47 protein-coding genes (2 of these 47 cut by a window edge) are annotated in these 57,671 nt (G+C 59.1%); 29 read left to right on the plus strand and 18 right to left on the minus strand.

The genetic code is table 11. The annotated features are described in order from the left end of the window. Positions 1 to 129, plus strand: the final stretch of a protein-coding gene (locus PDR5_RS15030; RefSeq protein ID WP_064596711.1) for an alpha/beta fold hydrolase. 657 nt of this gene lie to the left of the window's left edge; only the last 129 of its 786 coding nucleotides appear in the window; its start codon lies off the left edge, out of view; the stop codon is at positions 127 to 129. Here the strand turns inward: PDR5_RS15030 and PDR5_RS15035 are convergent. The 15 genes from PDR5_RS15035 to PDR5_RS15105 all read right to left on the minus strand — a co-directional run bounded on the left by PDR5_RS15035 (position 122) and on the right by PDR5_RS15105 (position 19,659). After that, positions 122 to 1,474: an MFS transporter gene (locus PDR5_RS15035; protein WP_082934418.1), complete on the minus strand. Its 1,353-nt coding sequence runs from the start codon at positions 1,472 to 1,474 to the stop codon at positions 122 to 124. The genes PDR5_RS15030 and PDR5_RS15035 overlap by 8 nt on opposite strands. 101 nt (positions 1,475 to 1,575) lie before the next feature. After that, entirely contained in the window at positions 1,576 to 2,379 is an 804-nt protein-coding gene (locus tag PDR5_RS15040; protein WP_064596713.1) for an enoyl-CoA hydratase/isomerase family protein, read from the minus strand. Positions 2,380 to 2,398: 19 nt separating this feature from the next. Then, positions 2,399 to 3,937: an AMP-binding protein gene (locus tag PDR5_RS15045; RefSeq protein WP_064596715.1), complete on the minus strand. Its 1,539-nt coding sequence runs from the start codon at positions 3,935 to 3,937 to the stop codon at positions 2,399 to 2,401. A 5-nt stretch (positions 3,938 to 3,942) separates the two neighbouring features. Beyond that, positions 3,943 to 4,443: a (2Fe-2S)-binding protein gene (locus PDR5_RS15050; protein ID WP_064596717.1), complete on the minus strand. Its 501-nt coding sequence runs from the start codon at positions 4,441 to 4,443 to the stop codon at positions 3,943 to 3,945. Positions 4,444 to 4,445: 2 nt separating this feature from the next. Next, positions 4,446 to 5,252, minus strand: coding sequence for an FAD binding domain-containing protein (locus tag PDR5_RS15055; RefSeq protein WP_064596719.1), 807 nt, complete (start codon positions 5,250 to 5,252; stop codon positions 4,446 to 4,448). Then, positions 5,249 to 8,248, minus strand: coding sequence for a xanthine dehydrogenase family protein molybdopterin-binding subunit (locus PDR5_RS15060; protein WP_064596721.1), 3,000 nt, complete (start codon positions 8,246 to 8,248; stop codon positions 5,249 to 5,251). The genes PDR5_RS15055 and PDR5_RS15060 overlap by 4 nt, the downstream gene beginning before the upstream one ends. Positions 8,249 to 8,410: 162 nt before the next feature. Next, complete coding sequence (locus tag PDR5_RS15065; protein ID WP_064596723.1) at positions 8,411 to 10,621, minus strand: putative bifunctional diguanylate cyclase/phosphodiesterase; 2,211 nt, start codon at positions 10,619 to 10,621, stop codon at positions 8,411 to 8,413. Positions 10,622 to 11,121: 500 nt separating this feature from the next. Continuing rightward, a complete protein-coding gene (locus PDR5_RS15070) occupies positions 11,122 to 12,510 on the minus strand; it encodes an LLM class flavin-dependent oxidoreductase (protein WP_064596725.1) in 1,389 nt (462 codons plus the stop codon). Positions 12,511 to 12,545: 35 nt separating this feature from the next. Beyond that, positions 12,546 to 13,391 carry an amino acid ABC transporter permease gene (locus PDR5_RS15075; protein ID WP_064596727.1) on the minus strand — a complete coding sequence of 282 codons (846 nt, stop codon included), beginning with the start codon at positions 13,389 to 13,391 and terminating at the stop codon, positions 12,546 to 12,548. Next, complete coding sequence (locus PDR5_RS15080; RefSeq protein ID WP_064596729.1) at positions 13,388 to 14,209, minus strand: ABC transporter substrate-binding protein; 822 nt, start codon at positions 14,207 to 14,209, stop codon at positions 13,388 to 13,390. The genes PDR5_RS15075 and PDR5_RS15080 overlap by 4 nt, the downstream gene beginning before the upstream one ends. A 148-nt stretch (positions 14,210 to 14,357) precedes the next feature. Next, positions 14,358 to 14,756, minus strand: a complete 399-nt coding sequence (locus tag PDR5_RS15085) for a DUF5329 domain-containing protein (protein WP_064596731.1) — start codon at positions 14,754 to 14,756, stop codon at positions 14,358 to 14,360. Positions 14,757 to 14,849: 93 nt separating this feature from the next. After that, positions 14,850 to 16,424: a phospholipase D family protein gene (locus PDR5_RS15090; RefSeq protein ID WP_064596733.1), complete on the minus strand. Its 1,575-nt coding sequence runs from the start codon at positions 16,422 to 16,424 to the stop codon at positions 14,850 to 14,852. 307 nt (positions 16,425 to 16,731) lie between these two features. Continuing rightward, entirely contained in the window at positions 16,732 to 17,757 is a 1,026-nt protein-coding gene (locus PDR5_RS15095; protein WP_064596735.1) for a sensor histidine kinase, read from the minus strand. Positions 17,758 to 17,767: 10 nt separating this feature from the next. Next, complete coding sequence (locus PDR5_RS15100; RefSeq protein WP_064596737.1) at positions 17,768 to 19,228, minus strand: ATPase domain-containing protein; 1,461 nt, start codon at positions 19,226 to 19,228, stop codon at positions 17,768 to 17,770. Next, positions 19,225 to 19,659: a hypothetical protein gene (locus tag PDR5_RS15105; protein WP_064600837.1), complete on the minus strand. Its 435-nt coding sequence runs from the start codon at positions 19,657 to 19,659 to the stop codon at positions 19,225 to 19,227. Before PDR5_RS15105 ends, PDR5_RS15100 begins: the two co-directional genes overlap by 4 nt. A 266-nt stretch (positions 19,660 to 19,925) precedes the next feature. Here PDR5_RS15105 and PDR5_RS15110 point away from each other — a divergent pair, with 266 nt between their 5' ends. The 7 genes from PDR5_RS15110 to tspO all read left to right on the plus strand — a co-directional run bounded on the left by PDR5_RS15110 (position 19,926) and on the right by tspO (position 29,417). Beyond that, a complete protein-coding gene (locus PDR5_RS15110) occupies positions 19,926 to 21,371 on the plus strand; it encodes an ATPase domain-containing protein (protein ID WP_166742306.1) in 1,446 nt (481 codons plus the stop codon). 24 nt (positions 21,372 to 21,395) lie between these two features. Then, entirely contained in the window at positions 21,396 to 21,758 is a 363-nt protein-coding gene (locus PDR5_RS15115) for a response regulator (RefSeq protein WP_039768563.1), read from the plus strand. A 508-nt stretch (positions 21,759 to 22,266) separates the two neighbouring features. Next, entirely contained in the window at positions 22,267 to 23,250 is a 984-nt protein-coding gene (locus PDR5_RS15120; RefSeq protein WP_064596739.1) for an LLM class oxidoreductase, read from the plus strand. A 459-nt stretch (positions 23,251 to 23,709) separates the two neighbouring features. Next, positions 23,710 to 24,252 carry a DUF3833 domain-containing protein gene (locus tag PDR5_RS15125; protein WP_064596741.1) on the plus strand — a complete coding sequence of 181 codons (543 nt, stop codon included), beginning with the start codon at positions 23,710 to 23,712 and terminating at the stop codon, positions 24,250 to 24,252. 8 nt (positions 24,253 to 24,260) lie between these two features. Then, complete coding sequence (locus PDR5_RS15130) at positions 24,261 to 25,799, plus strand: cryptochrome/photolyase family protein (RefSeq protein WP_064600839.1); 1,539 nt, start codon at positions 24,261 to 24,263, stop codon at positions 25,797 to 25,799. Between the two features lie 158 nt (positions 25,800 to 25,957). Continuing rightward, entirely contained in the window at positions 25,958 to 28,903 is a 2,946-nt protein-coding gene (locus tag PDR5_RS15135) for a PAS domain-containing hybrid sensor histidine kinase/response regulator (protein WP_064596743.1), read from the plus strand. Positions 28,904 to 28,961: 58 nt separating this feature from the next. Then, entirely contained in the window at positions 28,962 to 29,417 is a 456-nt protein-coding gene (tspO, locus tag PDR5_RS15140) for a tryptophan-rich sensory protein TspO (RefSeq protein WP_064600841.1), read from the plus strand. Between the two features lie 27 nt (positions 29,418 to 29,444). On the opposite strand, the gene PDR5_RS15145 is transcribed toward tspO, so the two are convergent. Continuing rightward, entirely contained in the window at positions 29,445 to 30,422 is a 978-nt protein-coding gene (locus PDR5_RS15145) for an NAD-dependent epimerase (protein WP_064596745.1), read from the minus strand. Positions 30,423 to 31,025: 603 nt separating this feature from the next. Between PDR5_RS15145 and rfaH the strand changes: the two genes are divergently transcribed. The 15 genes from rfaH to PDR5_RS15220 all read left to right on the plus strand — a co-directional run bounded on the left by rfaH (position 31,026) and on the right by PDR5_RS15220 (position 48,930). Beyond that, positions 31,026 to 31,562: a transcription/translation regulatory transformer protein RfaH gene (gene rfaH, locus PDR5_RS15150; RefSeq protein WP_064596747.1), complete on the plus strand. Its 537-nt coding sequence runs from the start codon at positions 31,026 to 31,028 to the stop codon at positions 31,560 to 31,562. Positions 31,563 to 31,599: 37 nt separating this feature from the next. Next, positions 31,600 to 32,760: an outer membrane beta-barrel protein gene (locus tag PDR5_RS15155; RefSeq protein ID WP_064596748.1), complete on the plus strand. Its 1,161-nt coding sequence runs from the start codon at positions 31,600 to 31,602 to the stop codon at positions 32,758 to 32,760. Between the two features lie 12 nt (positions 32,761 to 32,772). After that, positions 32,773 to 33,306, plus strand: coding sequence for a polysaccharide biosynthesis/export family protein (locus PDR5_RS15160; RefSeq protein ID WP_064596752.1), 534 nt, complete (start codon positions 32,773 to 32,775; stop codon positions 33,304 to 33,306). 2 nt (positions 33,307 to 33,308) lie between these two features. Further along, on the plus strand, positions 33,309 to 35,621 hold the full coding sequence (locus PDR5_RS15165) for a GumC family protein (RefSeq protein WP_064596755.1): 2,313 nt from the start codon (positions 33,309 to 33,311) through the stop codon (positions 35,619 to 35,621). Between the two features lie 148 nt (positions 35,622 to 35,769). Further along, positions 35,770 to 37,161: an undecaprenyl-phosphate glucose phosphotransferase gene (locus PDR5_RS15170; protein ID WP_064596757.1), complete on the plus strand. Its 1,392-nt coding sequence runs from the start codon at positions 35,770 to 35,772 to the stop codon at positions 37,159 to 37,161. Between the two features lie 67 nt (positions 37,162 to 37,228). After that, positions 37,229 to 38,569, plus strand: coding sequence for a UDP-glucose dehydrogenase family protein (locus tag PDR5_RS15175; protein ID WP_064596759.1), 1,341 nt, complete (start codon positions 37,229 to 37,231; stop codon positions 38,567 to 38,569). Positions 38,570 to 38,582: 13 nt separating this feature from the next. Next, positions 38,583 to 39,287: a WecB/TagA/CpsF family glycosyltransferase gene (locus PDR5_RS15180; protein ID WP_064596761.1), complete on the plus strand. Its 705-nt coding sequence runs from the start codon at positions 38,583 to 38,585 to the stop codon at positions 39,285 to 39,287. A gap of 2 nt (positions 39,288 to 39,289) precedes the next feature. Beyond that, positions 39,290 to 40,369 (plus strand): glycosyltransferase, encoded by a 1,080-nt coding sequence (locus tag PDR5_RS15185; RefSeq protein ID WP_064596763.1) that lies wholly within the window; start codon positions 39,290 to 39,292, stop codon positions 40,367 to 40,369. Next, positions 40,366 to 41,478: a glycosyltransferase gene (locus PDR5_RS15190; protein ID WP_064596765.1), complete on the plus strand. Its 1,113-nt coding sequence runs from the start codon at positions 40,366 to 40,368 to the stop codon at positions 41,476 to 41,478. The genes PDR5_RS15185 and PDR5_RS15190 overlap by 4 nt, the downstream gene beginning before the upstream one ends. Then, positions 41,475 to 42,788, plus strand: a complete 1,314-nt coding sequence (locus PDR5_RS15195; RefSeq protein WP_064596767.1) for an O-antigen ligase family protein — start codon at positions 41,475 to 41,477, stop codon at positions 42,786 to 42,788. The genes PDR5_RS15190 and PDR5_RS15195 overlap by 4 nt, the downstream gene beginning before the upstream one ends. A 16-nt stretch (positions 42,789 to 42,804) precedes the next feature. Continuing rightward, positions 42,805 to 43,758, plus strand: a complete 954-nt coding sequence (locus PDR5_RS15200) for a glycosyltransferase family 2 protein (RefSeq protein ID WP_064596770.1) — start codon at positions 42,805 to 42,807, stop codon at positions 43,756 to 43,758. 13 nt (positions 43,759 to 43,771) lie between these two features. Next, complete coding sequence (locus PDR5_RS15205) at positions 43,772 to 45,190, plus strand: oligosaccharide flippase family protein (RefSeq protein ID WP_064596772.1); 1,419 nt, start codon at positions 43,772 to 43,774, stop codon at positions 45,188 to 45,190. Positions 45,191 to 45,219: 29 nt separating this feature from the next. Next, complete coding sequence (gene galE, locus PDR5_RS15210; RefSeq protein WP_039768589.1) at positions 45,220 to 46,275, plus strand: UDP-glucose 4-epimerase GalE; 1,056 nt, start codon at positions 45,220 to 45,222, stop codon at positions 46,273 to 46,275. After that, on the plus strand, positions 46,275 to 47,753 hold the full coding sequence (locus tag PDR5_RS15215; protein ID WP_064596773.1) for a family 16 glycosylhydrolase: 1,479 nt from the start codon (positions 46,275 to 46,277) through the stop codon (positions 47,751 to 47,753). Before galE ends, PDR5_RS15215 begins: the two co-directional genes overlap by 1 nt. Before the next feature lie 127 nt (positions 47,754 to 47,880). After that, entirely contained in the window at positions 47,881 to 48,930 is a 1,050-nt protein-coding gene (locus tag PDR5_RS15220; RefSeq protein WP_064596775.1) for an acyltransferase family protein, read from the plus strand. 109 nt (positions 48,931 to 49,039) lie between these two features. Here the strand turns inward: PDR5_RS15220 and PDR5_RS15225 are convergent, their stop codons facing one another. Continuing rightward, on the minus strand, positions 49,040 to 49,948 hold the full coding sequence (locus PDR5_RS15225; RefSeq protein ID WP_064596777.1) for a helix-turn-helix domain-containing protein: 909 nt from the start codon (positions 49,946 to 49,948) through the stop codon (positions 49,040 to 49,042). Positions 49,949 to 50,109: 161 nt separating this feature from the next. Between PDR5_RS15225 and PDR5_RS15230 the strand changes: the two genes are divergently transcribed. The 5 genes from PDR5_RS15230 to PDR5_RS15250 all read left to right on the plus strand — a co-directional run bounded on the left by PDR5_RS15230 (position 50,110) and on the right by PDR5_RS15250 (position 56,282). Continuing rightward, positions 50,110 to 51,468, plus strand: a complete 1,359-nt coding sequence (locus PDR5_RS15230; RefSeq protein ID WP_064600843.1) for a glutamine synthetase family protein — start codon at positions 50,110 to 50,112, stop codon at positions 51,466 to 51,468. 90 nt (positions 51,469 to 51,558) lie between these two features. Then, positions 51,559 to 52,647 carry a polyamine ABC transporter substrate-binding protein gene (locus PDR5_RS15235; protein WP_064596779.1) on the plus strand — a complete coding sequence of 363 codons (1,089 nt, stop codon included), beginning with the start codon at positions 51,559 to 51,561 and terminating at the stop codon, positions 52,645 to 52,647. Continuing rightward, complete coding sequence (locus PDR5_RS15240) at positions 52,644 to 53,945, plus strand: NAD(P)/FAD-dependent oxidoreductase (RefSeq protein WP_064596781.1); 1,302 nt, start codon at positions 52,644 to 52,646, stop codon at positions 53,943 to 53,945. The genes PDR5_RS15235 and PDR5_RS15240 overlap by 4 nt, the downstream gene beginning before the upstream one ends. 113 nt (positions 53,946 to 54,058) lie before the next feature. Continuing rightward, on the plus strand, positions 54,059 to 55,714 hold the full coding sequence (locus PDR5_RS15245; protein WP_064596783.1) for a PqiB family protein: 1,656 nt from the start codon (positions 54,059 to 54,061) through the stop codon (positions 55,712 to 55,714). Between the two features lie 16 nt (positions 55,715 to 55,730). Then, positions 55,731 to 56,282 carry a PqiC family protein gene (locus tag PDR5_RS15250; protein ID WP_064596785.1) on the plus strand — a complete coding sequence of 184 codons (552 nt, stop codon included), beginning with the start codon at positions 55,731 to 55,733 and terminating at the stop codon, positions 56,280 to 56,282. 14 nt (positions 56,283 to 56,296) lie between these two features. Here the strand turns inward: PDR5_RS15250 and PDR5_RS15255 are convergent, their stop codons facing one another. Continuing rightward, complete coding sequence (locus PDR5_RS15255) at positions 56,297 to 57,142, minus strand: site-specific integrase (protein WP_237233862.1); 846 nt, start codon at positions 57,140 to 57,142, stop codon at positions 56,297 to 56,299. A gap of 448 nt (positions 57,143 to 57,590) precedes the next feature. Here PDR5_RS15255 and arnB point away from each other — a divergent pair, with 448 nt between their 5' ends. Further along, positions 57,591 to 57,671 carry the 5' end (the start) of a UDP-4-amino-4-deoxy-L-arabinose aminotransferase gene (arnB, locus tag PDR5_RS15260; RefSeq protein WP_064596790.1) on the plus strand. Its footprint extends 1,068 nt past the window's final position, so 81 of the gene's 1,149 nt are visible here — the first part of the coding sequence; it begins with the start codon at positions 57,591 to 57,593; its stop codon lies beyond the right edge, outside the window.

Raw genomic sequence — 57,671 nt, forward strand, 5'->3', positions numbered from 1 at the left:
CGACAGGTCCCTGGACCGTGTCGCTGTGTGTTGCTGGATGACTGTCGGCACTTTCCCCAAACCGAAGCTCCCGAGCGGACCTTGCAACTGATCTGCGAATTCCTGGAGCACCTTCCCGCCTTTATTTGAAATTGCCTTGGGTTTCTGGAATCACCACGCTGCCGATCAGGTAGATCACCGACAGACCGGCAGCGAAAATCGCCAGTACCATGGGGATCTCCGCCGGGCTACTGCTGACCAGGGAAACAAAGGTCGGCATGGTTCCGCCGAGGGCGAAACCGATGTTCCAGGACAACCCGGTGCCGCTGGCTCGCAGCTCGGTGGCAAAGCGTTCGTTAAGGAAGATCAGAATCGGCGCGATGATCGCCCCGCCCATGAAACCTATCCCCACGCAATACAGCGCAGTGCGGGTCAGCGAACCCGGGTCGGCGACCCCAAGGAACATCATGGGCAGGCCCACCAGGTTGATCACACCCAGCAGCATGAAGGTCTTCTTGCGACCGATCAGGTCACTCAGGTAACCGAAGGCCAGTGCTCCGACAATGGTTGCCACCGACCCATACATGAGCAGCTGCGAAGTCTGCGTATGAGGCACTTTGGCGACCACATTGAGCAATGTCGGCAGATACCCGCAGGCCAGGTAATACGTGGCACCGCCGCCGAATGTAATCAGCAGATTGACCAGCATCACGGCGCGGTACTCGCGACCGAACAGACGCTTGAGTGGCGACACGACCACTACCGCCGGCCCCTTGGTTTTGCGGGCTTGTTGCAGTTGCCGCCAGACCGGACTTTCATCCAGGTAACGGAACATCACCAGTCCGAAAAATGTGCTGAGCAGGCCGCAGAAGAACATGAAGCGCCAGCCCCAGACGTCAAATTCCTCCCCGGGAAAGATCTCCGACAACACCAGATAAGTGAATGACGCCAACAGCGCGCCCATGCCGGCACCGGCGCCACCGATCAACCCGGACATCAAGCCGCGATAGCGCGGCGAGATGGATTCGGTGCCGATGGTGTGAGTGGAGGCAACGATGCCGCCCACGAAAATGCCCTGAATTACACGTAATAACAGGAACAGTATCGGGGCCAATATGCCGACTTGGTGAATGGTCGGCAACGCACCAAACAGTGCCGTGGAAATACCGACGCCGACCATCGATACCATCAGCGCACGCTTGCGACCGTGTTTGTCGGCATACGCGCCGAAGATCGCCGAGCCCAGCGGACGTACCAGCAAGGCCACGGCGAACGAGGCATACACGGCGGCCAGCGACAGTGTCGGGGTGTCCGAGGGGAAGAACAGGCGGCCGATGATCGGCGCCACGTAGAGCAGAATGAACAGGTCAAACAAATCCAGCGCCCAACCAAACGTCGAGGCAAATGCCGCCAGCAAAGCCTTGCCCGGTGGAATCTGCGGTGTATCGGTAGTGGCGCTGGTGGGTGATGCAGTTATTGTTGTTGTCGTGGTCATGGTTGCCTCACACAAGCGGTGAATCAAAAGGGGCGGCAGGCCCTGCTCCGTAAGGTGTACGCCGTTACCAACATACTCCCGGGCCTGCTCGCCGGTACGATTTACTCGCCGATAAACACGGCCGCACGCTTGCTGTGGAACGCCTCGACGCCTTCCTTGAAGTCCTTGGAGCTACGCAGACGGCTGTAGCAGTGACCTTCCATCTCGATCGCGACGGTCAGCGGCGCATCTTCGTTGTCGTTGATCAATTTTTTCGCCGTGCGCTGAGCCAGCGGCGAGAAGCGCCGCAGTTCATCGACCAGTGCATCGACGGTGCTTTCCAGTTCGGTGTCCGGCACGACCTCGGTCGCGATACCCCAGGCGTAGGCCTGGTCGCCGGTGATGCGCTTGGCGCGCATCACCATGTGCTTGGTGCGAGTGATGCCGATGATTTTCTGCAGGCGCGCGGAGCCACCCGAGCCCGGGATCTGACCCAGGTTCTGCTCAGGCAAGGCGTAGCGAGTGGTTTGCGAAGCAATGCGGAAATCGCAGGCCAGGGACAGCTCGAAACCGACGCCGAAGGTGTAGCCACGGTTGGCAACGATCACCGGTTTTTCGCAACGTGCCGGTGCCGCAACGTTCCAGGCCAGCTTCGAAACGTGCTCTGGCGAGGCTTCGAGGAAGCCCTTGATGTCGCCACCGCTGGAGAAGTGTTCACCCACCGAGCGCAGCACGATGACGCGCACGCCTTTGTGTGCATCGAGGGCTTCGAAGACCTGGCGCAGTTCATCACGCTGCCCCATGGAAATGACGTTCAACGGCGCGCGGTTGAGGATGATGTCGGCGCGCTCGCGGGACACATCGACTTCAACCTGGAAGCCATCGAACTGAGTGTCGAGAAATTGCTGGATCGCTTGTTGTTGCATGAGAGTGTCCTCTGGATGATTAGCTGATGGCCTTCAAAGCCTGTTCCTGAAATTCGGCCAGCAGCACGCGCCGCAGCACCTTGCCCACTGGAGATTTGGGAATCTGATCGATGAACTGGTACCGCCGTGGCCGCTTGAACTTGGCCAGGCCCGAAGCGATGCAATGGGCATCGAGGTCGCCTTCCGAGACCTCGGCGCGCAGCTTGATAAACGCAGCAATGATCTTGCCCCACTGCTCGTCGGGCAGACCGACCACCACCACTTCTTCCACGGCCGGGTGCAGGGAAAGCATGTTTTCGATTTCTGCCGGGCTGACGTTTTCGCCGCCGGTGATGATCAAGTCATCGACACGGCCCGTGACGAACAGATCGCCCTCCAGGTCGAAGTAGCCGATGTCACCGGTGAAATACCATCCGTCACGCAACGCCTTGGCGGTCGCTTCGGGGCGGTTCAGGTAGCCTTCGAACGCCTCGTCACTCGCCAGGTCGGCGATGATCTGGCCCTCCTCCAACGGGTTGACCTGCACGTCCGCCGTTTCAGCATCGATCGGTACCACGCGCACGCGCTGGTTCATTGCACTGCGCCCTGACGAACCGGGTTTGCGGCTGGCTTGCTGGTCGATGGTGAAGGTGTAGATCTCCGAGCTGCCGTAATGATTGACGAACAATTGCGGCTGGAACGCCTGCTCGACGCGACGCATCAAACCGTCGCTCATCGGCGCACCGGCAAAGCCGATTTTCTCCACACTGGCGACTCGCTCGCGGGCAAAGGCCGGGTGTTCGATGAGCATGTGGTAGAGCGTCGGCACCAGGTACAGGTTGCTGACCTTTTCCCGCTCGATGGCCTGCAGCGTGGCTTCCACATCGAACTTCGGCACGCAGACAAAATGTCCGTCGATCAGCGCCATGGACAGCAACGAACGCACGCCCATGGTGTGGTAAAGCGGCATGACACCCAGCGTGCACTCGCCCTGGCGATAAAGGTTTTGCGCTACGTGGGCAACCGCGGCGGCGCGTTCGCAACGGTGCCGACGGGGCACGCCCTTAGGCTTGCTGGTGGTTCCGGAGGTGTACAACAGCAGTGAAAAGTCGTCGGCGTCGGCCTCCAGAATGATGCCGGAGGGGCTCTGCGAACACAGTTCCTCGAAACTCAGGTCGGTGTTGGCGGCACAGAGTCCGGTGGCGATCCGTGGCAGCCTCGTGGCGGCGCTGCAACCCGCCACGGCGGTCACTGTAGCGTCGTCGTAAGCCACTGCACGGATTTGCGCATCTTCGATGCAGTAACCCAGCTCAGCGGCAGTCGAACGCCAGTTCAACGGGGTCATGACGATGCCCGCAAATTGACAGGCCCAATGCAGGGTCGCCATCTGCCAGCGGTTCTGCATCACAACCAGCAGTCGATCACCGCGTTGCAGTCCAAGGCGTTGCAAGCCCCGAGCGGCACTCTGGATATCGACGAACCAGTCTTCATAAGTTTTCTTCAACGCACCGTCACTGACCGCCACAGCGTGCGGCCGGCGTTCAACGGCTGCGAGGAAACTGCGTCCGAGATCGAACATTATTGTTATACCCCTTCGTTCGTTTGGCGCTGGGCAGCGACTTCGAGCACGGCCTGGACGATGCCGGTGTAGCCCGTGCAGCGACATAGATGCCCGGAAAGCATGTCGCGTACCTGGGTCTCGTCCGGGTTGGGTACCCGTTCCAGGAAATCCACGCAGGACATGAGAATGCCCGCTGTGCAAAAGCCGCACTGCAAGGCGTGATGACGGCGAAAGGCTTGTTGCAGATCGCTCAGTGTGTCGTCGTCAGCCAGCGACTCGACAGTCTCGATACGCCGCTCGTGCCCCTGCACCGCGAGCATCAGGCAGGAACGCATGGCGACTCCGTCCACCAGCACCGTGCAGGCACCGCAGACACCGTGTTCGCATCCGACATGGACACCGGTGGCACCGAGGTCGTGGCGCAGGAAGTCGCAGAGTTGGGTCCGCGGTTCGGCCAGGGCTTCACGGGAACGGCCATTGAGTTCCAGGCGAATCGGAAAGGTTTGGTCGGCAGTTACACGCATGTTCAGACTCCTTCGATCAGCTGATGACCCAGTTCGCGAATCAGTTGGCGGCGATAGGCAGCGCTGGCCTGAACGTCGTCTTGTGCATCGAGCGACCAGGCGGTTTGATTGAGCGCGTCCGGCAGCCCTGCACCACGAGGCAGACTGCGACTTTGCGGACGGTCAGCGACCCCGCCGATGCCGAGTTCAACCTGGTCCGCGCCGATGGCCGCAGCCAGGGAGACAATTGCAAAGTCGCCGTGGCGCATGGCGATTTCGCGGAAGCGATAGGTGATGCCTTCACGCTTGAGCGGAAAACGCACCTCGACGACCAGTTCGTCTGCACGCTTGTCGGTGGTGAGAATGCCTTGAAAGAAATCCGCAGCCTTGACGACGCGCTTGCCTTTTTTCGACTCGAGAACGATCTCGCCGCCCAGCGTCACCAGGCACAGCGGCAATTCGGCGCTCGGGTCGGCATGAGCCACCGAACCGCAGACCGTGCCGCGATTACGCGTCTGGAAGTGACCGATCCATGGCATTGCCAGTGCCAGCAAGGGCACCTCGTCCATCAGGGTCGAACGCGCCAGCAACTGCGCCTGTCGTACCCCGGCTCCTACCGCCAGGCAATCCTTGCGCAGTTCGATATAGGCCAGTTCAGCCACATGATTGATATCGATCAGTAACTTGGGTTGAGCCAGGCGCATGTTCAGCACCGCCATCAGCGATTGGCCACCGGCGATGATGCGAGCTTCCTGGCCGTACTCGGCGAGCAACTCAACCACCTGACGACGGGTGTCAGCCCGAACGTAATCGAAAGCTGCTGGTTTCATTGCGCACCTCCCTTGCCAAACAGCGCGCCAAGCGAGGCTCGCAAACGCGCCCACCAGCCGGTGGAGATGGCTTGGCCGCTGACCCGTTGCGACAGGCGAGTAAAGATTTGTCCGATGATCACTTTCGAGGCCCCTTGCAACATACGGCCGCCGACCGCGGCGACTTTGCCGCTGACCGCCACCTGGTATTGGTATTCCAGACGTGTGTGGCCATTTTCCAGTTCGACGAAACGAACCTTGGCCTGGCCTTGAGCAGAGCCCATCGAACTGCTGCCGGAACCGGACAGACGCAACGAATGCGGAGGGTCCAGATCACTCAGGGCAACCTTGGCCTCGAAGCGCGCACGGATCATGCCGACGCCGACGGTGACGTCTGCGCGGTAACGGTTTTCACCTTCAAGCACGAGGTCGTGACAACCGGGAATGATCGCCGCCAGCGTCTGCGGGTCGAGCAAGGTGTCGAAGACCTGTTGCGGCGAAGCCGGAATCACCACCGAGTCGTTGGCCCGCAATGCCGGCCCACCGGCCGCTGCTGCGTCGAGGTTGTCATCGGCCTCCATACCGGCAGGCCGTGGCGGCTCATCGATGCCGATGAGCGTGCGTACTTTCGATGGCGTCAGTGGCAGGCGGATGTCCGAGCGACCCAGGGCGTCGGCCACCGCGTTGGCGATGCACACCGGCGTGCTCATGTTGTTGCCCTCGCCCACACCCTTGGCGCCCAATGGAGTGAATGGCGATGGCGTTTCCATGTGCAGGATCATCGGTTCGATCACTTCCGGTGCGGTCGGCACCAGATAATCGGCGAAGGTCCCGGAGAGGAAGCTGCCGTCCTCGCCATAGGCGAATTCTTCCATCAGCGCCGCACCGAGGCCTTGGGTGAAGCCACCACGAATCTGGCCATCGACCAGTGCCGGGTTGAGCAGGCGGCCGGCGTCATGGCAGGTGACGTAGCGATCGATGTGGATCTCGCCGGTCATGCGGTCGATTTCCAGACCACAGATGTCGAAGACAAAGCCGTAGCACAGCGAGCTATTGACCTGATCCTGGTCGTCCGGTGCGACCAATTGCGGCGGGCTCCAGAAGGCGGTTTCGCGCAGGCCGCCACTTTCACCTTCCGGCAGCAGGCCCGGCGACCAGTGGGTCGCACCGGCAATCCGATGGAATGGCGCCACCGCCCCGCCATTGACGACAAAAATTTTGCCGCCCGCGAAACGAATATCTTCTGGACTGGCCTGCAATTGCTCGGCGGCAATCGCGGCAAGGCGATCACGGATTTTCAGTGCCGCCTTGTAGACGGCACCGGCCACAGCACCGGCGAAGCGGCTGGAATAGTTGCCCGAGGCAATCGACCAGGCGTCCTTCTGGGTATCCAGTTCGACATTGACCACGATTGATTCCAATGCAACCCCAAGCACTTCGGCGACCACCTGAGCCACAGTGGTTTGATGACCCTGCCCTTGCGGTGCCGAAGAGACGTGCACACTGACGTCACCCAACGGGCCAACGTTGATGGTGGCGGTGGCGACAGCGCCGTTTTTCGGACCGGCCTTGCGCCGCTCTTCGGGTGTCATCGCGGTGGTGATGTATCCCATGTTGGAAATCGATGGTTCGATGACGGCGGCATAACCAATGCCATAGATTCGGCCTTCGGCACGCGCCTGATCACGACGTTTGAGCAACTCGTCGAGACCACCCTCAGCCGCCGCCAAGGCAATGCCTGCCTGGTAATTGCCGGAGTCGAGCAAGGCTCCGGCGGCTGCGCGATAAGGGAAGGCATCGGCCGGCACCAGGTTGCGGCGGATCACATCTAACGGATCAAGCTTCAACTGCACGGCGATGTGTTGCAGCAACCGTTCAAGGGCGAAATACACCTGTGGGCCACCGAAACCACGGTTCAGGCCGGAAGGGGTTTTGTTGGTCAGCACCACTCGGTTGCGCACTTGCAAATTACGGATCGCGTAGGCGCCTGTCAGGTTGCCGTGCATGCGGTAGAAAGTCGCCGGTTCAGGCGCTCTCAGGTAGGCACCACAATCGTCGATCTGGTCATAATGTAAAGCAGTGATGCGGCCATCGGCTTCTACCGCCGCTTCAATTTCGGTCACCCGATTGGTCGCCGAAGAAGCCCCCTGAAGATGTTCCAGACGGTCCTCGACCCACTTCACCGGTGCTCCGACCTTGCGTGACGCCAGCCCCATCATCACCACGTAAGGGAAAACCCCTTGCTTGATGCCAAAGCTGCCGCCGGAATCTTTCGGTGTGCGCAAACGCAAGCGGTTGCCGGGCACATTCAGCGCCCGGGCCATAACCGTGTGCAACGCATAGGGGCCCTGGAAGTTGGCCAGCACGTCATAAATGCCGGTGGCGCGCTCGTACTGAGCCAGCACCACATAGCATTCAATGGGTGTGCAGGAACTGCGCGGAAACTTCACTTTGAGCGAAACCTTGTGCGGCGCCTGCTCGAAGGCCTGCTCCGGCTCGCCATACCGAAAGCGCCGCTCGTTAACCACGTTGCTGCCGACCGCTTCGTGCAGGATCGGCGCCTGTTCGGCGGTGGCCAGTTCGGGATCGATGATCGGGGGCAGCGGTTCGTATTCAACACGCACACCTTCGATGGCGTCCTCGGCCAGGTAGCGGCTCTCCGCGATCACCACGGCCACTGGCTCTCCGACGTAACGCACCTTGTCCACAGCGACGCACCAGTGCTCCATCGGCTGACGCACACCCACCGGAAACGGCAGCGCCCAGCGTTTTACGTCTTCGCCGACCATCACGCCGTGCACGCCTTTCATCTGCAGCGCACTGGAAAAGTCCACCGAGATGATCCGCGCATGAGCGTGGGGTGAACGGATGATCGCCGCATGTAGCGTACCCGGAGGGATCGCCGCGTCGTCGGCATAGCAACCGAGGCCGCGCAACAATGCGGCGTCCTCGACACGGGGCTGGCGGGCTCCGATGTGGCCGGTCTGGCTTTCGGTAGCAGATTGGAAACTAGTCATTTTTTCGCGGCTCTTGTTGTTGTGCAGCGCGATAGCGTTAGAGCCGAGTGTGTGAGAAAGGCGCCGGGAGCGCCTTGCCTGGGGAGAGGGAGTTCCGCGCTGGAGTCTGAAAATTTGCCTTATCGTCTGATTTTCAGGTCTGGGACTGGACCGAATTGGCGGTCAGGGATGCGACACGGGATGACTCAGGAACGCTTCGATTTCTGCATAGGGCATTGGTTTGGCGAAGTAATAACCTTGAAAGACATCGCAGCGACTGCCCTTCAGGAAATCCACCTGAGACGCCGTTTCCACGCCTTCAGCGACCACCGTAAGGCTGAGGTGATGGGCCATGGAAATAATGCCTTGGGTAATCGCTGCATCGTGATGGTCGGTGGCGATTTCCTGGATGAACGAGCGGTCGATCTTGATCTTGTCGATGGGCAAACGTTTGAGGTAGCTGAGGCTGGAAAAACCGGTGCCGAAATCATCGAGCGCAATGCGTACACCCAACACCTTAAGCCGGCACAACGTGTCGATCGCCTGTTCAGCGTTATGCAACAGCAGCGATTCGGTGATCTCCAGCTCCAGTTGCTCACCACTCAGGCCATGTTTCTCCAGGGTAGCCTGGACACACTGGACGAAATGGCCACGCTGAAAATGCATCGGCGAAATATTCACGGCCATCGAGATACCGGTGATGCCCTGCTCGCCTAGCTCGCGCAGGTGCGCACAGGCCGTATCGAGTACCCAAAGGCTCAGCGGGATGATCTGACCACTGTCCTCTGCCACCGGCACAAACACCGCGGGTGAAATAAATCCTTTTTCCGGATGCTCCCAGCGCAGCAACGCTTCGATCCCGACCACCCGCCCCGTGCGCGCGTCTACCTGCGGTTGATAATGCAGTTGCAACGACTGAGTCTCGATAGCCTTTTGCAGGTCATTGCGCAGGCTCGCGTGTTCGCAAACGCGCTGATTGAGATCGCTGGTGTACCACTGAAAGTTGTTGCGCCCTTGCTGCTTGGCTTTGTACATGGCCATGTCAGCCTGCTGGATCAGTTGCATTGGCTGCTCGAGGTGACCATCGCTCAAGGTGATGCCGACACTTGCACTCACGTGCAGGTCAATGCCCTGGATGCAGTAGGGTCTGGCAATGCTGGCCATCAATCGCTCGGCTATTGGAACAACGTCCTCATCGTGAAGCAGGTCCGGCAGCAGCACGATAAATTCGTCACCGCCCATGCGTACGACGGTATCACCGGGACGAACCTGCTGAGTCATTCGCTGCGCCACTTCAATCAGTACCTGATCGCCGAAGAAGTGTCCGATCGAGTCGTTGATGGATTTGAACCCATCCAGATCAATACACATCACCGCCAGACGACGCTTGTGCCGACGACTGAGGTGACAATCCAGAACAAGCCGCTCTTCAAGTGAAACACGGTTAAGCAAGCCAGTCAGACGATCATGGCAGGCGTTGAAGCTCAATTGGCGCTCGAAATGTTTCTGCTCGCTGATGTCCCGGGCAATGCCAAATACCCCGACGATCTCTCCGTTGACCATGATCGGCAGATTGGAGATGTCCATGGTCAACAGTTTTTCACGCTCGTCGAGAACCCGCGCCTCGAAGCGTTGAGGCTCTCCGGCGCGGGCAGCGGAAAAATGCTGACTGACCCGTTCCAGGTCCTCTTCGAGTACCAGATGGGAAAAGTGCTGACCGATGAAATCGGTTGCCGTATGCGGTTTCAGCTTCAGGCCTGCCGGATTCACACTCTGGATGTTGCCGGCCAGATCGAGGGCGAACACCGGGTTGGGGTTGTAGGTGAACAACGAACGAAATTGTTGTTCGCTTTTCTCCAGACGTTGACCATCACGCTCATGGCGGATCGCAATGACCGCCAGTTGGGCTGCGCACGACAGTCGTTGAACTTGTGCCTCATCCGGGGCATGGGCACGGTTCTGGTACAGGGCGAATGTACCCAACACACTTCCTTGATGGGAGAGCAAAGGCACCGACCAGCAGGAGCGCAGGTTATGCCCCAGCGCCAGGCTGCGAAAACGCTCCCAATTCGGGTCACAGGCGATGTCTTCGGTAATTACAAGCTCGCGCCGGAACGCTGCGGCGCCGCAGGTGCCTTCCTGAGGGCCAATGGCCATTCCATGAATCGCGTCACTGTATTCGACCGGAAGGCTGGGCGCTGCGCCGTTCAGCAAGCGTTTGCCCTCGGCGTCGGTGAGCAATATCGAGCAGAAGGTCTCGGGGGCCTGTGCGTCGTGCATCTGGCAGATGGCGCAGAGTATGTCGTCCAGATGATGATCGGTCGCGATCATACCGAGGATGTCACGTTGCGATTCGGGGAGTGTCTTGTGGTGAAAGCCTGGACGAGTATTCATGGCGGTTCCTGAAGACTCTCGAGGTCGTCCGGTCTTCAGAGAGCCAGAAATAGTGGCGGCCGATCACTGTCCACTAGTGCGTCGGACGCGCACTCTATAGAGCACCAGCCAATGAATAAAAGGCTCAGATCCAATTTTAAAAACCGTATCAGGCTGCCAACGTTTGCAGGAATGGTCGGGGTGTTCGGCATTTGAAAGGCTCGATCGCACAGACACAACGTCAGCCCCTGAGATACAGCAGATTATCCCTTGCCGACTTCAAGAACGGCATATTTCGACTGAGCCCTTTTGCTAGCTTATTCAAACCACAGGGCACCCCATATACCGGTGCCCCGGCGTTGCTCTGACCTCCCTCCGTCCCTGCGGTTAACAGCCCCCATCAGTCCTCTAAGGAGCTAGTTGGATGACAACACAATCTTCGAATACCTACCCCGTGGATTCGCATACGTCTGAACAGTTTTATATCAATGGTGGCTGGTGTTCGCCGGCAACGCCTGCCATCAGCCGTAAAGCGCCTTGTCGAAGCGGAACGAAGCCCCATAGGCCGAGGCTGGCAGGTGGCTGGAGTGATCTGCCCGTAACCGCGAACGGAAAGTGCCGCTTTGCGGTTGAGTCCGGTACAGCCCTCGCTTTTGCAATTCGGGAATAACCAGTTCGACAAAGTCCTCAAGGCTGCCTGGGCTGATCAACGGGTTGAGCATGTAGCCGCTGGTGCCGGAAATTCGCGCGTGCTCTTCGATGCGCTCGGCGACTTGCTGCGGTGTACCGACGAGAATCAGGTCGCTGCCACGGGTAACGCTGGCGAAGCGCTTTTTCACATCACCCGCCGTCAGCGGCTTGCCACTGCCATCGGGGCGCATCACGTAAGAGGTCAGGCCTTCGGTGTGCGTCGAGAGTGCATCGCTGTCGGCGTAGCGGCTGATGTCGATGCCGGTGTCGCCGGCGTAACTGACCAGTTGTGCCTGCAAGTGATAGTTGCTTTGCAACTCGTCGTATTTGCGCTGGGCTTCGATTTCGGTTTTGGCCGTGACGATGCGCAATACCGTCAACGATTTCACGTCTTCACGTTGACGCCCTCGCGCCTGAGCCTTGGCCCAGATGTCTTCCAGGCCCTGACGGATGTCCTGCGGGTTGGATTTCGCGATGAAGATCAGTTCCGCATGCTTGGCGGCGAATTCTCGACCGCGTCCCGACCAGCCCGCCTGGATCAGCAACGGTGTGCGCTGCGGGGACGGAGCGGTCAGGTGCGGCCCGGCCACGCGATAGTGCGCCCCCTCGTGATTGATCGGTCGCACCCGCTCGCCTCTGGCATACAGCTGGCGGGCCTTGTCGGCAACCACGGCGTCATCGGCCCAACTGCCTTCCCAGAGTTTGTACACCACATCGAGAAACTCCTCGGCGCGCTCATAGCGATCGTCATGCTTGATCATTTGCTCCAGCCCGAAATTGCGGGCGGCACTGGACAGGTAAGAGGTGACGATGTTCCAGCCAACTCGCCCATTGGTGAGGTGATCAAGCGTGCTGAAGCGCCGGGCGTGGGTGAACGGGTGCTCATAACTGGTGGTCACCGTGACACCAAACGCCAGGTTTTCCGTCACGGCCGCCAATGCCGGAATGATCATCAACGGATCGTTGGCCGGTGCTTCCACCGCCCATTTCATGGCCGCATCGGCATTGCCGCCGAACACATCGTAGAAACCCAGCACATCACCAAAGAACAACATATCGAGGTGCGCCTGATCGGCAATCCGCGCCAGGTTTGACCAGTAGCCCAGCGAGTTGATCGCCAGGCGTTCGTCAGCCGGGTGCGTCCAGAGGCTCGGCGCACCGCCGCACCCGACACTGGCTTGTTCATAGAGTGCAAAAAGCAGAGGTTTAGGATCGGACATCTTGGTTCCTGCAAGAAATCATTCAACGGAGTGGCTCAGCGCTGATGCTTGAAGCCTCTGCCGTAATGGCGTTCGAGGCGATGCTGGATCAGTTCGAGACCGATGGATAACAGCCAATAGATGGCGGCTGCGGTGGTCAGCATTTCAATGTAGCGGTAGGACGAACGCCCGTACGACTGCGCCAGAAACATCACTTCCCAAACCCCCATGACCGAAATCAGGGACGAGTCCTTGAGCATCGAAATGAACTGGCTGGTGGTCGGCGGAATGATCGTGCGCATGGCTTGCGGCAGGATGATATGGATGAACGTCGCGGCCGGCCTCAGGCCCAGTGCGGCTGCCGCTTCGCGCTGACCTGGGGCAACAGCGAGGATGCCGGCACGGAAAATCTCACTGAGATAAGCCCCGTAGTTGAGCGACAGCGCGATGATCCCGGCGCTGATTGCGCCTGGCACCACGCCCAACTGCGGCAGCCCCAGATAGATCAACAGGATCTGGATCAACAGCGGCGTGCCGCGAAAGAACGAGGCGTAGAAGCTGGCGATACCAAATGCCACGGCGCTGCTCGACAGCCTGGCCAACGCGGTGACAAAGCCCAGTAATAACGAAAACCAGATCGAGCAGAAACACAGGAATATCGTCAGCGCCGCGCCCTGCAAGAACCCGTTCGGCCCCAGATGCAGGCCGACCAGGTTCGGCAACTTTTCCACAATGATCGAAAATTTCAGATCGAAGCGCATGAAAAACCACACGCCCAGACCCGACAGCGCCGCCCACGTCAGATACAGGCGCGTGCGAAAGCCGAACAGCTGACGTGTCAGTGGCGGCTGCTTTTGCGGCCTGACGGCCGCTTTGGCCGGATGCGGATTGATGGCTGTCATTGGCTGATATCAGAACCGATCCACTTGCGGGATATTTTGCTCAGCGTGCCGTCAGTCTTGAGTTGCGCAATGACCTCGGTGACTTTCGCATTCCATTGCGGATCGCCCTTCTCGACCGCCACGACGTTCGGCTCGGCATACAGTGGATCTCCGGCAATCTTGAAACGCGGATCCTGAGCGATGCGTTCACGCGCCGTGATGAGGTTGGTGACCATGGCATCCAGGCGCACGCCAGTACCCAGTGCGAGATCCTGGAAGGCAACGGTTTCATTGTCGTAAGGGGCGATCTGGACATTGTCGAACGGATAGCTCAACGGTTTGTCCTCGGCGCCTTCAATGACCAGATCCTTGTTCAGATAGGCCTCATAGGTCGACGCACTGATCACACCGACTTTTTTGCCGGACAAGTCCTTGCCGGTGACTATCTCCTTGTCCTTCGCATTGACCACGATCACCGCCGGTGACTGGTAATACTCCACGGGGAAGTCGAACACTTCGGCCCGCGCCTTGCTCGGTGTCATCGAGCACACGCAGATGTCGTATCGACCGTTCCAGTGCCCCGCGGCAATCACGTCCCAGGAAGGTGTTTCAAGTTTCAGCTTGACCCCAAGGCGCTCGGCCACAGCTTTAGCGACATCCACATCGAAGCCGTCGAGCTGGTTCTGGTCATTGAGAAAAGAGAACGGCGGGTAACTCTCCATCAGGACACCGGTGAGCTCACCTTTTTGCGTCACGCGATCGAGGGTGGGCCCGGCGAAGGCTGCCGCGCAACTGACGGCGAGCGCCAGGCCAAGTGTCAAATGTGTGGGGATCTTCAAGTGCGAATGCTCCAATCAGGAAATTTCTGGTTAGATTAAAACGCACTATAAAATTAATATTAACTTCGTTTTAGGAATAAAAAGCTACACTTGGGCTATATGAAATCCAGCCGCCAGCATCAGGCAAAGCCTTCATCTCCAAGGCCCGTTAATGAAGTTGCCGTTGCCTGTCGAGCTCCCTCTTCAACCAGGTGCTGGCGGGTTCTGTGCGTTCTGCACAACGCACCTCATAGGCGCGCCCACTGATGCTGCTTTGAGTGGCAGCAAGATCGATGAAATCTTCTGCGCTGTTCACCCTGTTCCTGGCTTCAAGATAATTCAGCTTTTTCTCCAGATGCGCTCGAGCACGGGGACCTGGGTATTCGCTGCCATTGCGCACAAACTGACACTCACTGTGTTCGACAAAGTCCAGCAAGGCTTTTATCTCTTCAATGGTTTGAGGTCTGGTTTGAACCTGCGCATCTGCGACGATTGCGATGAGGCTGATCCCTGCAATCATGACCCATTGGCTGATATGCCTCGCCGTTTCCCCTGCTCTCATTCGCATGATTCATCCTGCTCTTGAAAAAGGAATGGAACGAGCTCTGGCAGTATCGCCCGTCGTTGTCCGGTCGGTGCTGACCCAGGCTCGATGCGGTCTCTATAGCATCCTCTCCAGCCCGATCGCGCTGCTCAGCCACGAATTGAAGTGTCGCCACCAACTCCCCGGCTCCCTGGTCAACGTATGCTTTTTGCCGTCATCCTCGGTGACCCAGACCAGTTGATCCTTTTCCAGCACGGTGTGATAACTCAGAGCAGGCGCCATACCTTCCAGGGCCAGTTCACGCACCCGCCCCGCGAGTTCGGGATCATCAACCAACACCCCGACTTCGGTGTTCCACAATAAGGATCGCGAGTCAAAATTGAACGACCCGATAAAAGCTTTCTGCTGGTCAAAAATCATCGCCTTGCTATGCAGGCTGGAGTCGGAACTGCTGGAGGACCCGCTGTAAAACAGGCGCGGTCCGCTGCGGCTGTCGGCATTGTCGCCGGACTGGCGGCGTAATTCGAACAACTGCACACCATGCTTGAGCAAGGTTTTTCGATAAGGCGCGTAAGCGCCGTGCGCGGCGGGTACATCGGTAGCTTCCAGAGAGTTGGTCAGTAAGGTGATCGACACGCCGGCGTCGGCACGACCGGTCAAGTACAACAATCCCGGTTGACCAGGCACCATGTAGGCCGAAACCATGATCAACTCCTTGCTGACGCCGTCAAGTTCAGGCGCCAACTGGGTGGCCAACAGCAAGTGCGGAGCGGGTTCGCCCTTGGACACTACCTTGCTCGGGGCATCCCACATCGCTTTGTTCCAGGCCCAGATCAGCTCCCGGCGCCAGACATTCAGGCGTGGGTGAGTGGTGTAAGTCATCAATTGCTGATAGAGCGCGTGATCCTGCTTGCGTGTTTCCTCCAGGGATTCATCCAGCCGGGTCCGGGTATTTTGCAGGTCCCTGGTCGTCGGCCTGATCGAGAGAAACTGCTCGATCGACTTGCTCAGCGCACTGTTCCAATACTGATCAAAACTTTGCTCCAACTGCTCCGCAACCGGGCCGACACTCAACATATCGATGTCTTTAAAATTCTTGTCAGGCTGCGCATCGAAATACTCATCGCCCAAATTGCGGCCTCCGACGATTGCCACACAATTGTCTGCCACCCACAATTTATTGTGCATCCGTCGGTGTTGCTGCGACAGATTGAACAGCCGGCCCATCGTTCGCGTTACGACGGTGCTGCGCCCCAGGTGCAGCGGATTGAACACGCGCACTTGAATCAGCGGGTGCGCCGCCAGTGTCGCGATAATCCAGTCCAGGTCATCGCTGGTGGTGTCATCGAGCAGAATCCTCACGCGGACGCCGCGGTCGGCGGCGTCGAGCAACTCACTCACCAGTATTCTGGTACTGATGCCGTCGTGGACGATGTAGTACTGCAGGTCCAGGCTGCTTTGGGCATTACGAATCAGCTCGGCGCGGGCACTGAACGCTTCGGCACTTTCGGATAACAAACGAAACCCCGATTGGCCCTGATGCGGGGCAGCCTGGGCCTTGATTGAACGCCCGAACGCCGAATCGCTTGCCGGCAAAGCCTGGCTGGGTTCGTGGAGTGCATTGGGGGTCTTACACCCACCAAAGAGTACGGCGAGCAACAGAAGTACAAACAAGCGCTGCTGGTTTCTCACGGAGCGTACTCCGGGCAATGAACATCAGGGAAACCGGATCCTGAAGAATGGCCTGTTGGTTCCCTCCAGCCTTGTGGTCATATCGACCCTTTGCACTGTTTTCTTCAATCTGCGGGGGTTGTTTCAGGAGCGTAGTTCATCCGCTGACACTTGCTGGAGCCGCCCAGGGTGGAGAAGAGTGTGTGGACAGCAATCGGCAAGAAAAAAAGCAATTGCTACCGCTGATTAAAATGGCAGCGCGAAGCATTTCCGCTGCGCTCCCGCAGTCAGAGGCCTTGGTATAACGGTGGACGACTTGTAGATGGCGTCAATGATCAGCCAAGGGCAGTTTAATGACGAACTCGCTACCCTTCCCTTCTCCCGAACTGGTCCCCGTCACAGTACCGCCGTGGGCTTCGATCAATTCCCGCACGACCGTAAGTCCAATGCCCAGGCCTGCCCCATTGAAACCGACCGCGTGAACATCCTGTACGAACGGCTCAAAAATGAACGGCAGTGCCTTGGGCGTTATTCCAATACCGGTATCGCGAATGCATATCGTCAGGTGATCGACTTCAATCGTCGCAGTCAGTGAGACCGTGCCATTGGCGGGCGTATATTTGGCGGCGTTACCCAGTAGATTGCCGAGGATTTGAGTGAGGCGCGCTGGATCACCATTAACCATCAAGGCGCATTCCGGCAGATTCGAGCTGAAACTCAAACTGTTAGCGATCATGAGCGGGCTGCAGGCATCTATCGCCTCATGAATGATTCGAGCCATATCGACACGCTGGCAATCAAGTCGAAACTTGCCGGTACTGGCGCGAGCGATATCGAGCAGGTCTTCGACCAAGCGGGACATCTGCTTCACTTGCCCCTCTATCAACACCTGCATGCGCGGCAGTTCTTCACTCGGCACACGTACCAGCCGGCCGGCAATCATGCTGATGGGTGTCAGAGGATTGCGAAGTTCGTGTGCAACCAGGTTGAGGAAGTTGCGTTGCTGTTCCAGCGCATGTTCAGCGGCCGCCTGCAAATCCTGGGCACTCAGCGCGGCTATCACCAGCTTCTCGTTTGCCTCGCGCAATTCGAGATACATTTGCTGCTCTGCCTGGGCGACTGTCGGATTTTCTGCATCCGACTGCGCCGACAGGATTGACAGCACCAGTTGCTGGTTGGCTTCAATCAATTGTTCGACATGGTGGCTATCGACGAGCTGGGCATTGGCCTGGTTGAGTTCTTTATGAACCGCTGCCAGCACCGCACGCGCCGCCACCGTTTTCTGGCCGAGTACGAACAGTTCGCGTGCAGCGCCAGCGATGGCTTGCTCATTCTTGCCGTGACCCTCGCTCATGATATTTCGCTCATCCTTCGATGGTGACCGCGCGCTGCTGGGTAGGACGCCCCCCTAACAACCCTTCCCTTTCCGGCAACATTTCGCCGATCTGCAAGCCATCATCATCTATCCGGTACAACCTCAACTCGTCGGAATGCGCGCTGGCCCGCACCTTGACCACGGCCATGATGCGCAACAAGCGGCTCTGCACTTCTATGTAGCGCTGGACGATGATGGCATCGGTGAGAAACGCCGTGCCGTAAGGACTGAAACGCAGGTCGGTGTAGCGATCCTCCAGCTCGGAGGTCATCAATACACTGACACCTGCACTGGTGAGAGCGGTCACCATGCGTGACAGCGACTCACGAAAGTCTTCGCGGAATGTCGGAGCCAACGCCAGCTCAAAGCCTGACAGGGAGTCAATCACCAAACGAGTAGCGTTCAGGCGGTTGATCTCGCTCAACAGTAACTGGACGATTTCGTCGATTGACAAGTCTGGCGCGCGACTATCGACCAAACCCACCTTCCCGCCCTGAATCAACCCGGCGAGGGTGGCGTTCTGGGAGCGATTGGGACGCTGCTCGAATACCGCGATCACGCCGGTCTCACCATTGCGCACGCCTTCGGCGAGGAAGGTCGCAGCCAGAATGCTTTTGCCCGAACCTGATGGACCTGCCACCAGCAGGGAGTATCCACGGGGCAAGCCACCGCCCAGCATTTCGTCGAGTTGGGGCACACCCATTTTCAGGCGCTGCATCGGAAACGTCAGCGTGGGTTCAACGTGGTTGAGGGGGGCCGGTGCGAAAACCTTTATGCCTGATGTAGCGATGCGGAAGGTGTGCAGCCCCGGCAGCGTCGGCTGGCCGCGCATCTTCATGATTTCCATCTTGCGCACCATGGAGTTACGTTGAACGCTCTGACGCAGCCAGATCAGACCATCGGCCACCGTGAAAATAGGGTTGGTGTCAGTTTCAGTGAAATATTCACCGATCAGGAAAGTGGTGGCCTGCCAAGTGGTCATCAACATGCCTAACTGCTGAATGAACTGCGGCAAGTTGTTGTTGGGATTGTCCTGGGTCTGGCTCGCGAGCACCACTGAACGAAACGAATCGACGAACACCAGCGCCGGAGAGTACGCCTCAACCTCAGCGACGATTCGGCGTAGCACTTCGTCCAGATCCCCCGCCAGGGTGTCACTGGCCAGGTTGATATAACGGATTGACTGATTGACGGCTTCCTCGTCGAAAAAGTCGAATTGCTGTTGGTAACGCAACATCTTCAACGGAGGCTCGCCGAGCACGGTGAAGAACAGTGCCGGACGCTCGGGCGTCGCCAGGGCAAACATCATCTGATGCGCCAGGGTAGTTTTGCCACAGCCAGGCGGGCCGGCGATCAGGTTGAACGAGAACTCCGGCAATCCCCCGCCCAGCACCTCGTCCAGTCCTGGCACTCCGGTGGACAGACGCTTGATAGTCACTTTGGTGTTCATGGCGAGTTTTCCTGCGCAGATGTGTCGCTCAAAGAAGGTTTCCACACGTCACGAAGCAAGCGTGCGGTGAGCGAGGGCCCGATCAGCGTAGTGAGCAGTTCGTAGAAGGTGGTCAGCATCACTTCACCAAACAACAAGGCGTCTGCTTCGCTTTCGGTAACGAGTTCAGAATGAAGAGCGTTCAGACCCGGCGCGGTTTGTACACGATCAGACAGGGGGGCCAGGTGTGGTTGGCGGGAGGCGCAGAGATGAAGGCTGCGTCGGTAAAGCGCAGCGACTCCCTGCTGACCAATGATGGGGGTAAGCGCTGTGTGCATAGCCTCCAAAATCGAGACAGTCGCTTGCGCGATACTTGCAGTATCAGCATTGGGGCCAACCCGGTGCGCCAGAGCAGCTACGATCTGGCGGCTCTCTTCGTTTAGCGCGGACATGGCTAGCTGATTTCTGATGGGCAGGTCTTGATAGTACACCCTGCAAGGCGTTGCAGAGACTCAATTGGCCCGAGAACCTTCTTTACTTTCGATTCCCCCGATTTATCGCCCACATTGAGGCTTCGCAACTCCAGATTTAAGCGAATGAATAACTTTACCGGCACTGCTGCCTGAAACGTCAGTGAAGTGCAGATAGCCCCGGCACACAAATGGCGTTAGCATCCCGTACATTCGGTTTAACAGCATGATTTCAAGATCAGGGTCGCATAGTGGAAAAGTTAAATCGCCTTCAGAGTGGAATCGAAGGCCTGGATGCTCTGCTCAAGGGCGGATTGGTCTCAGGCGCTTCCTACATTATTCAGGGGCGTCCAGGGTCGGGCAAAACGATCCTCGCCAACCAACTTGGATTCCATCATGCGCGCAACGGCGGCCGTGTACTGGTAGCGACACTGCTTGCCGAATCCCATGACCGGCTTTTTCAGTTTCTGTCCACCTTGAGCTTTTACGACGCTTCCAAAGTTGGCGCTGAAATCCAGTTCGTCAGTGCATTCGATACGCTGGAAAATGAAGGTCTGGATGAAGTCGTAAAACTGCTGAGGCGTGAGATCAGCCGCCAGAAGGCGACAGTCATGGTTGTCGACGGATTGCTGAACGCACGCTCTAAAGCCGACTCGCCAATCGACACCAAGAAGTTCATCTCTGAATTGCAAGGGCACGCTGCATTTGCTGGATGCACCGTGTTGTTTCTCACCAGTTCCCGACTGGATGACGGCAGCCCCGAGCACACCATGGTGGATGGCGTGATCGAAATGGGAGAGGAGCTTTATGGCACCCGCTCGGTGCGTCGTATTCAACTGCGTAAAACCCGGGGTAGCGCGGCACTGACCGGACTTCACGAGTGCGAAATCACCGAGAACGGTCTGGTGGTTTATCCGCGCCTGGAAAGCCTCTACAGCCACCCCTCTTCGCCCGACAGCGCCAACATGACGCGCATCCCCAGCGGTATACATTCTCTGGACACGATACTGGGTGGCGGGCTGCACAGTTCCAGCGTGACGCTGGTCATGGGCCCATCAGGAATAGGCAAGACAACCCTAGGTCTTAAATTCCTGGGTGAGTCGACAGTGAAGGCACCGGGCCTGCATTTTGGCTTTTATGAAAGCCCGGAGCGGTTACGCCTGAAGGGCCAGTCACTAGGAATCGACATCAAAGGCATGGAAGAAAGCGGTGCGTTGAGCATCGCGTGGCAACCGACCACCGAAGGTCTCCTGGACGGCCTGGGCTCAAGGTTGCTGAGCATCGTCGAAGAAAAAGGCATCAAGCGTTTATTCATCGACAGCCTTAGCGGCATGACGCGGGTGTCGACGAATCCAGCCCGAATTACTGACTTTTACAGTGCCCTCATGAACGAATTACGCTCCAGGGGCGTGACAGTGTTTGCCTCTTGGGAGATGCGAGATCTGTTCGGCTCCGAGATCAGTTCACCAAACTCTGACCTGTCCAGCATCGTCGACAATCTGATGCTGATGCGGTTCTTCGAGAATGACTCTGAACTAAGCAGAACCATTTCCATTCTTAAAGTCAGAGATAGCTCTTATGACCCTTCGCGATTTGAAGTGGTCATCCGTGACCAGGACGTTGATCTGAAAAAGGCTTCAAGAAATGAACCGCCAGTTCCTAATCCTGCAGCCCTGCCAGGTTCATTTTCCTAGGTCTTCTATTCAGGTTGCATTCTCATGACCACCATCCTGGTTGTCGACGACGAATATTTGATCGCTGACATTCTCGGCTTTGCGCTGGAGGATGAAGGCTTCATGGTCGTGAAAGCCAGCAATGGCAAAAAAGGGCTTGAGGTACTTGAGCGAGAGCGCCCTGACCTGATCATTACCGACTTCATGATGCCGGTAATGGACGGACTCGAATTCGCCACGGCCGTCCGCGCCCTGCCCTCAGCGCATCTCTTGCCCATCATTCTGATCAGCGGCGCGCAAGCCCACCTCGGCATGGAGAGATCGGACTTGTTCAATGCTGTCCTGGAAAAGCCTTTCAATATCGATTCAATCCTTGCTACCGCCAGGCGACTGCTGGCTGCAAATTGAAACGGATTGAATCCATCTCCAAGACTGAACCTACCCGCTCGGCCCTGCATGCCTGATGGCATGCAGCTTTCACCCTTTGCTGGAACCGCTCGAGATTCATCGATGATTCGCTCAATGACCGAAGACATGTCGAGTGGGACTCGATGGATCATGATCCTGCCACCTGCTTGTGATCGGGTGAAGTCGCAAAGGTCTCCCACGATGTGCGAGGCACAATGGCGCAACACGGCAATACCGCCTACGCTGATGAGGTAACCTCTGGGCCCGTTTCCGAGTTGACGGTATCGAGCCGGGAGATGATTACTTTTACCGTCCGCTTATCACCCATCCGGACCTGCCCGCGCATATCGCCAGCAACTGGCTCCTCAATCCGGTCCAGCCGACCGGCAGTACGGCGCAATGGGCAAAGCTGCACTCAGCCCCCCCACCTGTCGTTCCCAAGCGACCGATGCCGCAGCACCTCTGGCAACGGGGCGCTGTTCACGTTCTGCCACTGAGGAAAATCAGTATGTATCGGCCGAGCACGATTCCTTATCAGCAGCATCGAGGGTTCAGCCGAACCTTCACGCCGGGGCATTTGAGCCTTGGATTGTTCTTTCCCATGGAGGCCTTCGACGGCGACACGCCGAGCATGCTCAACCAGGTCGCATTGGCGAAACAGGCCGAGGCACTGGGCTTCAGCGCGCTCTGGTTTCGTGACGTGCCGCTTCGCGATCCCGGATTCGGCGATGTCGGCCAAGTCTTCGGCCCCTGGGTCTACCTGGGTTATATGGCCGCCCATACATCGGAAATTGCGCTTGGCACCGCCTCCATCGCCATCCCTTTGCACCATCCCCTGCACACGGCCAAGGCGTCAGCCAGCGTCGATCAGTTGAGCGCAGGTCGCTTGATTCTTGGGGTGGCGTCCGGCGACCGTCCGGTGGAGTTCTCGGCTTTTGGCGTCGATCCCGAAAGGCGCGGGGATATCTTTCGCGAGCACTACGCGGTGATTCGCCGAGCCCACAGCACCAGTTTCGAACCCATCCACTGGAGCGCCGGGGAAATGCGCGGCGCGGATCTGATTCCGAAACCGACCACCCAATTCATTCCAATGCTCGTGACCGGCAATAGCCGTCAGTCACTGGATTGGATCGCGCGCGAAAGCAACGGATGGATCAACTATCCACGCATACCGAACATGCAGAGACTGGTCGTGGAAGATTGGCGGCTGGAGGTCACGAAGCAATGTGGTTCCGTCTATAAGCCCTTCACTCAGTCGCTTTACATCGACCTCGATGAAAACCCGTCCACGCCACCCGCTCGCATTCATTTGGGGTTCAAACTCGGACGCTACCATTTGCGGTTTTTGCTGGAGTCGCTTGAGGAAATCGGCGTCGATCACGTCATCCTGAATCTCAAATACGGAAAGCGCCCGGCAGCGGAGGTTATTGAGGAACTGGGTACTCACATCATTGCGCAATTCGGTGCACAGCCAAGTCCGACAGCGCATTGATCTGTCGGCCACTCCTATCCCCGCAGGATGCTCACTGAGCATCCTGCGCCTCACGGTCCGGCGTTCACTGCGCTGGATATTCCCCAGTACCAGCGCTCGCTCGGCAGACAGACCAACCGCTGTTTCCAAGGCAAAACGTTCGGCATCGCGTTAAGGCGCAGCAAGCGCCCTGCGTGAGGGAAGAAGTATTGTCAGATGGTTTTTTTCAGCCTATCTTGATTTATACCTATACAGACCATCCAATCACGTACAACTATTTCGCGATGGCTTGCCCTCACGTACAGCGCTGCCGCGAGAAAAACAAAGCCGGCCATCGCCGTAAGACTCTCGTTGACGTCGTCAAAAGTCGAGCGTCAAGACCAGCCGGGGAAAACGATAAACCTGTACATGTCCAGCCCACCGTACAAGCAAATGGTTCGAACCTGGCCTTCGACACCTTTGCAATCAGGGAGTAAGGCAATGACGCGATTCCTGCTGTTACTGACACTGATATTCAGCATCGCAAGCTGCACCAGCGTGGACGTCGCCCGTTATGCCGACCAACAACCAGCACTGGATCTGCATCGGTTTTTCAGCCAGCCCGTCAAGGCCTGGGGAATGTTTCAGAAGCGCAGCGGCGAAGTGACCAAGCGTTTCGAAGTGAATATCGTCAGTCGTCGCGAAGGCAACAACCTGATTCTCGACGAGCGCTTTCTGTACAGCGATGGCACCCGCCAGCACCGCGTATGGACATTGACGCCCGAGGGCCAGGGACGCTGGAGCGGTCGCGCCGGCGATGTAGTCGGCGTTGCCCAAGGCCAGGTGGCGGGCAACACATTTCACTGGCGCTATCGGCTGAACGTACCGGTCGACGATTCGACCTATGAAATGAGCATGGACGACTGGATGTTCCTGATGGATGAGGACACGTTGATCAACCGCACCCGCATGTCCAAGTTCGGCGTGGAGGTCGGCCAGGTGACCTTGTTCTTCCGTCGCCAGGGCACCGAAGCAAGCCAATGAACCGCAAAATGAACACTACCCGCCGCTTGTGCCTGGTCCTGGGCGACCAGTTGTCCTTCGACCTGGCTTCCTTACAGGCACTCGATGCGGAGCGTGATACGGTGCTGCTGGTCGAGGTCATGGAAGAAGCCAGCCATGTGCCCCACCATCCACAGAAGATTGCCCTGATCTTCAGTGCCATGCGCCACTTCGCTCAGGCGTTGCGAGACCAAGGCATACGTGTCGAATACGTGACCCTGGATGACCCGGAAAACAGCGGCTCGGTGCCGGGTGAGCTGCATCGTTGGAAAAAGCTGTCGCAGGCCGACGAAGTGCACGTGACTGAGTGTGGCGACTGGCGGCTGGAGCATTCGATCAAGGAATGCCGTTTGCCCGTCCAGTGGCACGCCGATACGCGTTTTCTGTGCGGTCGCGAAGAATTTGCCGCATGGGCCGAGGGCAAAAAACAGCTGCGCATGGAGTTTTTCTACCGTGAGATGCGGCGCAAGAGCCGCTTGCTGCTCAATGGCGACGGTTCACCAGTGGGCGGCGCGTGGAATTTCGATGCCGAGAATCGCAAGGCCCTGCCCAAAGGCGTCAAAGCCCCCTACCCGGTACGCTTCAATAACGACCCCATCACCCGCGATGTGCTGGCACTGGTCAAGGCGCGCTTCAGCCAGCACTACGGCGCGCTCGATGACTTCAACTACCCCGTCACCCATGCCGATGCACAGGCTCTTTGGGCGTACTTTCTCGATTATGGCCTGGCGGGGTTTGGCGATTACCAGGACGCCATGGCCAGTGACGAGCCGTTCCTGTTTCATGCGCGCATCAGCGCAGCGCTCAACATTGGCCTGCTGGATTTGCGGCAAATTTGCAGTGATGTGGAGTCGGCGTACTGGGCCGGCAGCGTTGCGCTCAATGCCGCCGAAGGCTTCATTCGGCAACTGATTGGCTGGCGTGAATATGTGCGCGGCGTGTACTGGCTGAAGATGCCGGATTACGCGCATGGCAACTCGTTCGGCAACACCCGGGCATTGCCCGAGTTCTACTGGACCGGCGACACGCAAATGAACTGCATGCGCCACGCCATCGGGCAAAGCTTGCAACACGCCTACGCGCATCACATCCAGCGACTGATGGTCACCGGTAACTTCGCCCTGCTCGCCGGTATCGCGCCGAGCCAGATCTGCGAGTGGTATCTGGCGATCTACATGGATGCTTTTGACTGGGTCGAGCTGCCCAACACGCTGGGCATGGTCATGCACGCCGATGGCGGTTATCTCGGTTCCAAACCCTATTGCGCCAGCGGCCAGTACATCAATCGCATGTCGGATTACTGCCGCGGTTGCGCGTACAAGGTCCGCGAAAGCACGGCGGACAATGCCTGCCCGTTCAACGCGCTGTATTGGCATTTCCTGATGCGCCACGGTGAGCTGCTGCGCGGCAATCAGCGCATGGCCATGATGTACAAGAACCTCGACCGCATGCCGCAAACCAGGCAACAGGCACTCTGGCAACGCGGCCAGGCACTGTTGGCGCGCCTGGATAACGGCGATTCGATTTGAAATCAGCGTTCACCCGAAGCGACCTTGCTTCATCAGTGAAACTTAACGACGACGCAACCTGTCAACGGATGAGCAACCACAGAGCCACACCGCTTCGCGCTGATGGTTGCACCTGACGGGCTTACCCGCCCCATGAAAAACATGACCAAGAAGGTGAGATGGACACCCTCAAACACCTTAGTCGCGAAGCGCTCGAGTCCGAGGTCAAGCGATTACGCGCCGCGCTCAAGAGCACTGAAGTCGACAATGAGCGCGACATCACGGCGCGACTGCACGCCAGTCAGGCCGCGCTCGCTCGTAGTGAGGCGCGGCAGCGCGCGGTTTTCGAGAGTGCAGTGGATTTCGCGATGGTCGTCACTGACCTCGGCGGATACATCACGGAATGGAACTGCGGCGCAACCAACGTGCTGGGCTGGTCCGCCGAAGAGGTTCGCGGCCAGAGCGCGGCCTGCTTTTTCACACCTGAAGATCGCGCTGCCGGCCGTGTAGAAGAGGAAATGCAGCGCGCCCTTTGTGCCGGCCGTGCCTACGATGAGCGCTGGCATTTGCGCAAGAACGGCGAGCGATTCTGGGCCTCGGGCGAGCTGATGCCGCTTTACGATGAAGACCAGACTCACCTGGGTTTCGTGAAAATTCTCCGCGACCGGACTCAGGAGCATCTGTTCGGACGCGCCATGACCGAAACCCAGGAGCGCTATCGACTGGCGGTCAAGGCGACCAGCGATGCGGTGTGGGATTGGGACCTGCAAACCAACCAGATCATCTGGAACCAGGCGTTGCAACAGGCGTACGGTTTCCCGCTGGAGAATGTTGATCCCAGTGGCGACTGGCGATTCGCGCGGATCCATCCGCAGGATCAGGCGCGGGTGCAGGCATCGATCCGCGCCGCCATCGAAGGCGACGGCACGACATGGAGCGCGGAGTATCGGTTCTGCTGTCAGGACGGCTCCTACGCCGAGGTGCTCGATCGCGGCCACTTGATCCGCAATCCCGCCGGTCAGGCCGAACGCATGATCGGCGCGATGCTTGACCTGACGCGCTCGCGCAGTGCCGAAACGGCGCTGCGCCAGAGTGAGGAACGCTTCAGTACCATTCTGGAAACCATCGAGTCGGCGTTCGCTATCGTCAAAGTCAAATTCGACGCCAACGACGAGCCTGTCGACTACTACTTCGTCGAGGCCAACCCGGCGTTCGAGCGCCAGTGCGGGGTCAACCTGCGCGGTAAATGGGTCACCGAGTTCGCGCCCAATCTTGAACGCTTCTGGTTCGAAACCTACGGCCACGTGGCCAAGACCGGGGAACCGGCGAACTTCGAAAATTACGCCAATACCTTTGAACGCTGGTTCGATGTACGCGCGGTGCGGGTCGGCGATCCGGCCGACCGGCAGATCGCGATCCTGTTCAACGACGTCACCGAGCGGCGCGCCGCCGAGGAACGCTTGCGCGCCAGCGAGGCAATTGCCCGGGAAAACGTCGAACGAGTGCAACTGGCCCTTGCCGCGGGCGCCATCATCGGCACCTGGCACTGGGACCTGCTGACCGACCGCTTTGCCATCGACGAAGGCTTCGCCCAGGTGTTCAACCTTGACCCGGCACTGGGGCGCGAAGGCCTCAGCCTCGAACAAGTGATACCCAGCGTGCACCCCGACGACCGCGATAGCCTGACCATGGCAATCGACGAAGCCATTGGCCGCGGTGGCGCCTATTCCCATCAGTACCGTGTACGGCGCGAGGACGGCAGATTCCAGTGGATCGAAGCCAACGGACGCGTTGAGTGTGCAGATGACGGAGTTCCCCTGCGTTTTCCCGGCGTGCTGATCGACGTCGAGGAGCGGCGCACCGTCGAGGCAGAGCGCGACCGGGCTCTTGCCGCGTTGCGTTCGCTCAACGACACCCTCGAGCAGCGGGTTTCATCGCGCACCGCCGAGTTGATGCAGGCAGAGGAAAAACTGCGTCAGTCGCAGAAGATGGAAGCGGTCGGCCAACTGACGGGAGGCCTCGCTCACGATTTCAACAACTTGTTGGCCGGCATTTCCGGCGCACTGGAGTTGATGGGCGCGCGAATCAATCAGGGCCGTTTGAACGAAGTCGACAAGTACATGGTGACCGCACAGGGCGCGGTCAAGCGAGCCGCGGCCCTTACCCACCGCCTGCTGGCATTCTCCAGACGCCAGACCCTCGATCCACGACCGACCGACGTCAACACACTGATGACCGGCATGACCGAGCTGATCCAGCGCACCGTGGGCCCGAGCATTCTCCTGGAAACCATCGGTTCGCCCGTGCTCTGGCCAACGCTGGTCGATGCCAGTCAGCTGGAAAACGCATTGCTCAACCTGTGCATCAATGCCCGCGATGCGATGCCCGACGGTGGACGCATTACCATCGAAACGGCCAATCGCATCATGGACGCCGAGACCGCCGGCGCGCTGGATATGCCCGAGGGTGAATATGTGTGCCTGTGCGTCAGCGATACCGGCACCGGCATGTCGGCGGATGTGATCGCCAAGGCCTTTGACCCGTTCTTTACCACCAAACCGCTGGGCCAGGGCACAGGGCTGGGCTTGTCGATGATCTACGGGTTCGCCAAACAGTCCGGCGGCCAGGTGCGCGTGCACTCCCAGGTCGACCGGGGCACCACGATGTGCATCTACCTGCCTCGTCACCGTGGCGATCCCGTGCAGGGCCACGATGACAAGCACATCGCACCGGCGGTGGTGCCCAAGGCCAGCGAGACCATTCTGGTGGTGGACGACGAACCCACGGTGCGCGCGCTGCTGACCGAAGTGCTTGGCGATCTCGGCTACAACTTGCTTGAGGCGGGCGACAGCGTTGCCGGGCTGAAAGTGTTGCAATCAAACGTGCATATCGACCTGCTGATCACCGATGTCGGCCTGCCGGGTGGCATGAACGGTCGGCAGCTGGCCGACGCCGGCCGGGAGATCCGCCCGAACCTGACGACCCTCTTCATTACCGGTTACGCGGAGAACGCAGTAATCGGCGCCGCCCAACTGGGCCCGGGCATGCAGGTGCTGACCAAGCCCTTCGCGGTCGACACGCTGGTGGCGCGGGTCAGTGAACTGATGTGCTCAAGATCCGAATGAACGACCGCTGCGGCGGAACAAACCAGGCAAACGGGCTGCGGCCAAGGAGTGTGAAATGGTGACTTTCCTGATTTTTCTGATCGCGTGCGGTGCGGCGGCAACCACCGGCATGGTTTTCAAGCCCGGCCAATGGTACGCGCAGCTCAACAAACCGAAGTTCACGCCACCCAACTGGGTGTTTCCGGTGGCCTGGACGACGATCTACCTGCTGCTGGCCTGGGTCGGCTATCGCTTGACCATGATTCCCGGCAGCGAACAGGTGCTGGCATTGTGGGCGGCGCAGATTGCGCTGAACACACTGTGGACGCCTGTGTTCTTCGGCGCGCAGCGGATCGTTGCCGCGATGATTATTCTCGTACTGTTGTGGCTGGTCGTCGCCGTGATGGTGGTCCTGGCCCTGCGCCTGGATGTGATCACCGGGTTGATCCTGTTTCCTTATCTGGCCTGGCTGTGTGTCGCTGCGGCGCTTAATTTTTCGATCATGCGCAACAACCGGGTGGGTCTCGGCTCATGACCGTACTACAGGCGCATGAAGCGCCGCTCAAATCCGATAGTACTGGCGATACCAACTCACAAACTGCGCCACACCCTCTGCAACTTCCACTCGCGGAGAAAACCCGATCCATTGTTCCAATGCCGAAACATCAGCCCAGGTCTTGATGACATCGCCGGCCTGCATCGGCAATGGATTGCGCTGGGCTTTTATGCCCAGTGCCTGTTCGAGGCAGTCGACGAAATCCAGTAACGCGACCGGTTTGCCGCGCCCCAGGTTGAAAATCCGGTTGACGCCACTCGCCTCCTTCTCCGGCGCTGGCGGTTTCGGACACAGGCGGACGATGCTTTCGACAACGTCATCGACGTAAGTAAAGTCCCGCGCCATCTGACCCTGGTTGTAGATGTCGATCGGTCGTCCCTGAAGAATGGCTTCGGTAAATTTGAACAGCGCCATATCCGGCCTGCCCCAGGGCCCGTAAACCGTGAAAAAGCGCAGGCCGCTGGCCTTCAAGCCGTAGAGATGGCAATAGCTGTCGGCGAGAAGCTCATTGGCGCGCTTGGTGGCGGCATACAGCGAGACAGGGTGCTCGACCGCATCATCGACGCTGTAGGGCAACTTGCTGTTGGCCCCGTATACCGAGCTGCTCGACGCGTAGATCAGATGCGCGGGCGGATAATGTCGGCAGGCTTCCAGCACATTCAGAAACCCCACCAGGTTCGATTGCGCATAGGCATCCGGGTTGTCGAGCGAATAGCGCACACCCGCCTGAGCGGCCAGATGCACCACCTCGGTGAAATCGTGCGCTTTGAATAACGCCATCAAGGCAGGCTTGTCGACAATATCCAGTGTTTCAAAACTGAAACTCTGCAGACTGCTCAACTGTTCAAGCCGCGCCTGTTTGAGATCCACACTGTAGTAATCGTTAAGGTTGTCGATACCGACAACTTCCTGGCCTTGCTGCGCCAATCGTTTGACCGCGTGATAGCCGATAAAGCCCGCAGCGCCTGTAACAAGAACGGTCATAATCCCTGCTCCACACAAGCCGACAGGCGATAAGTTATAGCGCTGGATGACTTATTCAGTCCAGGTTTTATAACAGCACCCAATAGTGGGGAAAGCTTTCGATCTAAATAATAGTCGCGACCATAACAGGCAGAAAAAGTTTCTACCGTTCAGCCAAAAGAATAAGTCATTAAAAAACAGTTAGTTATCCATCGGCAAAAGCATTACTGGATGGATGGCGTGTTTTTTGACTGCTAACGTTTGACAGACCAGAAAGACTGGCCGATAACTACCAAGGTTGATTTTTTGCAGGGCGCGAGCAGTCACTTACTCGCGCCCTGTCGCTTCAGGGACAACTACTTAGTTACCTAACCTTAAGCCTGAATGAACAGACCGTGCGGTAGCTTTGCCTTCTAAAAAGTTGAACCGATAATTCCTCCAGAGGTGGCGCATAACAGAGCGAAACTTCACTGCTCGATGCACACCAATGAAACACTTTGTGATTCATGTTTGAAACACTTCAATAACCCATAATAAAAAAGCACTTTCGCTGACAGCCCTTACTTAGCCCTCAATAGAGCTTCTGCCTGCCATAAACTTTCGATCATCAAAGAGTTTACAAGCATGCCAGTCATCAGCTCGGACCACCCAAATTGGTACCTTTTGCAATGCAAGCCACGTCAGGATGAGCGTGCTCATCTCAATCTGCTTCAACAGAATTACGTGGTCTTTCATCCCCAACTCGTCAGCGAGCGCATTATTCGCGGAAAACGCCAGCGAGTGCACGAATCCCTCTTTCCTGGATATTTGTTCATCCAACTCAGTCGTGAAGACAACTGGGCACCCTTGCGTTCCACCCGAGGGGTCAGTCGTTTTGTCGAATTCAATCATGGTCCCGCGACAGTGCCTGAGCACGTCATCGAGCATCTGCGTACGCGTTGCATCGAATCAATGACGTCGGGGCCGGATGAAGCGCTGAAACCCGGAGAGAATCTACAGATTGTCAGCGGCCCGCTCGCGCCACTGGAGGGCGTGTTCCTCGGATTGCACGGAACCGACCGCGTGATGATCCTCCTGCAGTTTCTCAACCGTGAGCAGCCTGTCTGCCTGCCATTGAGCGTGATTGAACGACAACAAGCCGGTTTTCACCCCTACAACTAACGACTTGCCTTATATGCCCTTGCTCAGGAGCTATAACATGGCTTTGAAGTCACGATGCCCCGTCGCACTGATGATGGCCTGTCTCTATCCCGAAATGGCCTGGAGCATCAATCCGCAAGCCATTGATGTGTATGGATTCGACTTCACGCCATCGTTCCTGTTTTCGGAAAGTTATGACGACAACTTTCGCGAACTGGAAAACAGCAAACAGTCCTCCATGGTCACCAAGCTGGCGCCTTCTTTCGAGCTCAAGGCCGAGGATCGCAACAGTGCCACGCGACTGATCTGGCAACCCACTCGCTACATTTATCACGACGAGTCGGATGCCTCGAACACGGCACAACGCGTGCGTGCCGACAGCATCATGGAGTTTACTGACCGGCATCGTCTGAAGCTCGACGCCGAGTACCGCAAATGGGAGCGCACGGAATCGACGGCGGTCGAAGGCATCAACGACAAGCTCAACAACAAACGGGTGGGCGGTCTCTACACCTTCGGGGCGAAAAGCGCTGACAACCAAATCGATCTCGGGGCCAGTTACGCACAACTGCGCTACGACAACGCCGATGGCATCAACGACGACAAGGAACGCAATACCACTGCCCTGACGAGCACCTGGTATCACCGCATCAGCAGCAACACCCGGGGTCTTGTCGAATATAACCACACCGACTTTGATTACCAGCAGGCCAACAGCCCGCGCAGCAGTAAATCCGACGCCGTCATGGCCGGTGCCGTATGGGATTTCACGGCACGCACGACGGGTAAAGTCCGCGTCGGTTACGAGAAAAAGAACTTCGACAACAGCGAATCCAAAGACCTCGACAACCCGACCTGGCAAGTCGATCTGCAATGGAAACCGCGGACCTATTCGACATTCACCTTCGTCGCTCGCCAGGCCCTCGCCGAGGGTGATGACGGCGCTGATGCTGTGAAGTCGACCTTCACCCAGGTCGGCTGGCGTCACGGCTGGACTGAGCGGATTACTACCGTGGCCCAGGCCGGTTATGGGCGTTATGTCTACGAAGGCCAAAGCCGTACCGACAATCTTCAGGACTACAACCTGGCCGTGGTGTACGCCATGCGCCGTTGGCTGGATATCGAACTGGGTTATCGATACCGCGACAACGATTCCGATGCCGACAATGAAAGCTTCACCCGCAACGTGTTTCAGATCAGCTTCAACGTCAGCCTTTAAGAGGGTCTCGACATGAACACTCGCACACTTGTCCTTTTGTTCGCGTTGTGTCTCTTGCCCCACACCTATGCGGCAGATCCCGATACGCAATACAAACTCGCTGCCGGCGACGTGTTGCGAATCATCGTTTTCGGTGAGCCGGAATTGAGCATGAAAAAGATCCGGCTCAGTGATGCCGGCACCTTTTCCTACCCGTTTCTCGGCGAAATATCCGCCAAGGGACTGACCCCCGGCCAGGTCGAGAAAATCATCGTCGACGGGCTCAAGCAGGGTTATCTGATCGACCCGAAAGTCAGTCTCAGCCAGATTGAATACCGCTCGTTCTACATCAATGGCGAAGTGAAAAAGCCCGGCAGCTATCCGTTCGTGCCCGGACTGACACTGGAAAAAGCCATTGCACTGGGCGGTGGCTTGACCGAGCGGGCCTCGATGAAGCGAGTGACCATCTTGCGCGGTGATGGTGGCGCGACCGTGACCGATAACGTCACGCGCAACACCACGATTGCCCCCGGCGATACCATTTCCATTGCACAAGGCTTTTTCTGATCATGGACAACAGCCCAAGCAACTACGTCGAACGTCCTCTTCAAGCGCATCTGCATCCGCAGCACGCCGACGACAAGGACACCCTGGATCTGCTCAATCTGTGGAGGATCATCTGGCGCGCCAAGTGGCGCATCGGCTGGCTTGTGCTGCTGAGTTGCGTATTGGCGGCCGTGGTGGTCTCCAATATCACGCCGCAATACATTGGCAGCACCACCCTGCTGTTCAACGACAAAACGCCTCCGCTGATGTCGTTCCAGCAAGTCAAGGACTCAGGCGGCAACGCCACAGATTACTTGCAGACTCAGCAGGCGCTCCTGCAATCGCGAGACCTCGCCGAACGCGCGGTGAAAAAACTCGGGCTGACGACTCATCCGGTCACCGATCCGCGCCAGCAGCCAAAGTCCTGGTTTGCGCCGCGCCAATGGCTGGCCGATCTGGACCTTGATCAATGGATCCCGGGGTTAGGTCGATATCTACCGCAAAAGAAAGAGCCACTCACTGAAGCAGACGTCTTCAATCAAGTCACGCAGAACCTCATGCTGCACACCAGCGTCAAGTTCGTTGGCAAAAGCCAGTTGCTCGAAATCGAAGTCGAGTTGCCAGACCCTGTTCTGGCAGCGGCGGCGGCCAACGCACTGGCTCAGGGCTTTACCGACAGCCAGCTCGATACCAGCGAGAAATCGTCGCAAACCACCACGGCCTGGATGAACACACGTCTGATCAAGCTGCGCGACAACCTGCGGGCGGCCGAGAAAAAACTCCAGGGTTACCGCGAAGAACAAGGTCTGGTGGATGTTGGCGGCGTTGCCACCATCAGCGCCAACGAACTGGAAATGACCGGCAATCGCATGGTCGACGCCCGACGCAACCGCGCTGAAGCCGAGAGCGAGTACCGGCAGGCGAAAGCCCTGGGCAACGGCGATCTGAGCCGACTGTCCAGCGTGCCGGCGGTCTTGAGCAACCCTCTGGTGCAGAAATTCCAGGCCGATCGCGCGGTGGCCCAGGCCAAGGTTGATGAACTGGCCGGGCGCTATGGTCCGAAGCACCCCAGCCTGATCTCCGCACAAACCGAGTTGCGCACCGCCACCACCAGTCTGCAATTGCAGGTGCAGCAAGTGGTGGCCGGTATCGAGCGGCAATACCAGCTCGCCACGGCGAGTGAAGCGTCGCTGCGTCAATCCTTCAACAGCAACAAGGCGCAGATCCAGGACATCGCGCGCAAAGAGTTCCAGTTGCGCGAATTCCAGCGTGAAGTCGACAGCACGCGCGCGCTGTATGAAACCTTCGTCACCCGCCTGAAAGAAACCACGGCCACCGCCGACATGGACTCGACGAAAGTGCGCATCGTCGACCCGGCCATCGTTCCCGTCGACGCGAGCAAACCGCGCAAGACATTGATTGTCGCGATCGTCGGGTTGATTGCTGCAGTCATCGGCGTCGGGCTGGCACTGCTCTTCGAGAGTCTGAGCAATACCTTCAAAACCGATGAATCGATCGAGAGCGTGTTGAATGTTCCACTGCTCAGCGTCGTGCCGCTGGTGATAAAGAAAAGTCGCCGGCAACTGGCACGCCTGTTCGAGGACAACGACAACCCGCGCTTTTCCGAGACCATTCGCAACCTGCGCACCTGGTTGATGTTGCAAAGCAGCGAAAAACCGTCACAAGTGGTGCTCGTGACCTCCACGGTTGCCGGCGAGGGTAAAAGCACCATCGCCACCAACCTCGCCAGTTCGCTGACACCGCTGGAACGCGTGCTGCTGATCGATGCCGACATGCGTCAGCCAACCCTGTCGCTGAACTTCGATTTTCCGCCGGACAGCCCCGGACTGGCGAATGTCATTGCCGGAACGGCCAGACTTGAAGACTGCATTGTTTCAGTGGGCAATCTGGACATGCTGCCGGCCGGGAAGGTCTTGCCGCCGTCGCTGGATATGTTCGTTGCGCCACGCCTGCCGTCCCCTGGCGATCCGCTCAACCCGGTTCAGCCACCGCCACAGGATTTGCTCAGCTCGCCGCGCATGGCGCGCATGCTCGAAGCGCTCAGGTCACGTTATCGCCACATCATCATCGATTCTCCCCCAGCGGAGATGATCAGTGACGCGCTGCTGCTGGCAAAACATTCGGACGCGGTGATCTATGTCGTGAAGGCTGACAGCACGTCGATCAGCCAGGTTCAGCGAGGGATTGCCATGTTGCAACAAAGCCATGTGCCGGTCTTTGGCACGGTGCTCAACCAGGTCGACCTGCGCAAGGCGCGCAAGTACGGCTACCACCACTCCCGGGCGTTCTATAACTACGATTTCGCGCCCAGGTAACCATCGGGCGCGCACGCCCGCCGCTACGCCCTCCTCTGCCAACGCACCACTCGCTTCACCTCCGCCGAGCTACGGAAAAGCCATCGGGAGGCACGCCGTGCCTGCTCGATTCGCGCTGATGCATGAATGCTGTCTCGAGGTTAAGCCCATGACATCGCTCTATACCGCTCACATGACACACCGCCGAGGCCTGACGTTCTGGGGCCAGTGGCTTTGCGCGCTGTCGCTGGTGACGGCGCTGTTGATATTGCTCGTGCATTGGCGCGTCGGCAGTCTGACCAGTGAATACCGCATCCTGATCATTCTGACGGTGCTCGGCTCGGTGCCGATCTACAGCGTGATGCAGGTCTACCACAAGCGCCATGGCCTGCTGGTCGGGCTCGGCAGATTGCTGGCCGGGTGGTTGACCCTGCTGGCCGTACTGGCGGCGATTGCGTTCTTCACCCAGACCAGCGCCATTTATTCACGCCAGGTGATCATGGTCTGGGCGGTGCTGGGTTTCGTGGTTCAGGCCTTGAGCTTTCTGCCCCTGCATTACCTGGCCCGCCTGTATTCGCGCAAGGTCTGCAACGGACGCCGTTCGGTGATCATCGGTACCTGTCCGACGGCCCATGAACTGGCGAAAAAACTGTCCCGACCGAACCGCGCGCTGGTGCTGGGCTTCATTGCCGCCGAGGACAGCTGTGGCCCTGCCCCCAGCATTCTGCCGTTGCTCGGCCACGTTTCCGCCATCCGCGAGATCATCACGGGCCAGGAAGTGCGCCGCGTCTATATCGTGCTGCCGATGGCCCATGCCGCCACCATCGAAGCCCTCTACATCGACCTGCTGGACATGAACGTCGACGTGGTGTGGATCCCGGATTTCGGCAGCATGGTGTTGCTCAACCATTCGATCTCGGAAATCGAGCGAATGCCGGCCATCTACCTCAACGAGAGCCTGATCAGCTCGCACCCTGCCAGCCTGTTTTGCAAGGATCTGTTTGAACGCAGCCTTGCCGCCCTGGCGATTATTCTGCTCAGCCCGGTGCTGCTGGTGGTGGCCATAGCCGTCAAGCTGACCTCCGCCGGCCCGGTGCTGTTCAAGCAGAACCGTCACGGTTGCAACGGCGAAGTGATCAAGGTCTGGAAGTTTCGCTCGATGCACGTCCACGACGACCAGCAGGTTCGGCAGGCCACCCGCAACGATGATCGCCTGACGCCGATCGGTGGTTTTCTGCGCCGCAGTTCCATCGACGAATTGCCACAGCTGTTCAACGTGCTGTCCGGCCGCATGGCCCTGGTCGGCCCGCGTCCGCATGCCGTCACCCACAACCTTTATTACACCGGCAAGGTGCGCGCCTACATGGCCCGGCATCGCCTCAAGCCGGGGATCACCGGGCTGGCCCAGATCACCGGCCATCGTGGCGAAACCGAGACCGTGGAAAAGATGCAGCTGCGCGTCGCCCAGGACCTCAACTACATCAACCAGTGGTCGCTGTGGCTCGACATCAAAATCCTCATCAAGACCCCCTTCACCCTGTTCTCGAAAAACATCTACTAAGCCCGCCCCAACTCTGCCGTCCCCTGCCCGACCGTTGATAACCGTCACCACGATCTGAGGTTCGACCATGAATGTGAGCGTATTCGGTATTGGTTACGTAGGCCTTGTCCAGGGTGCTGCATTGGCCGAGGTCGGGCACAACGTGCTCTGCGTCGACGTCGACGCCGGCAGGGTCGAGGCATTGAAAGAGGGCACGCTGCCGCTCTACGAACCGGGCCTGAAAAGCCTGGTGCGCGACAACTACCAAAGCGGCCGGCTGCGGTTCGGCACAGACCTGGTGGACGCCGTTCACCATGGCGATGTGCTGTTGATCGCCGTCGGCACACCGCCCGACGAAGACGGTTCGGCGGATCTCCAATACGTGCTGAGCGTGGCGCAGACCATCGCGCTGAACATGGATCGGCACCAGATCATCGTCGACAAATCCACCGTGCCCGTCGGTACGGGGGACCGAGTTCGCGCGTGTATCGAGCAGGTGCTGGCCGACAACGGTCGCGGCGATCTGACGTTCGACGTGGTTTCAAACCCGGAATTTCTCAAGGAAGGCTGCGCGGTCGAAGACTGCATGCGCCCGGACCGGATCATCATCGGCACCGACAGTCCGCGTGCCGAAGAGGTCATGCGCGAACTGTATGAACCGTTCAATCGCAGCCGCGAAAAAATCATTGTCATGGACGTTCGCAGCGCCGAGCTGACCAAGTACGCCGCCAACTGCATGCTGGCGACCAAGATCAGCTTCATGAACGAAATGGCCTGCCTCGCCGAAAGGCTCGGCGCCGACATTGAAAAAGTGCGCCACGGCATCGGCGCCGACCCGCGCATCGGTTACCAGTTCATCTACCCAGGTCTGGGCTACGGCGGCTCGTGTTTTCCCAAAGACGTGAAAGCGCTGATACAGGCGGCCGACGGTGTCGACATCGACGCCCGGGTGCTCAAGGCCGTGGAGGCGCGCAACCAGGAACAGAAAGCCAGCCTCTATCGCAAGGTATTCGATCACTTCGACGGCCACCTTCGCGGCAAGACGTTTGCCCTGTGGGGGCTGAGTTTCAAACCCAATACCGACGACATGCGCGAAGCCCCCAGCCGGGTACTGATGGAGGCTTTGTGGCAAGCCGGCGCCAGCGTGCAGGCGTTTGATCCCAAAGCCATGGAAGAGGCCCAGCGCCTTTACGGCTCGCGCGATGACCTGACCCTGACAGGCACCAAGGAAGCGGCGCTGAAAAATGCCGACGCCCTGATCATCGTCACCGAGTGGCAATCGTTTCGGGCACCGGACTTCGACCAGCTCAGCCGGTTGCTCAAACAGCCCTTGATTTTCGACGGGCGCAATCTGTTCGATCCGCAGCGTTTGAGCAAACGTGGGTTCACCTACGTCTCCGTGGGTCGGCAGACCCCTTCAGTTCTCTGAGAGGAGCCGCGCCATGTTCAAACTGGAGATAGTCGGCCACTACTCGGCGAAATTGCTGGAGGCCAACCAGGCCTATTCCTTCATCAACTTTGCCTCGATCGGCAGTTTTTTCGAGCAAAACCCGAGCAGCGTTGCCTATTTTTGCGACGGCATGCTGATGTCGACCTTCATGTCTCGCATCACCGGCAGACCGATTGGCCGGGTCAGCTTCGACTTCACCTCGATAGCCGACGTTGTGCTGCGCAGCGCCGAGCAACAGGGCAAACGGGTTTATTTCGTCGGCGCCCGACAAGCCGAACTCGACCTGTTCATCAGCAAGATCAAGAGCCTTTATCCGCAACTGAGCATCGCCGGCTATCACAACGGCTATTTCGACGCTGCCCAGGCCGAAGACATTCGGTACGACATCTGTCGCAGCGCAGCGGACATTCTGATCGTCGGCCTGGGCGCCGGACGGCAAGAGCAGTTCGAGCAGGATGCCCTGCGCGCAGGCTTTCGCGGGGTCGCCTTCAGCTGTGGCGGGTTCATCCGCCAGGAAGCTCTGGCCACGCGGCAGTACTACCCGGCGCTGATCAATCGCCTGCACTTGCGCGCGTTCTATCGCATGTACCGCGAGCCCCACACGATCAAACGCTACCTCATCGATTACCCGAGCAACTTCCTGCACCTGCTGAACATGATCGTTCGACACAAAGTCGCCATCAAGGTTGAGGAATGACCATGCACATCCTGTTTATCCTCAAGGATTTCAAGCCCGGCGGTGGCGTCGAGCGCGTTCAGCAGCGGCTGTCCGAGCAGTTTCTCAAGGACGGCCGGCGCGTGAGCTTTTTCGTCATGAACGCAGACATGCCCGACGCCCGGGACATTCAATCCTACAGCGGTGGCGGCAACGGCCTCGTCGGCCTGTTCAAGTCCATCGTTTTGCTGCGCCGGCTCATACGGCACGAAGGTGTCACCCATCTCATTTCCGCCAAGGAGCAGGCCAACCTCTGCACGTGGTTCGCCACCCTGGGCAGTGCCTGCAAGGTCATCTACAGCCGCCATGCGACACTCGATTGCAGCGAACAGAAAACCGGCCCCTCAAGCCTGCGTCTGCTCTACGCCTTGTACCTGTGTGGCAGCGGCAAAGTAGTGACGGTCTCCTCGGCTCTGCGTCAGACCCTCGCCGACACCGTGCCATGGGGCCGGCAGCGCATCCGCTATTGCCCCAACGCCGTCGTCACCGACCAACTGTTTCAAGCCGCCCAGGCGCCCAGGCCGGCCGGATTGCCCCGCAACTACTGGCTGAGCCTGGGGCGTCTGGTCGAACCCAAAGGGTTTCATCTGCTGCTCGATGCCTACGCCTTGGCGCTGCGCAGCGCAGCGCTGCCGGATCTGGTGATCGTCGGTGATGGCCCGTTGCGCGAAGCCTTGGTCACCCAGGCCAGGCAATTGGGTATCGCACAACGGGTGCATTTCAGCGGGTTTATGAGCAATCCCTATCCCGTGCTCAGGCACGCCCGACTGTTCATTCTGAGTTCGCTGCAAGAAGGCATGCCGACCGTGCTGATCGAGGCGTTGGCGCTGGGCACGCCGGTGCTGGCCTGCGATTGCGAGACCGGGCCCAGAGAACTGCTGGACCACGGCCGACTCGGTCAACTGGTGATCGTCAACGACGTACAGGCACTGGCCGAGGGAATGCTGCGCAACCTGACCTCAGGTCATGCCATCGCCCCCGGCGAAGAGACGCTCACTGCCACCCTGCGACCGTACACCAGTCAGTACGCGGCGCAGGCGTACTATCAGGTCTGGAATCAATGAAAAAGTTACTGATCATCCTCCATGACCTCAGCGCCGGCGGTGCTGAAAAAATGATGGCGCGCCTGGCCAAAGCGCTGGTGGATGCAGGCAACGACGTGACATTGCTGATGCTCACCGGCGGTGGCCTTCACGCAGCGCATCTCGACCCACGTGTGAAAAAAGTCGAATTGCACAGCCCGCGCAGCGTCCGTGCAGTGCCGGCACTGACGCGATTCCTGCGTGACAATCGCTTTGACGCCCAACTGGCAGCCCTCACCCACGTCAACGTGGTGGCGATCATCGCGGCGGCACTGTCCGGCACGCTGGCCCGGCTACACGTCAGCGAGCGCAATGCCTTTTCCCATGACCGGCACGTGAACCCCGATTTCATGGTGCGCATGGCATATCGGGTGGCGCCGCTGCTGTATCGGCTGATTCCCAATCCGGTGATCTGCGTTTCGCGCGGTGTCGCCCAGGACCTGGTCGACACCACACTCGCCCGACGCCGGGATGTAACCATTGCCGACAACCCGGTGCTCGACAACGATTTTCGCGAGAAGACACCGGGACCGCCCCGCCACCGCTGGCTGCTGGAAAAGTCCGGCACGGTGATAGTCGCCGTGGGGCGTCTGGCGCCACAAAAAGGTTTCGACACGCTGATCACAGCGTTCGCCGCACTGCCGGATCGCGATGCCCGCCTGATCATTTTTGGCGAAGGCGCACTCCGGGCCGAACTGCTGGAACAGGCGAAACAGCTGGGGGTGGCGGAGCGCTTCGATCTGCCGGGCTATGCCGATGATCCCCTGGCAGAAGTGGCCGCAGCCGATTGTTTCGTGCTGTCTTCACGTTTCGAGGGCAGCCCCAACGCGCTGGTCGAGGCGTTATCCACCGGCACGCCGGTCGTGGCGACCCGCTGCCCCCATGGTCCTCAGGAGATTCTCGGCGGCGGCGTGGTTGCCCCGCTGGTCGCAGTGGAAGATCCGATCGCCCTGGCACAGGCCATCGTCGAGCAACTGTCCATACCGCGCGATCTGCAGCGTCAATCACGCCTTGATGCGGCCGCACGATTCATGAGTGCCAGTGCAGTGCAGACCTACCTCAAAGCACTGGTTGGAGACCCGTCATCATGAGCCCCCTGACGATCCGCTATTCGACACTGCGCGACGCCTTCACGCTGTTCGGCATCCTGTTCTACATCCAGGTGATTACCTTTGTCCTCGGTCTGGGCAGTGCCGCGAGCTTCGGCGATATCAACAAAGACCTCGAAGGCAATGTCGCCAATCAGGTCTGCGGCCTCATCACGCTGCTGGTGCCGTTGTTCTTTTTCATCCGCAACAAGGTGTTCCTCAGCAAAACCTTTTATCGCAGCAACTTCTTCCTGCTGGTGTTCCTGCTCTGTGTCATCGCATCGATCGGCTGGTCCCACGACCCGATGCTCAGTCTCAAGCGGTTTATCGCCCTGCTCGGCGTGGTGTTTTTTGCAGGCTTCATTGCCTATAACTACTCCCTTGAAAAAATCGCCTTCATGCTCGGCTGCGCCATTGGCATCGCGGCGTTGATCGGGTTGTTGCTCGCCGTTGTCATGCCTGAAGTGGCGTTTCTCTCCGGGGGCATTCGCGACGGCGCGTTCAAAGGCGTTTTCGCCGAAAAGAATGCCGGCGCCCGACTCAATGCGATCGCCATCATGCTGTTGCTGCCGATGATCCGGCAGCGCAATCGCTGGGCGCTCTTGTGCTCATTCTTTTCGCTGGTCGCGATCCTGCTTGCCCAGTCAGCCACCGGTGTAGCGCTGATTATTTCCGGCACGATCAGCTACTGGTACTTCCTCACGATGATCCGCCTGGGCATCAATCGCTCACAGTTGCTGTTCCTGGGGTGCACCCTCCTTTACCTGCTGGTTTGCCTGTTTCTGTACAGCAACTTTGCGGTGCTGCTGGAAATGGCCGGGCGCGATCCGTCACTGACCGATCGGACCCTGATCTGGGAACTGCTCGCGCCTTTCATCGACAGCCAGTTGCTCAAGGGCTACGGCTTCGGCGCCTTCTGGGCAAGTCCCGATGCCGATGCGTTCATCACCCGCTGGGGTTACATCGGCAACGCCCACAGCGGCTACATGGAGACCCTGCTCAATGGTGGCCTCATTCAGCTGACGGCGCTGGCGTTGATGTTCGGTGAAGCACTGTTCAAGCAATACCGCGCCGTGACGGCGAATCAGGCAGCCCGGTTTCGTGCCAGTGCGCTGGTCATCATCGGTCTGTTCGCCGTCACCAATTATGTGGCGTACGTGATCCCCAACTACCGCTCCGCCGAGTTTCTGGTGTTCTGCACCCTGGCTCTGACTTTCCGGCACCACCACGCGACCTACCCCGAATCCTCACCGGCAGCGCTGCGTCAGCGTTCGTCGGGCCGCGCACTACCGCGCGATTCCGCCCGCGCGTAACCCAAGGAGAATCACCGTGCCCAACCAAGCTCCCCGTTCAGCAGATTCAGTGTGCGTCATCATTCCGATGTACAACGGCGCCGACAGCATCGAGCAGACACTGACCTCCCTGGCCCGGCAAACCCGACTGCCCGATCACGTGATCGTCATCGACGACGGGTCCACCGATGACGGACCACAACGGGTCCGAGACTTCACCGCGCCGTTTCGCCTGACCCTGTTGCAGCAAGCCAACGAAGGTCAGGCCAGTGCCCGTAACCATGGGATGCGCCACTCTAAAGAGACGTTTGTGGCGATGCTCGATGCCGATGACCAATGGCATCCGCGAAAGCTGGAGTTACAGCTGGCACTGTATGACGAGCTCACGCAACAGGGTCGACCGGTGGGGCTGATCGACTGCTACGCGCAAGTCAACTACAGCGATGGCAGGCGCCAACTGGACGACCGGTTGAAGAACGGCCGGCATTTCTACGATTTCATCCACGCCAACGTCGTCAATGGCGTCTCCACCGCATTGGTCAAACGTGACGTGATCATGCAGCTCGGCGGCTTCGACGCCAGCCTGCGTTATTCCGAAGACCGCTTCATGTGGACGCGGATCGCCGAACACTGGGAGATCCACACGGTGCCGGAGGTGCTGCTGGAGCGCACGGTCAATGGCGGCAACATGACCGCGAATCCGAAAAAGTACTACCAGAACAAAATCCGCTTCATCGAGGTGTACCTCGCCCGTTACGGCGCGCAACTGACGCGGCAGCAGCGGATCGATTTCGTGCTGGGCAACCACACCGATTTTCTCGAGGCGTTTTCCCGACGCGGCGAGCATGACCAGGTCCTCGGCGTATACCGGCGAATGCTGGATTGCTCCTGGCAGGCCCTGATCTTCGCCAGCGGCAAACCGACCTTGCGCTACCTGTATGCCCGCGCCAGAACCTTGCGCAAGGCAACGGCTTCAACCACGGCTCATTGATCCGGTATCCGCCATGGCCAACCACCGTCTGACGACATTGACCTGGATCTTCACCGAGAAATTCGGCCTGATCCTGTTGTCGATGATTACCTTTGTCGCCTACGCCAGGCTGCTGTCGCCTGCCGAGCTGGGTGTGGGCACGGTAATCATCGCCATCGTCGAGTTGATCGGTCTGGTGTACTCCTCGGTGCTCGAAGACCCGCTGGTTCGGCTTGAGCGACTGGAAGACGAGCACATCAGCACCGCCTACTGGGCGGCGGTGCTGGTCAGTCTGGCGAGCATTGGCGTCATTTCGGGCGCGGTCATGCTGTACACCCCCGACCCGGTGCTGCAATGGATGACGGCGATAGCCTCGATAAAGATCCTGTTCACCATGATGGCGCGGGTCTATGTGGCGCAGATGCGCCGCAGCGGTAACTTCAAGATGCTGGCTTCGCGCACATTGCTGGGCAAAGTGGCGGGTGGAGTCGGTGGCATTGCCGTTGCGCTTTGGGGACTGGGTGCGTGGGCGGTCATTGCCCAGGCGCTGATCATGGAACTGGTGTCGATCATTGTGTTGATGCGCGCCGACCCGCGACGTATCCCTTTTTACATCGACGGTCCGATCCTGCGCGAATTGTTGAAGTCCGGCGCACCGGTGGCCGTCAACGCGCTGAGCTCGCAAACCCTGCAGCGCGGGGTCAACGTGGTGCTGGGCATCACCGCCGGGGCGAACGCTGTCGGCATGTTCAACATGGCGATGCGCATCATTGAACTGCCACGCACCGCAATCTACAACGGCCTGCTGAGCTACGCGCTGCCGGCGTTCTCCCGGCGCAGCGCAGAACCCAAGCGATTGATCGGGATCGTTGGCGATTCAACCGCCGTCAGCGGTTTTCTGTTGACGCCCCTGTTCGTCGGACTCGCACTTACGGCAAGCGACCTGATCCTGTTGATCTTCGGCGCCAAATGGGCAGAGGCCATCCCGCTGCTGCAAGTGCTGGCCTGCACCGCCGCCATCGGCAACAGCGCCATGTACGCCACCACCGCACTGGTGGCGGTCAACCGCAGCCACCTCACGATCAAGGCTGAAGTGCTGACCACCGCGCTGGCCCTGGCGCTGGTCTACGCCCTCGGCAACCTGTACGGCGGCATGGCTGCAGCCGTCGCTCTGCTGGCGCGCATGCTGGTCATCACGCCGTTGCAAATCCGCGGCCTGAACACGGCGATCGGCTACAGCTGGCGCGGCTTTTTCGAAGCCAGTTACCGCAGCGTGATCGCCTCCCTGGTCATGGCTGCAACCGTGCTGCTGGTGCTACCGCAGCTGGGTCTTCAGGGTTACCTGCATTTGATCGGCAGCGTCGTGCTCGGCGCACTGAGTTATGCCGTGGGTTACAGCGCCCTGCACCCGCACTGGCCACAGGAATTCAAATCGGTTTTCACCTCCCGCTGAGTTCAGCCCTGAGACAGGAAGGCCTCACCATGCGCAAAACCACGTTGATTACTGGCGGAGCCGGCTACATCGGCTCGCATACGGCTCTGGCCCTCATTAACGCCGGCCACAAGGTGCTGGTGCTCGACAACCTGTGCAACAGCTGTCGAGAGTGCATCCGGCGCCTTGAGCAACTGACCCTGACCCGCGTCGACTTCATCAAGGGCGATATTCGCGACCCGGCCCTGCTCGACGATATCTTCAGCCGGTACGACATCGACGCCGTCGTGCACTTTGCCAGTCTCAAATCCGTCGAGGAAAGCGTGCGCAAGCCGCTGGACTACTACGTCAACAACGTTGCCGGCACGCTTGGCCTGTGTCAGGCGATGGCCCGCAATAACGTATTCCGGCTGGTGTTCAGCTCGTCAGCCACGGTGTACGGGGAGCCGACGCGCACGCCGATTGCCGAAGATTTCGGCACCGGCAAACCGGTCAATCCCTATGGCCGCACCAAGCTCATGATCGAGGAGTTGCTGACGGATCTGTGCAACTCCGATCCGCGCTGGAGCGTTGGATTGTTGCGTTACTTCAACCCGATCGGCGCCCACGAAAGCGGAATGATCGGCGAAGACCCGAGCGGCCGCCCCAACAACCTGTTGCCGTGCCTGACCCAGGTCGCCATAGGCCGGATACCCGAACTCACGGTGTACGGCAGCGACTATCCCACCGTGGACGGGACCTGCGTGCGCGACTACATCCATGTGGTCGACCTGGCCATCGGTCACCTCAAGGCCCTGCAAGTGCTGCAGCACGACAATGGCATTCACTTCTGGAACCTCGGCACGGGCGTCGGCTACAGCGTGCTGCAGATCATCCACAGTTTCGAGGACATCACCGGCATCAGCATTCCCTACCGCTTCGCCCCTCGACGTCTCGGCGATATCGCCAAGTGCTGGGCCGATCCGGCCAAGGCGGGACGCGAACTGGGCTGGAGCGCGCAACGCGGCCTGGAACAGATGATCACCGATAGCTGGCGCTGGCAGTCGTGCAATCCGCAGGGGTATCAATCGTCATTCAAGATTCCGGCACCCGTTGCGGTGAAGTGATGCCGATGCTCAAGGAATGTCTGCTGGCCGTGCTGTTTTCGGTTGCGCTGGCAAGCAACGCCGCGCAGGCGCCTACGCCCGTACCGACCACCGGCCTCGTGTTGTGGCTGGACGCGGCCGACTCATCCGCGATGACACTGGATGCGCAGAACCGGCTCCAGCGCTGGAGCGACAAATCCGGCAAGGCCAATGACGCGACGGTCGCTGACACCACCTCACCGCCAAAGTGGATAGGAAACAGCCTCAATGGCCATGGGGTGGTGCGCTTCGACGGCAACTCGGGATTACTCGGCCAGGCCCTGCGCACGGCTAAAGGATCTGTGACCGTACTGATCGTGTCCCGGCGGTTGCCGGACCAGGCCGGAGTCGATCCCTGGCAACGCTTGTTCAGTTCACGCCCGCAGGCCGCCAGCAACGACAACGTGCTGCCGAATTTCGCGGTCAGCCTGGCGCAAACCGGGGAGTACGAGCCGACGGTTTCCGTGCTGGAACTGCACGACGTGCCGATCGGCCCCTACGGGGTCGGGCGCAATGCCGTCGGTCACTCGGAAAACTTTCGCGGCGACATCGCCGAAGTGCTGGTGTATGACCGTCCATTCGCCTCGCTCGCCGAGCGCCAGCGCGCCTTTCAATACCTGGCAGACAAATGGTCCGTGGCCATCCCCACGCATGCCGACACCTGGACCCGCGTCGGCCCATTAGGGACATTGCCGACGCGCATCAACGCCCAACTGCCCTTGTCCGATCAGGCCAATGCCGGGCAATGGGTGCTCAACACGACGCTGTCCGACGAGTTCGATGGCACCACCCTCGACCGCACACGCTGGCACGTCAACAATGCCGTCGGGAATGAGTCGCTGGGCCGCAAGCCGGCGTTGTTCACCGAGCGCAACGCCAGCGTCGGCAATGGCAACCTGAACATTGTCTTTCGCAAGGAAACCTTGCCACAAAAGTACGTCGAGCTCGGCTTCAAGGACTACACCTCAGCCATGGTGCGTACCCTTGAACGCGGCTTCTACGGGTACTACGAAGCGCGGGCCAAACCCATGAATTCCGCAGCGTCCAGCGCCTTCTGGCTGGCCTGGACGGGCATGACTGACAACGCCACCGAAATCGACATCTTTGAAATCGGCGGCAAGACCAAAAATGCGCTTTCAGACCGCGCCTACAACATGAACGCCCACCTCTGGGCCACGCCGCACAGCACCGAACATATCGCCAACGGCAGCACCTGGACCAGTCCCTGGCGGCTGGCCGGCGACTTTCATGTCTACGGCTTCGACTGGCAGCCCGATACCCTGCGCTGGTACGTCGATGGTGTGCTGGTCAGAGAATCGAAGAACCATTATTTCTTTTTCCCCATGCAGATCGTCTTCGACAGCGAGGCCATGTGGAAATGGTTCGGCGTGGTCGACGATGCTGACCTGCCCTCCACTTTTGAAGTCGATTACATCCGCATGTGGCAACGCAATCCTTGACCCTCACACCAGGCCTGGGGCCAGACGATGAGCCGCCCCAACCGTCATAGCTTTCGCCTTGAGTCGATTTTCACTCGGCACAGTCGTCAGTTTTCAATCCGCGCTAACACCCCCGGAGCGCATGCACATGAACAACAGACGGCTGACAGAACTGGATTTGCTGCGCTTTCTTGCGGCGTTCGCGGTGGTGATCTTTCACTATGCGTTTCGCGGTTATGCGAGGGGTGAGATGTCGGTCATGCCCTATCCACTTTTGGCTGACGTTGCCAAATACGGTTATCTGGGCGTTGAACTGTTTTTCATGATCAGCGGATTCGTGATCCTGATGACGGCTTCGAGCAACAACCTCAAGGTGTTCTTCATTTCCCGCGTCATTCGTCTCTGCCCGGCGTTCTGGGTGTGTTGCACGATCACCTTTCTCATCACGCTGGCGATCGGGCAGCCACGCTTTTCGGCTGATTTTTATCAGTACGTGATCAACCTGACCTTTCTGGGCGACCTGCTCGGTGTGCCCCCCATAGACGGGGTCTACTGGTCTCTGTTCGTCGAAATAAAGTTCTACCTGATGATCGCCGTCCTGCTGGCTTTCAAGAAGATAGAGAAAATAGAAACCTTCCTCGTACTCTGGCTGCTGATCTCGGCCGCAGCGGAAGTCTTTGCTTTCGAAAAGCTGCGCTCGGTCCTGATCACCGACTACGCGGCCTATTTCATCGCTGGCGCGACGTTCTACATCATCTGGGACAAGGGGTTTACCAAATCCCGTATTTCCTTGCTGGCAGCCGCGCAGGCATTGGCCAGCTTCAACGCGATCAAGTGGGCCGAGTCGATTGAACTGAAATATTCGACTGACTACGACTCCTTGATCATCTGCGGCGTCATTGCCCTGTTTTTCATGACCTTCCTTTTTATCGCGACGCATAAGACGTCAGCCGTTGGGAAGTTCGACTGGACAGCATTGGGCGCACTGACTTACCCGCTTTACCTGCTGCATCAAATGATCGGCTTCATGATCTTCAACATCGCTTATCCGACCATCAATCCACACGTGCTGCTCTGGGGCACCATCGCTTTGATGATAGGTGCGTCCCATGTCATCCATAAGGAAATAGAAACCCCGATGGCCAGACTGATGAAAAGATCCCTTTCGTCCTCCTTCAAACGTCTCAGAGTTGGTTAGTCGGTAACGCAACAGGCTTGGCAATATCGGCAGATGAAAAAGGCGGGAGAGGCTTCGGTGAATACCGAAACCTCTCCCGCCTTTTTTTGTTTGTGGCGCAGAGCGCCCGTCACAAGGACGATGAACGCTTCAACGTCTCGCTCGGTAACTCCTTGAACAATGCTCGATAACTGCTTGAAAAACGGCCTAAATGCCAGAACGACCAATTCATCGCCACTTCCGCCACGGTGGTCTCCGCGGGCGAACGCTTGAGCAATTCGCGCCGCGCACTGTTGAGCCTGCGCAAACGCAGCCATTGGCTTGGCGACATCCCCGTATAGGCCTTGAAGGTCTGCTGCAACTGGCGCAGGGAAACCCCGGCGACCCGCGATAATTCCAGCAGATTGAGGGTTTCTTCCGGCGAATCCGCCGCCCACTCGCCCACGCGTTTGAGGGTCATTCGCTCCTGGGCGCGACGCTGCAAACCGCCGCCATCCAGACACACGCTCGCGTTGTCGAGGATGAACAGGCAATCCTCCAATAGCTGCTGAGTCAGTGCCTCTTTACTCGGCAGATCAAGGGCTTGCGACAACTTCGTGAGAGTCGAGCTTAACCAGCGGCTGAACAATCCATTCTGCGCGCCATTGAGCGGCGCCATGAACATACCTTCCAGCCTGGCCACGTCCAGTCCGTTGCGCTGGACGAATTCCGGGCCGAACACCACGGCGATTTCCTGGTAGTTCTCCGGGGTGATCCAGATGTTGCGGCTCTCTTCATTGAGCAGATACAGCGCGTTGTCGCTGCGATCGAAACAGAACGCCAGCGACCCTTGCGGCGCACTGAAATTCTGCTCGACCCGGGTGTTCATCTGTTCTTCGTAAACCTCCACTCCCTGCAAATCCAGATAGCGGATCTGCCCGGCGAAATGCCCTGGCGACATCTGCTGGTAATGCTGCACCCAACCCGGCGTGGCGCGGATCTGTTCGGTGACATCGGCGGTGTTGAACGCTTGGACCTGAAGCGGATTGCACGTCGTCATGGGGAACCTTGCGCACTCTTTTGGTGCGCTTTGGTGCTGCTGAAAGTGGATAGATGGAACGGCGAGGCCCGCCCAAGATAGTCGTCAACGCGCCACAGGGGAAGCCTGCGAAAGATGAAATCGCGTTCCCCCGCGTCAACAAAACCAACGACGAGGTCTTTATGAATGCCCCTTTCGATCAGCTGTTCACATGGCTGAAAGATCACAAGATTACCGAAGTGGAATGCGTGGTCAGCGACCTGACCGGCATCGCCCGCGGCAAGATCGCACCGACCAACAAGTTCCTGCATGAGCGAGGCATGCGCCTGCCGGAAAGTGTGCTGCTGCAAACGGTAACCGGGGATTTTGTCGACGACGACATCTACTACGACCTGCTCGACCCGGCCGACATCGACATGGTCTGCAAGCCGGTGAGCGACGCGGTGTACGTGATTCCGTGGGCCATCGAGCCGACCGCCATCGTCATCCACGACACCTTCGACAAGTTCGGCAACCCGATCGAACTATCGCCGCGCAACGTGCTGAAGAAAGTCCTGCAGCTGTACACCGACAAAGGCTGGAAGCCGATCGTGGCCCCGGAAATGGAGTTCTACCTGACCCAGCGCTGCGAAGACCCGGACTTGCCATTGAAAGCACCGCTGGGCCGTTCCGGTCGCGCCGAAAGCGGTCGTCAGTCGTTCTCCATCGACGCCGCCAACGAATTCGATCCGCTGTTCGAAGACGTCTACGACTGGTGCGAACTGCAAGGCCTGGACCTGGACACGCTGATCCACGAAGACGGCCCGGCGCAGATGGAAATCAACTTCCGCCACGGCGACGCGCTGGATCTGGCCGACCAGATCACCGTGTTCAAACGCACCCTGCGTGAAGCCGCGCTCAAGCACAACGTGACCGCGACCTTCATGGCCAAGCCGATCGGCGATGAGCCCGGCAGCGCCATGCACCTGCACCAGAGCGTGGTCGAGATCGCCAGCGGCCAGCCGATTTTCGCCAATGCCGACGGCAGCATGAGCGACCTGTTCCGCCATCACATCGGCGGTCTGCAGAAGTACATCCCGAAGGTGCTGCCGATGTTCGCGCCGAACGTAAACTCGTTCCGCCGCTTCCTGCCGGACACCTCGGCACCGGTCAACGTCGAATGGGGTGAAGAAAACCGCACCGTCGGCCTGCGTGTACCAACCTCCGGGCCCGAGGCGATGCGGGTCGAAAACCGTCTGCCGGGCGCCGACGCCAACCCGTACCTGGCCATCGCCGCGAGCCTGCTGTGCGGTTACATCGGCATGGTCGAAGGCATCGAACCGAGCGCTGCCGTCGAAGGTCGGGCCTACGAGCGCCGCAACCTGCGCCTGCCGATCACCATCGAAGAAGCCCTGACCCAGATGGAAGAGTGCGACACCGTCGCGCAATACCTGGGCAACAAGTTCGTGCGCGGCTACGTCGCGGTGAAACGCGCCGAGCATGAAAATTTCAAGCGCGTGATCAGCTCCTGGGAGCGGGAGTTCCTGTTGCTGAGCGTGTAACCAACACCCGCCCTTGTGGGACCTGGCTTGCCAGCTCCCACAAGGGAACGTGCTCACCTGAAAAACCCAATAATTCGAAGAGGTGTCGATATGCGTCTGTTGAAATCCATGATCCCCGCCGCGCTGGCCCTGGCGTGCAGTGCCGGTGCCTTCGCCCAACCCCAGGTCAGCGTCTACAACTGGACCGATTACATTGGCGAAACCACCCTCGCCGACTTCCAGTCCAGCAGCGGGATCAAGGTGATTTATGACGTCTTCGACTCCAATGAAACCCTCGAAGGCAAACTGCTCGCCGGGCGCACCGGCTATGACGTGGTGGTGCCGTCCAACCACTTCCTCGCGCGTCAGGTAAAGGCCGGCGCGTTCCTCAAACTGGATCGCTCGCAACTGCCGAACTGGAAAAACCTCGACCCGAAACTGCTGGCCCTGCTTGAGAAAAACGATCCGGGCAACGAGCACTCGGTGCCGTATCTGTGGGGCACTAATGGCATCGGCTACAACGTCGACAAGGTCAAGCAAGTGCTGGGCATCGATCACATCGACTCCTGGGCCGTGCTGTTCGAACCGGAAAACCTGAAGAAACTCACCCAGTGCGGTGTGTCGATGATGGACTCGGCCGATGAAGTGTTCCCGGCGATCCTCAACTACATGGGCATGGATCCGCGCAGCGAGAAACCCGAGGACTACAAGAAGGCCGAAGAGAAACTGCTGAGCATCCGGCCGTACATCACCTATTTCCATTCCTCGAAGTACGTGTCCGACCTGGCCAACGGCGACATCTGCGTGGCCTTCGGTTATTCCGGCGACGTGTTCCAGGCCGCCAACCGCGCCAAGGAAGCCAAAAACGGCGTGAACATCGCGTATTCGATTCCCAAGGAAGGCGCGAACCTGTGGTTCGACCTGCTGGCGATTCCCGCCGACGCCGGCAACACCAGGGAAGCTCACGCGTTCATCAATTACCTGCTCGATCCGCAAGTGATCGCCAAGGTCAGCGCCTCGGTCGGCTACGCCAACCCGAACCCGGCGGCCAAGCAATACATGGATCCGGAGCTGGTCAACAATCCCGAGGTCTATCCGTCTCAGAAAGTCCTCGACAAGCTCTACATCTCCTCTACCCCGCCCCAGTCGATCATGCGTCTGATGACCCGGTCCTGGAGCAAAGTGAAGTCGAACAAATGAATCAGTACACCCAGGAACACGCCCGCTCCTATTACGCCGCGTCGGCCCGGGCCAGCACACCCTATCCGGAACTGATGGGTGACTTGATTGCCGATGTCTGCGTGATCGGTGGCGGGTTCACCGGCGTCAATACGGCGATTGAACTGGCGCAGCGCGGGCTTTCGGTGATTCTGCTCGAAGCCCGGCGCATCGGCTGGGGCGCCAGCGGGCGCAATGGCGGGCAGTTGATTCGCGGGATCGGTCATGACGTAGAAGGCTTCGCCCGGCATGTCGGCAGCGAAGGCGTGCGCTACCTGCACCGAGCCGGGATCGACTCGGTGGAGCTGGTGCGCCAGCGCATCACCGACAACGCCATCGAGTGCGACCTGCGCTGGGGCTTCTGCGAACTGGCCAACACGCCAGCGCAGTTCGACGCCTTCAAGGCCGAGCAGGACAGCCTGGCGCAGTTGGGCTACCGCCATGAAACGCGGCTGGTTGCACCTGAGCTGATTCGTCAGCAAGTGGTGAACGCGGGGGTCTACAAGGGCGGCCTGATCGACATGGGCTCAGGCCATCTACATCCGCTGGATCTGGTGCAGGGTGAAGCGCGGCTGGCGGCATCCCTCGGGGTGAGGATTTTCGAGCAGAGCCCGGTGCTGGAAATTCTCCACGGCCCGACCGTTCAAGTCCGCACCCAGAGCGGCAGCGTGCGCGCCGGCAGTCTGGTACTCGGCTGCAACGCGCATCTGGACGAACTCGAACAGCAACTCAGCGGCAAGGTCCTGCCCGCCGGCAGCTACATCATCGCCACTGAACCGCTGCCGGCGGAACGCGCCGCCGAGCTGATTCCGCAGAACCTGGCGCTGTGCGACCAGAAAGTCGGCCTCGATTACTACCGGCTCTCGGCGGACCGACGCTTGCTGTTCGGTGGCGCCTGCCATTATTCGGGGCGGGACCCGGCCGACATCGCCGCCTACATGCGACCAAAGATGCTCAAGGTGTTCCCGCAACTGGCGGATGTGCGCATCGACTATCAGTGGGGCGGCAAGATCGGCATCACCGCCAACCGCTTCCCGCAGGTCGGTCGATTGAAACAGCACCCGAATGTGTTCTACGCCCAGGGCTATTCCGGCCATGGCCTGAACGTCACCCACTGGTGCGCCAAACTGCTGGGCGAGGCGATTCACGCCGGCCACAGTCAGGGCATGGACGTGTTCAGCAGCGTGCCGCACATGACCTTCCCCGGCGGCCCGGCGCTGCGTTCGCCACTGCTGGCACTGGGCATGTTCTGGTATCGCCTGAGGGAACTGCTGGGATGACGCTTCCCGGTTAAAGCGGCCTGCGCATTTGCTCTATCGCGAAGCACTTCTATATTGATGAAGTGCTTTTGCGTTCCTGACGCTCAGTGCCCAACACACCCTGGAGGTCATGGATGGAGTCGTCAGCCGCCGATCAACCGCGAGCGCCCGGCCAGGCGCCGGTCAAGACCCGGCGTTTCAGCATTTCGCTGGTGTGGATCGTGCCGATCGTCGCGGTGCTGGTGGGCTTGTCGCTGGTGGTGCACAACCTGATGCAGGAAGGCCCCACCATCACCGTCACCTTCAAGACCGGCAGCGGCCTGACCGCCAACAAGACCGAAGTCAAATACCGCAACGTGGTGATCGGCCAGGTCACGGACGTCGAGCTGAGCGACGACCAGAAAAGCGTCAACGCCACCATCAAACTGGCCAAGCAGGCCGAAACCTTTACCCGCGAAGATTCGCAGTTCTGGGTCGTCCGGCCGCGCATCGGTGCGGGCGGTGTCTCGGGCATCGACACGTTGCTTTCCGGTGACTACATCGGCGCCGACATCGGTCAGTCCAATTCGCGCGCCAAGCACTTCAAAGGCCTGGAAAACCCGCCGCCGATCACCTACGGCGAGCCGGGTAAACGCTTCAACCTGCACGCCTCGGACCTCGGCTCGCTGGACATCGGCTCGCCGGTCTATTACCGCAAGATCCCGGTGGGCCAGGTGGTGGCCTATGCGCTGGACGCCGATGGCAAAGGGGTCAACATCGAGGTGTTCATCCATGCGCCGAACGACGCCTACGTCACCGAAAACACCCGGTTCTGGAACGCCAGCGGCATTGACGTCAACGTCGGCGCCAACGGGTTTGCGGTGAAAACCGAATCGTTGTCGACCTTGCTGGTGGGCGGCATCGCCTTCCGCGCGCCGGAGTACAGCCCCAACGACGTTGCCGCCGCCGAAGAAAGAACTTACGACCTGTTCGACGACCAGCAAACCGCCCTCGCCCCGCCCAACGGCAAGGCGCAATACCTGACCCTGCGTTTCGATCAAGCCCTGCGCGGGCTGAAAGTCGGCGCACCGGTGGAGTTTCTCGGCATCGAAATCGGCCGGGTAGTGAGCGTCAATCTGGACTTCGATCCGAAAAAACGCAGCTTCCCGCTCAACGTCGGCATCGTGATCTACCCGCAACGCCTCGGCCAGGCACACGTGAAGATGCTCAAGGTACTCGAGCACAATCCGGACGACGAAGCCGCCGCCGTGCGCCTGATCGGCACCTTTATCGACAACGGTCTGCGCGCCCAGGCCCGCAGCGGCAATCTGCTGACCGGCCAGTTGTACATTGCTCTTGACTTCTTCCCCAAAGCCGAAAAAGTCGCGTTCGACCCGACCGCCCGCCCGATCAGCGTTCCGACCGTCCCCGGCAGCCTCGAACAGTTGCAGGAAAAACTCGAAGCGATGATCGACAAGCTCAACAAGCTGCCGGTGGAACGGATTGCCGGCAACCTCGACAGCAACCTCGTGGAATTGCGCAAAGGCCTGACCCAGTTCAATGCCAGGACCCTGCCAGGCGTGCAGAACACCCTCGCCGACCTGAGCAAGACCCTGCAGTCGGCCAGCTCGACCCTGGCCGAAGATTCGCCGCAACGCGAACAACTGACCGAGACCCTCGACGAGCTTGGGCGCATGTCGCGTTCGCTGCGTGAGCTGTCCGATTACCTGGGCCGTCATCCGGAATCGTTGATTCGCGGCCGCCCCGACAACGCCCCGCCGCTGGACCTCAAAGGGCCGCCGCGTAATTGAGCACAGGAGCTGTCCCATGGCTTTAAAGCTGAAGTTCACCGTGCTCGCCATCGGCCTGCTGCTGGGCGCCTGCAAAAGCGCCCCGATCAGCTTTCACACCCTGACGCCGACGCAACCGATGACCGGCCGCGCCGGCTCGGAAATCACCATCGAAGGCATCAGCGTGCCGCCGCAGGTCGACCGGCCGCAGATCGTCATCCGCCAGGGCAGCAGCGGCCTGGCGATCCTTGAGACCGAATGGTGGGGCGCCAGCCTCAGCGATGAATTGCGCAGCGCACTGGTGGATCAGCTCAGTAATGCCGGCGGCCCGCGCAAAACCTCCGTGCGCATTGATGTGCAACGCTTCGATTCGATTCCCGGGCAATACGGGCTGATCGATGTCAAATGGCGCCTGCGCCAGGCCAACACCGGTGACGACGCCCTGCTCGCCTGCCGCTCGCTGCTGCAAACCCCGTCCGGGCCGACCATTGATGATCTGGTGGTGGCCCAGCAGAACAACGTCAAGCGTCTGGCTGCATTGATCAGCCAGGCGTCTGCCGGCTCACGCGGCTGCCCGCCCGCCTCCTGATCGAAACGCACTGCCTACAAGTCGAAACGATCCACCGCGCGGCGCCGCTCGTTGTCGTCGCGCACGTCGTAGTTGGCGGTTGTCTGGATGTTGCTGTGATGCGCCAGTTTCTGGGCAATCGACAGGTCATGCTCTTCGATCACCCGGGTGATGAACGAACGGCGGAAGTCATGGGGCATGATCTTCACCCCGACCTGGGTGCCGCGCTGGCGGGCGATGTAATAGATCGCGTGCTTGGTGATGCGCTCGCGTGTGATGTGACTACCACGGCGGATGCGGTTGAACAGAAACGCATCGTCGCTCTCGCCCTCCTTGAGTTCCGAACGACGAAACTCCAGCCACGCATTCAATTTGGCGAACGCCCAGGCCGGCGCGTACTTGATCAGCTGTTTGTTGCCCTTGGCGGTGACACAGAGACTGCGTTCGCTGAAATCCACCTGATTCAAGTCCAGATCCACCGACTCCGACTTGCGCATGCCGGTGCCGTACAACAGCGCAATCACTGCCGCATCGCGCAAACCTTGCGGTCGCGGATCGGCCGCGCAGACTTCCATCAATTCATGAATCAGCGTGCGCTTCAGATTGCGCCCCTGGGACAGTCGCGTGCCGGCAATGCCTTTGACCGAGCGCATCTTCAATAGATGGTCCTGGCTGATCAGGCTCATGCGCCAGGCTTCATTCATTACACCGCGAATGGCGTTTACATACAGCGAAGAAGTGTTCGGTGCGTAGTTGTCCGCGCGCAATGCAGCGACTAGCGCAACGACGTCCTCCGGTTGCAGCCCGTGCCAGGGAATGTCCTCAAGGTTCACGTCTTCGAACCCGAGGCGGTCGGCAGCGTCCTGCAACACGTAACGCATGGTCAGTTGGCTGGAGGGCGCCAGGCGCGCCAGATAAACAGTCAGCGGATTGCTGTTGGAGGGTGAGGATTCAGTACTCGACAAGTCAATCAAACGAAACGGCCTTGAATAAGAAACAGTTCAACAAAACAACTAAAAACGGCAACAAAACTTAAATAAGACGGGGCACTTCTGTAGGACTTTTCTACTAAAAACGCCGATGAACGGAAGAAGTCTGAACGGTGGCTGTATAAGTTTCAGATAGACGATTCGCCAACCGCTTTTTCATGTTCCTTTCACAAAAACGCGCATAACCTTAATTGCATCCAGTGGGCCCCGAATGGCTCACAACGTGCCGTCCGGGGACGCAAAAGTCAATCAGGCATTCCCCGGGTGGTACTTCAAACCCTTGAAAACACGTGTTTTTCAGACAATTGGCTGAAGGATGGCTGTCGCCCCCGAGGTTCTTATGAGTCAAGCGTTTCTCCCGTTTTCCCGTCCCAGTATCGGCGAAGAAGAAATTGCCGCCGTCGAACAAGTATTGCGTTCG

The sequence above is a fragment of the Pseudomonas sp. DR 5-09 genome, assembly GCF_001655595.1.
In the GTDB taxonomy this organism is placed as follows: Bacteria; Pseudomonadota; Gammaproteobacteria; order Pseudomonadales; family Pseudomonadaceae; genus Aquipseudomonas; species Aquipseudomonas pharyngis.

Bases quoted from the DNA above. Each gene is read 5' to 3' on its own strand.
- PDR5_RS15035 (WP_082934418.1), bottom strand. From the start codon at position 1,474: ATGACCACGACAACAACAATAACTGCATCACCCACCAGCGCCACTACC.
- PDR5_RS15040 (WP_064596713.1), bottom strand. From the start codon at position 2,379: ATGCAACAACAAGCGATCCAGCAATTTCTCGACACTCAGTTCGATGGC.
- PDR5_RS15045 (WP_064596715.1), bottom strand. From the start codon at position 3,937: ATGTTCGATCTCGGACGCAGTTTCCTCGCAGCCGTTGAACGCCGGCCG.
- PDR5_RS15050 (WP_064596717.1), bottom strand. From the start codon at position 4,443: ATGCGTGTAACTGCCGACCAAACCTTTCCGATTCGCCTGGAACTCAAT.
- PDR5_RS15055 (WP_064596719.1), bottom strand. From the start codon at position 5,252: ATGAAACCAGCAGCTTTCGATTACGTTCGGGCTGACACCCGTCGTCAG.
- PDR5_RS15060 (WP_064596721.1), bottom strand. From the start codon at position 8,248: ATGACTAGTTTCCAATCTGCTACCGAAAGCCAGACCGGCCACATCGGA.
- PDR5_RS15065 (WP_064596723.1), bottom strand. From the start codon at position 10,621: ATGAATACTCGTCCAGGCTTTCACCACAAGACACTCCCCGAATCGCAA.
- PDR5_RS15070 (WP_064596725.1), bottom strand. From the start codon at position 12,510: ATGTCCGATCCTAAACCTCTGCTTTTTGCACTCTATGAACAAGCCAGT.
- PDR5_RS15075 (WP_064596727.1), bottom strand. From the start codon at position 13,391: ATGACAGCCATCAATCCGCATCCGGCCAAAGCGGCCGTCAGGCCGCAA.
- PDR5_RS15085 (WP_064596731.1), bottom strand. From the start codon at position 14,756: ATGCGAATGAGAGCAGGGGAAACGGCGAGGCATATCAGCCAATGGGTC.
- PDR5_RS15095 (WP_064596735.1), bottom strand. From the start codon at position 17,757: ATGAGCGAGGGTCACGGCAAGAATGAGCAAGCCATCGCTGGCGCTGCA.
- PDR5_RS15100 (WP_064596737.1), bottom strand. From the start codon at position 19,228: ATGAACACCAAAGTGACTATCAAGCGTCTGTCCACCGGAGTGCCAGGA.
- PDR5_RS15105 (WP_064600837.1), bottom strand. From the start codon at position 19,659: ATGTCCGCGCTAAACGAAGAGAGCCGCCAGATCGTAGCTGCTCTGGCG.
- PDR5_RS15115 (WP_039768563.1), top strand. From the start codon at position 21,396: ATGACCACCATCCTGGTTGTCGACGACGAATATTTGATCGCTGACATT.
- PDR5_RS15120 (WP_064596739.1), top strand. From the start codon at position 22,267: ATGTATCGGCCGAGCACGATTCCTTATCAGCAGCATCGAGGGTTCAGC.
- PDR5_RS15125 (WP_064596741.1), top strand. From the start codon at position 23,710: ATGACGCGATTCCTGCTGTTACTGACACTGATATTCAGCATCGCAAGC.
- PDR5_RS15130 (WP_064600839.1), top strand. From the start codon at position 24,261: ATGAACACTACCCGCCGCTTGTGCCTGGTCCTGGGCGACCAGTTGTCC.
- PDR5_RS15135 (WP_064596743.1), top strand. From the start codon at position 25,958: ATGGACACCCTCAAACACCTTAGTCGCGAAGCGCTCGAGTCCGAGGTC.
- PDR5_RS15145 (WP_064596745.1), bottom strand. From the start codon at position 30,422: ATGACCGTTCTTGTTACAGGCGCTGCGGGCTTTATCGGCTATCACGCG.
- rfaH (WP_064596747.1), top strand. From the start codon at position 31,026: ATGCCAGTCATCAGCTCGGACCACCCAAATTGGTACCTTTTGCAATGC.
- PDR5_RS15155 (WP_064596748.1), top strand. From the start codon at position 31,600: ATGGCTTTGAAGTCACGATGCCCCGTCGCACTGATGATGGCCTGTCTC.
- PDR5_RS15160 (WP_064596752.1), top strand. From the start codon at position 32,773: ATGAACACTCGCACACTTGTCCTTTTGTTCGCGTTGTGTCTCTTGCCC.
- PDR5_RS15165 (WP_064596755.1), top strand. From the start codon at position 33,309: ATGGACAACAGCCCAAGCAACTACGTCGAACGTCCTCTTCAAGCGCAT.
- PDR5_RS15170 (WP_064596757.1), top strand. From the start codon at position 35,770: ATGACATCGCTCTATACCGCTCACATGACACACCGCCGAGGCCTGACG.
- PDR5_RS15175 (WP_064596759.1), top strand. From the start codon at position 37,229: ATGAATGTGAGCGTATTCGGTATTGGTTACGTAGGCCTTGTCCAGGGT.
- PDR5_RS15180 (WP_064596761.1), top strand. From the start codon at position 38,583: ATGTTCAAACTGGAGATAGTCGGCCACTACTCGGCGAAATTGCTGGAG.
- PDR5_RS15185 (WP_064596763.1), top strand. From the start codon at position 39,290: ATGCACATCCTGTTTATCCTCAAGGATTTCAAGCCCGGCGGTGGCGTC.
- PDR5_RS15190 (WP_064596765.1), top strand. From the start codon at position 40,366: ATGAAAAAGTTACTGATCATCCTCCATGACCTCAGCGCCGGCGGTGCT.
- PDR5_RS15195 (WP_064596767.1), top strand. From the start codon at position 41,475: ATGAGCCCCCTGACGATCCGCTATTCGACACTGCGCGACGCCTTCACG.
- PDR5_RS15205 (WP_064596772.1), top strand. From the start codon at position 43,772: ATGGCCAACCACCGTCTGACGACATTGACCTGGATCTTCACCGAGAAA.
- galE (WP_039768589.1), top strand. From the start codon at position 45,220: ATGCGCAAAACCACGTTGATTACTGGCGGAGCCGGCTACATCGGCTCG.
- PDR5_RS15215 (WP_064596773.1), top strand. From the start codon at position 46,275: ATGCCGATGCTCAAGGAATGTCTGCTGGCCGTGCTGTTTTCGGTTGCG.
- PDR5_RS15220 (WP_064596775.1), top strand. From the start codon at position 47,881: ATGAACAACAGACGGCTGACAGAACTGGATTTGCTGCGCTTTCTTGCG.
- PDR5_RS15225 (WP_064596777.1), bottom strand. From the start codon at position 49,948: ATGACGACGTGCAATCCGCTTCAGGTCCAAGCGTTCAACACCGCCGAT.
- PDR5_RS15230 (WP_064600843.1), top strand. From the start codon at position 50,110: ATGAATGCCCCTTTCGATCAGCTGTTCACATGGCTGAAAGATCACAAG.
- PDR5_RS15235 (WP_064596779.1), top strand. From the start codon at position 51,559: ATGCGTCTGTTGAAATCCATGATCCCCGCCGCGCTGGCCCTGGCGTGC.
- PDR5_RS15240 (WP_064596781.1), top strand. From the start codon at position 52,644: ATGAATCAGTACACCCAGGAACACGCCCGCTCCTATTACGCCGCGTCG.
- PDR5_RS15245 (WP_064596783.1), top strand. From the start codon at position 54,059: ATGGAGTCGTCAGCCGCCGATCAACCGCGAGCGCCCGGCCAGGCGCCG.
- PDR5_RS15250 (WP_064596785.1), top strand. From the start codon at position 55,731: ATGGCTTTAAAGCTGAAGTTCACCGTGCTCGCCATCGGCCTGCTGCTG.
- PDR5_RS15255 (WP_237233862.1), bottom strand. From the start codon at position 57,142: ATGCGTTACGTGTTGCAGGACGCTGCCGACCGCCTCGGGTTCGAAGAC.